Source organism: Coprococcus ammoniilyticus (assembly GCF_025567345.1).
Classification (GTDB): Bacteria; Bacillota; Clostridia; order Lachnospirales; family Lachnospiraceae; genus Coprococcus; species Coprococcus ammoniilyticus.
This window is the reverse complement of the sequence record NZ_JAOQJS010000001.1, coordinates 1-57,671: the sequence shown is the minus strand read 5'-3', so window position 1 is coordinate 57,671 and position 57,671 is coordinate 1. Positions and strand designations below refer to the sequence as shown.

Genomic DNA, 57,671 nt, shown 5'->3' with positions numbered 1-57,671 from the left:
TATGTGATCGGGTTGATGAATTACATTAATGCAGATAAAAGAAATCCATTCTTCGCAATGGCATTTTCGACAGAAGAACGATTGGAAAATTATCTGAAGGAGCACACATTAGATGCGCTGTTGTATGAAGAAAGCATGATGCCTGTGATCGTAGGACTTCCAGAAGGAAAAAATATTTGTACGATCAAGCTGGCGGAGCAGGCACCGGATAAGATGGAGAAAGAAGCAATTTACCGGTATCTGAGTGTGGAAGAAATACTGAAGCGGGTGTTGCGGATCATAAAAGCGGAGGAGGCAGAAGGAAAATGGGAGTTATTTGCGACTTATGCAGTTATTTCCCCAATCGGCAGGTCGGGTAAGACCAGACTGGCAAAAAGCATCTGCCTGATGGACGAGGTACGTGGTGGGCTGTATATCGGGATGGAAGCATATGGAGAAAGGAAGCAGGAAACTTCGGAGACAGTAACGGATAAGACTTGTGGTATGTCTGAGCTTGCATATTTGATCCGAATACAATCAGGGCAGATTTTTGAATATCTGGATAAAAGTGTGGTTGTGGAAGGAGGGATTAGCATGATCGCGTCACCGGAAGTATATCTGGATATCAGAGAACTGAACCGGTCGGATGTGAGTTGGTTCATAAAGAAGCTGATTGCATATGGACGATACACAACGATCGTATTTGATATTGATGGCAGCGTGCTTGGAGATATTACGATACTTGGTGAGTTCGATCATGTATTTGTTCCGGTTCTGGATGGCGGGTATGCAGAAGAAAAGGTTGCGGCATTTCAAAGATTGTTGGAGAAACAGGAATTACAGAAGGTAGTCATGCGGATGCAGCAGGTCGTTGTACCGGATCATGCATATGACAGTGCGGAGATGATGCAATTGGCGGGAAGGCTGGTGGGGATATAAGCCCAGAGGACAGAAAGAAATTAAAAGAGCACGTTCTGGAAGAACTGGATATGTCTCAGGAGATCATAGATGAGAAGGTTCTGGAACTGATCGACCGATCGCTTCTGGAACATCCGGATATCGGATATGTCAGTCTGGAAGGACGGATTCGGTTGAGAAGGGAATTGTTCAATGCGGTCAGACGGATGGATGTGCTATCAGATTTGTTAGAGGATGACAGCATAACGGAGATCATGATCAATGGGTACGATCAGATCTTTGTAGAGAAAGATGGACGTATTCAGTCCTTTTCCCAGAGCTTTGAGAGCGAAGATCGTCTGGCATCGATTATTCAGCAGATCGTAGCCGGATGTAACCGCTTAGTGAACGAAGCAGTCCCGATCGTAGATGCCAGACTGCCGGATGGTTCCAGAGTGAATGTAGTGCTGCCACCGGTCGCCCTTGATGGACCGACCATGACGATCCGTAAGTTCCCAAAAGAGAAAATGACGATGGAAAGGCTGATTGAACTTGGGGCTTTAGATGAGGAAGCTGCCGGATTCCTGAAGCTGCTGGTAAAGGCAAGATACAACATATTTGTATCAGGAGGAACGGGAGCAGGAAAGACGACATTCTTGAATGCGCTGTCGGATTATATACCAAAGACCGAACGGATCATCACGATCGAGGATTCGGCAGAACTGCAGCTGCGTGATGTGGAGAATCTGGTACGGATGGAAACCAGAAATTCCAATGTGGAAGGCGAAAATGCGATCACGATACGGGATTTGATCAAGGCAAGTCTTCGTATGCGGCCGGACCGGGTGATCGTAGGTGAAGTCCGGGATTCGGCAGCGATCGATATGCTGACAGCAATGAATACCGGGCATGATGGAAGTCTTTCGACCGGCCATGCAAACTCAGCATATGACATGATCACAAGGCTGGAATCTATGGTGCTGATGGGAATAGAACTTCCGATGGAAGCTGTTAGGCGGCAGATTGCTTCGGCTGTGGATATTATCATTCATCTGGGAAGACTCCGGGATGGATCCAGAAAGGTAACAGAGATTTGTGAAGTAACAGGAATAGAGAATGGACAGGTTCAGTTGATGTCACTTTATGAATTTGAAGAACAGGCAGAGAAAGGCAGGAAAACCGTTCAGGGACATTTGAAAAAGAAGGCAGCTTTGCAGAACAAGGAGAAATTGAAACGGGCAGGGCTGGAATAGGAAAGGAGGGGCCAGGATGTGAAAACAGATTATACACGATACCGGTTATCTTTGATGGAAAACATTGTTTTTGGAATGGGATATCTGGTTGCGGCAGCAGTGGTATGCATTATATTTTATGATTCATTTCTTCCGCTGATTCTGATGCTGCCCGCGGGTGTATATGTGCGAAGGTTGTTTGAAGAATACAAAAGGAAGAGGAGGCAGCAGGAATTATATTTTCAGTTTAAGGATATGGTGCAGGCACTTGCCGCCAGTCTCAGTGTCGGATATTCATTTGAGAATGCTTTTATAGCAGCACATGAGGAGCTGACACGGACATACGGAAAAGATGCGCTGATCGTCCGGGAGCTTGTAGTGATCATGCATGAGATCCGCTTACATAAGAACATAGAAGATGTTCTTGCGGATTTTGGAGAACGCTCCGGTATCCGCGAGATCCATAATTTTTCCCAATTGGTTGCTGTGGCAAAAAGGACAGGCGGCAATATGGTACAGATCATGAAAACGACTGCGGCTGGAATTGCCCGAAAGGTAGAAGTGGAAATGGAGATTGCGACTATGATCGCAGCAAAACGGTATGAACAGCGGATCATGCTGGTCATTCCTTTTCTGATCATTGGATATCTTCGTATGGTGAACCAGAGTTATATCTGTATTTTATATGAAGGAGTGGCAGGTCGGATCGTGATGACATTATGTCTGCTGGCAGGAATTATTTCATATTTCTGGAGCAGAAAACTGATCAATATTGGAGTGTGATGGATGAAGAGAGAATTAAAAAGACCGGTTGGCAGCTTTCTGTACCGGAAGATACATAGGTTTTTGAATATGAGAACGATCCGGGAACGGATGCGAAAGATCCATGTTGTACCGGAGGATGAACTCACTCGGTTATGTGAGGAATATTGTAGCCGAATCCTGTCGAACAGTCTGCTGGTATTTTTTGGAACATTGGTCTTATCCGTTGGTCTGGCAGTATATACGAATCGGACAAAGGCTTCGATTGTATTGAACAGGGAATCCTACGGTGGAGATGAAACAGTCACGCAGTTGGAAACAGAGATCAATGGTGAAAAGCAGATGATATCTGTGGATGTGCTTCCGTTGACCTATGATGCGGAGAGCATAGAAGAGGCTTTTGATAAAGGATTTGCTTACATTGATTCCGTATATCTGGGAACAAACGAGAATGCAGATCATATTACGGAGGATCTGGAGCTGATCGATTCTGTTGATGAACTGGGACTCCGGGTTTCATGGGAGATTGAAGATGAAAGCGATATTGTTGATTACCGAGGCGAGATCATTGATCATCGGCTGGATGAACCGGTTCTTGTAAATCTGGTGGCAACTCTGTCTTATGAAGATTTTTCGGCATCCAGAAACTATCCTGTAAAGGTTGCAGGCAGGGAAAAGAATGAGACGGAAAAGGCAATAGAGACGATTCAGGAGGCGTTAGATATGCTACAGCGTAAGTCAGATACTTCATCATTGGTTCTTCCGGAGACAGTTGCGGGATATCATCTGCAGCATACCGGTACGATGCGGCTTCCGATACTGGTATTTGTTCTTGGAGGGATATTCAGTATTTTGCTCGTCTATAAAGAATATTCGGATATACGGACGAAGGAGAAAAAGAGAAATGAGGAGCTGCTTATGGCGTACCCATCTTTTGTGGATCTGATGAGCCTTTATATGGGAGCCGGATTAACGGTGAAGGGGTCTCTGAGCAGAGCTGTGGTGCAAAGTGACAGTCCGGTTCTGGCAGAGGAGCTGAATTATACATTGAATGAGATACAGTCGGGAATTCCGGAAACAGAAGGCTATTACCGGCTGAGCAACCGACTGGCCCTTCCGGTTTATCAGAAGATATTTACTCTTTTGTCACAGAATATCAAAAAAGGGACAAGGGATATCCTGAATCTGTTGGCAGAAGAAGAGGCTGCTGCATTGCAGTTAAAAAAGGAGCTGGCAAAACGAAAAGGAGAAGAGGCGGGAACAAAGCTTTTATTTCCGATGATTCTTCAGTTAGGAATTGTAATGATCATAGTGATAGCCCCGGCATTGCTGGGATTTTAAAAGAACAAAAAGAAGGAGGAAACGGCAGTGGAATAGTCATTGCTGACAATAAAGAGTATGAGAAATGTGAAGAATTTTTTATTAGATGAAAGTGGAATGGGAGTTGTAGAGATCCTTTTGATCACAGTTGTATTGATCGCCATGGTACTTATCTTTCAGGAGAAGATTACAAGTCTTGTGAACAAGATCTGGACCTCGATCGGTAAGAGTGCGAAGAAGATTTATTAGTAAGGAGACTCTGCAGATTTGAAAAATAACGGACAGATTACAGTATTTTTAAGTCTGGTGCTGGTCAGCCTGCTGGGATTATTTCTGGCAGCAGTTGAGATTACAGGAATCTACATGAACAGGGCACGGGTGGCAGAAGCTGCCCGTGGTGCATCCCTCCATATACAGGCAGAGTACCAGTCCCGGATATTTGATCGGTATCACCTGTTATTACTGGATAAAAGCTATATGGGTTATGGTGAAGGTATGCTGGAGGAACGGGTATCTGATTATATGGACTATACACTCTCCGGCTATGGATTTGCTGTAGAGGATGCCTGCCTGACAGATGTGAGAACGGTGGTTGCTGATGATTGCTATGACTTAAAAAAACAGATAGAGGAATATATGACGCTGTATTTGGAAACAAAGGCACTGGAAACGATAAGCGAAGATCTGGCATATGACAATGCGGATGCCGAAGAGGTAGCAGAGGAGATACGGAATGGAAAGAGCGAGGAAACAGAACAGGAAGGTAACTGGCAGGGAGAGGATCCCAGAAAACTGTTGGAACAGGAGCTTGGGATCGGATTGCTACAGCTCGTTCTTCCATCCGGAAAATCTGTATCACAAACGAAAGTATCCATGCAGGATGTACCATCGACTGCATGTGGAAAGGAAAATGTTCAGGAGAGCATGGACACTTCTTTTTCGGATATTGACCGGTTGGAAGCAGAGCTTGGAAAGGTTCGTGGGACAGGAAAATCGGAATTAGGCACGGATATCAATGGGATTCTTTACGCGATGGAGTGCTTTAAAAATGTTACGGACGCGGAGCTGGATAATTGCGTATTCCAGTGTGAAGTGGAATATCTGATCGCAGGGAAGGACAATGACTATGATAATCTGACCTGTGTTGTAAACCAGATCATACTTCACAGACTTCCGGTTAATATGGCGGTACTGTTATCGGATGCAGAGAAAATGGCGGAAATAAGCAGTATGGCAGCGACACTTGCACTTGTACCGGGCATTACATATGGAGCAGCAAAATATCTGCTTGCAGCCTGTTTTTCCTATGGAGAAACGATACTTGAGATACGAACATTGTTGGCGGGAGGAAAGATTCCCCTGATCAAGAAGGCAGCAGACTGGAAGCTGGATCTTGCGCATATAGGGAATCTCACCAGTGTAGAGCCGGCATCCGGTCAGACAGAAAAAGGACTGGATTATGAAGCGTTTCTGATGCTGTTATTAGCAGAGAAGAATAACAGAATGTACTATCGGATGTGTGATCTGATCCAATTAAATACTGCACTTGTCCAGGATGGATTTCTTATTACAAACTGTGTGGATGCATTTACGATCGATATTGATATTACAAAAGGAAAACGGTCGTATGCAACTTCGGTCAGTGCGGTTTATTAAATATAAAACATAGAAATATCAGATGGAAAGGATGGTGTTATATGCTCTCTTATTATATATTTTGGCTGCAGTCTATTATCCATGCGGTGGCATATTCCATTTCCAAAAATAATAAAATCAAAAGTATTTCTCCGTCTCTCCAAGACCTGAACAGAAAACATTTGAGCAGACAGTATGGTAAGAGAGTGTATAAGACCATTCCTTTCTTTCAGAGGATATTTTGTATATGGAACAGGCAGGAGGGTAGTGCCACGGTGGAGGCAGCCCTGATCCTGCCGCTTTTTATCATGGCAGCAGTTGTGTTTTTCTGGATGGGAAATCTGTTGCAGACACGGTTGATTGTCTATGATGCCATGCAGGACACTGCGCAGTGCCTGGCAGAATATCAATATGCGTATTCATATGTACAGGATGAAAAAACAGTGGATTTACCGGGAAACGGTGTCAATGTTCTGACAGCAAAAGAAAGACTGCAGCATTATCTGGATATATCCCCGGTGGATGCTTCCTGTATTGTGGGTGGAACCGGAGGGATTCTGGTTACAAGATCAGCTTACAGTGAAGCAGATGGCTGCATTGATCTTAAGCTGCGATATAAACTGCAGATCAATGTCCCATTTTTGGGAGAACTGACCTGGAAGGTTCAGGAACAGATCCGGCAGCGTGCATTTATCGGTATGCAATTGGAAAATAATGAGACAGAAGAAAATAGATACGTTTATATCACGGAGACCGGAGAGGTCTATCATACCAGCAGAACCTGTTATCATATAAAACTTACGATCCGGCAGATTCCGGATGGAGAGCTTTCTGATAGGTATCAGAATCTGTCTCCTTGTGAGCGGTGTGCGGAGGGCAGGACGACGGATGGAACGGTATATATAACGGAGGCGGGAGACCGCTACCATCTCTCTGTTTCCTGTTCTGGATTAAAACGAACGGTTATGCGTGTCAAACAAAAGAATGTTGGAAGCATACCACCATGCAGCAACTGTGGTAACGGATGAAATTCTTGTAAGGGTGCATTTTGTAAGGGTGCAGGAACAGGAAAGGTGAAAGATATGAATTCTGGGAAAAAGGATGATCGTGGAACGATCGTGATCGAAATGTGCATTATTATGCCAATCGTGATCACTGTTATATTTGTTGTTATCAATATGATGATTGTGCAGTTGAATAACGGAATTGCAACCGGCGAGGCATATCATGTGGTCTGTAATCGGGAACGATATATGTCTGGAAGTGGAAACAGCGCAGAGGATACATTGAATCAGGCGTTAGATCAGATGGTCAGGCCATCCATGCAGCTTCTGGATGAACTGGAAACAAGCGTGCGCTTTCGTCCTTCTGGAAATGCGTTACTTTCCGGTATAACAGGAACCATAGATGCAGTTATCAAATATGAAGAGCTGCACCCGGGAATTGGACTGCTGACAGATAAAAAGGCAACACAGAGAAAAGTAAAGATTGAGAAAGAGATCCGGGATATCAGCAATAATCTCAGGAGGTGGCAGTTGTATGGAAAAACATTATGACACTGATGGGATAAATGTATATCTGATGCTTACCGACACCGATTATCAGGTCTCCTATGAAACCAAAATGCTTCAGAACAACTGCATCCCATATGTTCTTCCATTTAACGTGATGTTCATAGATGGAGATGCGATTCCTTGTTATGAGGTTAACGGACTGACAGAATTTGCAGTGATAGAGCAGACGATCACGATAACTCCGGTGCTTATATTACAACTGTTTCAGGAACTGGTTATGGTATTTCACCAGCTTGGCAGATATTTGCTGTCCGTTAATAATCTGATCCTGGTGGAAGATTGTATCTTTTATGATATAGCGCAGAAATGCTTTGGTTTTATCTATCTTCCGGGATATCAGAGTGGAGTCCGGGAGCAGATGCGGAGGCTGTTAGATCAGATGATATGCAGGATGGATCATGCAGACCGGGCGGGCAGTGACCGGGTATATGATCTGTATCAGAAGATTATGGATGCAAATTGTGATCTTGAAAAGCTGGTGGATTTTTTTACAGAATTCCGCACGGAAGAAAGCGGCGATACAGATGGTACGGGAAATACAGATATATATAGAACGGAAGAAACGGGCAAGACTGAGGAAGAGGAAGAGGCAGCAGAACTGGCTGCATTTTTGAGAAAAGAACCGAACTGGAAGAAATGGAAGAAATCGAACCGGAACAGGACGATAGTACAGAGTGACATTGACGATGATAAGACATCGGTTCGGACGATCGTGTATAAGACGGTCGTTATTGCCTGTATGCTTGCAACGGCGTTGTTTGGGATCAGCTATGGATGGATGCAGTACCGGGCAAATGGACGGATCCAACATATGAAACCTTTATTCGGTGTATGCATCTTACTGGCAGTGGAATTATTTGTCTGGATGGAGCTGTTCTTAACAGATCAGACTGAAAAAGAAGAGGAGGTTGTTGAACCTTGTATACAGGAACAGGATATAACTATATTTCCGGCAGCAGCGGATGGAAATGGACAACCCGCAGCCGGTGATACACAACAGGAGACAGCCATACTTCCGGCAACCGATCCGGTATGCATGTTAGTTCCGGTTGGAGGGCAAGCGGAAGCCACATCGAATCCGGTGATCTGTCTGGATACACTTCCAAGATTGATCGGACGTGGGGATATGGCAGATTTTTGTATTTCCGATAAGTCTGTGAGTCGGGTTCATAGCAGGATCCGATATGTCGATCATAAATATGTACTGGAGGATATGGGTTCGACAAATGGGACATATGTAAATGGTTATCCACTGCGAGTGGACTATCCGGCAGTGGTATTGCCCGGAGATATTATTTCATTTGGGAATATAGAATATGAGCTGCGGGCTCAAATATAGGAAGGAGGAAACAGCTTTTTCTGGGAAGCTGACAGAAATATATGAAACAATACAGAAATAAAATTTTACTGATCGTACTGGTGGGAATTCTTCTGCTGATAAATCTGCCATTCCATGCGATCCTTCAGACAGCATCCATGGGAGGAGATGCGGAGCAGGCGGTAACGCAGTTGTTTGAAAAGAATGCGACAGCAACGGATACGGATGCAGACAGGGCAACTCCGGAGGATGCAGACAGAGCAACTGTGGAAGATGCAGATGGGGTGGCTGCGAAAGCTGTAGATGGGGAGGCTGCAGAAGATATCGACAGAGCAACCTCGGAAGATGCAGATGCGATGACCACGCAGGATATAGCATTATCATATGAAGATCAGGCAAAACAGATCGCTACGATCTCAGATGCCATATCGAGAGATGTATATACGCCGGATATGAAAGTAGAAATAAAGAAAGAGAAAAAGTCGTATATATTTAATATAGATGCATTGGCGACGGTAATGTCCTTTCCGATGTTATATTCAGAATTTGTCGTTGGATACAGACTGGGAAGAACAGAAGCGGGAGATACCTGCAGAGATTTCCGGATCTTTCAATATCATGGCATTACGGATTATGAGAAACTGTTTTCCGTATATTGTGGAGACAAGGAGCTGGATGTTCCGTGGTATGGAGAATATGTTTCGGATGGAAAACATTTGCAGGGAACAGCAGCAACTGTATACAGTGATGATACGACAGATGGTTATATACATGCAGGCAGCGGACTGTTAACAGCCGATATCCGGAAAGCATTGTATCAGGGATATAAGAACAGGCAGTCTCAAAGCGCATTACAGGATAATCTGAATGCTATCCGGCATCATGGAAAAAGCATGAGCGGAGAAGTTCCATATACGAGAGCGCAAGCAGAGATCCGGATCGGAACAGAAACTCCAAAGACAGAGCAGGTTGATATATCACCAGGGCAGCCGGAGACGCGATGGAAATACCGGTATACCATACACATGGAAGAAGAGAGTTTGTTAAGCACTGTGTCTCCGGATGGAGTATATGCAAAAAGAACGAAGATGCGTACGGTCACAGGAGGTCAGAATACGTTTCATATCATAGTGCCGGATACAGATATTAAATTGTGGGTATGTACGGACTGGAAAGGTTCGATTGCAGATACGGACTGGAAAGCATACCGGTCAGGAGAAGAAGCTGTATTAAAGACAGGAAGCAGATATTTCTTTACTGCCGGTACGGATAAGAAGGGTGTGAGCAGACTGTCAAAGACCTTTGCCGAACGGGATGGGTTTACAGCTTATGCTGTCTGCCCGGACAACAAAGAGATTCAGACCTGCTTTGCAGGTGTGCTTTATGAATATGCAATGGAGATGGTGATTAACTGGGGAAGTGAATTAAAAACCGGAAAACTGCATCTGACAAAGCTTGGTGATGGTTCCTTGAGTAATCTGAAAGGAATAAAATTTTACCTTTATAAACTGGACGAGCCATTTGCAGATCTGTCAGAGGGGAAAGCGGTAAAGATCGGAACATATACGGTTAATTCCAAAGGAAAAGGTGTGCCAACTTATATTACGGAAAAAGGCAGATTTTATGGAGCAAAAAGTAATTATGCCGGAGAGGATATAGATGGATCCACATGCCGGAATATCTACAATCTGCCACCGGGCTATTATATGCTGCATGAGGATGCTGAACTGGCACTGGCAAGAGGATATCTGCCCGCGATAGACCATTATTATGAAATTACAGATAACCAGCTGGAATATGAGTTTGTCATTCAGAATGTCCGGGGCGGGCTCAGTCTTCAAAAAACCAGTGACTCTCCGGAACTTACAGGAGCAGATGGCAAAACGAATGCATATAGTCTGCAGGGAGCCAGATATAATGTGTATAAGGTTGGGAAAAAGAATGATACATCAACCGATGCTTATGTCTGCACCTTTACAACCGATGCATCCGGAAAAGGAATTGTTACAAAATATAATTCGGATGCAGGATATTATCCGGTATATGGTTCTGATAACCGGATATATGAAGTGCGCGGAGTTCCGGTTGGTTGCTGGTATTACATTGCGGAAACAGGGAAAAAGAAAGGGTGGAATGGAAATGAATATTCCTATGCCGGAGGTTATATTGTAAATAAAGAGGATAAAAAAGCGGCTTCCTACTATCAGAAGTGGATCTATCTGGATAAGGAGGATGGTGGAATCGGAGTTTCAGAAAATTTGGAGAAATATCCCAAGCAGCAGATCGATGTACTGGAATCGCCGATTACGATCGGAATTCAGCTTCATAAAAGCAGTGCGATGAAAGAAATTTCCGATATGGGTGGATATACATTTGCCGATATTCAGTATCAGGTATACATGGCGGACAAGAATGGAAGGCCGGGAACCGGAAATCTCTATGTAGGTACATTTACAGTGCAAAAGGATGGAACGGGAATTGTTACAGATATAAACACGAAATTTATTCCGACCGGAGGAAATAAAACGATCGTTTCGCTTAAGAAAAAAGGGACAGATACGATCTCCGGACTACCGTGTGGAAGCTATTATGCAAAGGAAACAAAAACAAACCGTTATTACAGGCTGAATACAGATCCGGTAAAAAAAGAATGTCTGTCCAGTGGCGGAAGAGAAACAGGAAAAAAAGAGATCGAGCATGTGATCGAAGTTACAGATCAGCCAAATACCGGAGAACTGTATCTGGAAAAGAAGAGCGCCGGTGAAGAATGGACGGATGAAAATACAGCATATTCGTTATTACATGCAGAATATAGCGTTTATATGGTGTCAGGAAAGAATGCTCCATATAAAGAAGAAAATCAGGTTGGCATATTTACGACAGAAAAAATGAATGCGGCAAATATCGTGATCGGAATACCGGAGATCAGGAATTCCTGCGGAACTGGAAATGCATTCCGAATGATATCAGGAGAGGTCGTTTCCATTCAGGCAGATAAGAGTAAGCATTGTTTTACCGGATTGCCATTTGGCTGGTATGCAGTAAAGGAAAAGCGTGCTCCAAAAAATTACAAACTGGATGCGGATGTGCATTATATTTGTATATCCCCGGATACGGTGGGAAACAAGATTAATGCAACCATGCAGCTTGCAGAGAAAGAAATGGTATATCAGGGAAAACTGTCACTGACAAAATATGACAGAGAGAATGGAACCGGAACTGCAAAATATGGAGCATCTCTTGCGGATGCAGTCTTTCAGGTGCGGTATTATAAGGGACTCCTGCAAAAAACAGAATTGGCAGCATCTACTGCATACCGAACCTGGTATATTAAGACAGTATATAACGAGCAGACCGGAAGTTATGAGGCAAAGCTGGATGCAGCTTATCTGACCGGACAGAGTGATCCTCTATTTACGGATAAAAAGACAGGTGCAGTAATTCTTCCGGCTGGAACCGTGGTCATAACAGAATACCAGCCACCAAAGGGGTATATGCTGCCGGGACATGGACAGGGTTATATCGAAGTAACCGGACTGACAGGAGAGAAACAGCAAATTACCGGAAATGAAATTGTACTTCATCTGGATGCAGGAAATCCGAATAAAGAGCTGCAGACTTTTTCTGTGGAGAGTGGGAATGTCATAGAACCGGAACTGATAAAGGTGTACGAGCAGGCAGAACGGGTGGATATTGCATTTGACAAGATCAATGCAGGAACCAGAGAATCCATGCAGGGAATTGTATTTCGGATTTCGTTGCTGGATGAAGCAGGAAATCCTGTTGAGAGCCATATTGCGGTAACAGGAGTAAATGGACGTTTTGATTCGGCCGGACGTAAGGAAAGTGGTAAATTCAATATCAATGATGCTATCTATGAATACAACCAGACGCAGGAAGAAAGTGCATGGAAGGAATATGATATGACAGCCGGGATCTGGTTTTGTGGAGATGAGAGCACACAGCGTGAAGTTTTCGATGAAGATATTATGGCAGACGGAGCTACAAAAAGCGAAGAAAACATATCCATAAGAGAAGCTTCAGAAACAGAAAAAGCGGATCTGGGAGCGTTGCTGCCGGGAACTTACATGATCGAGGAGCTGCCTTGTAAAGGTAACCGGGGATTTGTAATAATGCAGCGTCAGATCGTGGACATTGATAGTGCAGAGACAATCCGGGAGCTTGGTACATATGAGAATCAGTCTTCGGAAGATACAACAGAACAGACGACAACCGAAACCACGACTGGTGACACAACGGAGACAACAACCGAAGCTACGACCGGGGACACAACGGAAACCACAACCGAGTCTACAACCGAACTGACGACTGAGATCACGACCGAATTGACAACAGAAACCACAACTGAGGCGACAACCGAGATTACGACCGAGGACACAACGGAAACTACAACCGAGTCTACAACCGAACTGACGACTGAACAGACGACGGAGATCACAACAGAAACTACAACAGAGCTGACGACCGAACCGGACACCGGAGACAGGAAGACTCCCCCGGTCAGAACCGGTGACTCGTCAGGAGTGATCCTGTTTTCTTATATCGGGCTTGGAGCAATGCTTGGCGCAGCAATTCTTGTGATCGTAAAAAGACGGCAGGGAAAACATGGAAAAGATAGACCGGGCAACAGGAAACATTGACAGAATGAAAACGGTACTTTTAAAATTATATAATATGGTTCGTTCATGAACTTCATGTTCATCTCCAATGCCGAGTGCCTGAAACAGAGGCACCCGGCATTTTTACTATATAGAAAAGGCTGTATTGTAAAGTAAATAAGTGCGCTATTATGGATATATTATTAAAAGGGGACAAAAACTAATAATTGCTATCAATCACCATTTCGGATATAATATCTTTAGTTGTATTTTGGAGGAAACCGTCATGTCTTATATGGCATTATATCGTAAATGGAGACCGGATACTTTTGAAGAAGTAAAAGGCCAGGATCATGTTGTAACAACACTAAAGAATCAGATTATAAATAACAGGATCGGACATGCATTTCTCTTCTGCGGAACAAGAGGAACCGGAAAGACATCGATAGCAAAGTTGTTTGCAAAAGCAGTAAACTGTGAGCATCCGGTAAACGGAAGCCCATGCAATGAATGTGCGGCATGTCGTGCGATCGCAGATGGATCATCTATGAATGTGATCGAGATCGATGCAGCATCAAACAATGGTGTGGATAATATCCGTCAGATCCGGGAGGAAGTACAGTATTCACCATCAGAAGGAAAATATAAGGTATACATTATAGATGAGGTTCATATGCTGACACAGGGAGCGTTTAATGCTCTGTTAAAGACATTGGAGGAACCACCATCTTATGTCATTTTTATACTTGCAACAACAGAATCCCATAAGATTCCGATCACAATATCTTCCAGGTGTCAGAAATACGAGTTCCGGCGGATCTCGGTGGAAACAATCAGTGACCGTCTGATGGAGCTGCTTGGAAGAGAACAGATTGCGGCAGAGAAAAAAGCAATTGATTACGTTGCCAAGGCTGCAGATGGATCAATGCGTGATGCACTCAGTATTCTGGATCAGTGTATCGCATTCAACATTGGCAAGGAGCTTACTTATGAAAATGTACTGGATACGATCGGAGCAGTTGATATCGATGTATTTGCCAGATTGTTAGATTGTGTGATTCGGCTGGATGTTGTCGGTGCGATCGATCTGGTGGATGAGGTAGTATGGCAGGGACGGGAATTGTCCAGATTTGTATCAGAATTTACATGGTTCCTTCGAAATGTATTGTTGGTGAAGGTTTCACCGGAGGCAGATCAGAAGCTTGATATGTCGGCGGAGAATCTGGAACGGTTAAGACAGCTTGCTGCACAGCTCGAAACAGATGCACTTATCCGGTATATCAATATATTTTCGGACACCTCTGCAAATATCAAATATGCAGTACAGAAGCGTATTGTTTTAGAACTTGCAGTGATCAAATTATGCAAGCCTGAGATGGAAACCGATTACAGCGCGCTTCTTGACCGGGTCAGAGTTCTGGAACAGAAGTTAGAGAATGGAGCCGCCGGATCGGTGGTTAGCGGGAATAATAACGGTGAAGGAAGCTCAGCATCGGCAGGCGTTACAGCATTGGCTGGCGAGGCAGTGCAGGGAGCCGGAGCAGTATCACAGGAACTGCTGGATCAGATCTGTGCAAGACTGAAGCAGGCAGGAATGCAGATAGGAAATGCACCTGCGATGGGAGATGCAGAGATAGAAGCGGCATCGAAGAAGCTGTCCGAGCAACTGAAAAAAGAACTTCCGGAAGCAAATTACAATGAATTAAAAGAATTCGTAGAACAATGGGATATCATTATGGAAGGATATCAGAATATTACGAAGAAGTTTCTGGAAAAAGCAAGGATCAATATGAACGAAGCCAGAGATGGTCTGTATCTGGCATATGTTCAGAATGAAGAGAACAAGCAGGCAATCGCTTATTTTGAAGGGAAAGAGCGGATGGCGGCATTGCGAGAGCACATCGAACAGGTGACCGGCAGACAGGTGAAGATCGAACTGAAGGTCGTGTCGAAGAACAGTGAAGCGGCACAGGAGATCGAGGCGAATGACCTGTCGAAGATTAATTTTGCTATTCAGTATGAATAAAAATATAAAAAAGAGCTAAGAATCAAGGAGGATATATAAGATGGCTAAAAGAGGCGGCTATAACATGGGTATGATGCCTGGCAATATGAACAACTTAATGAAGCAGGCACAGAGAATGCAGAAGCAGATGGAGACAACAACCAAGGAGCTGGAGGATAAGATCTATGAATCTTCCGTTGGTGGCGGCGTTGTAACAGCAAAGGTTTCCGGTAAGAAAGAACTGATGGAGATCAAGCTGGATCCGGAGGTTGTTGATCCGGATGATATCGAGACATTAGAGGATCTGATCATTTCTGCAGTAAATGAAGCATTCCGTATGCAGGATGAAGATTATCAGGAGAATATGAATAAGATCTCCGGCGGTATGGGTCTTGGAGGCTTACCGTTCTAATGGATATATATGGTGGAGAAGTAAACCGTCTGATCGAAGAGCTTGGCAGACTTCCCGGTATCGGAGCAAAGACAGCACAAAGGCTGGCATTTTATATCATCAGTATGCCGGAAGAACGAGCACAGGCACTTGCCGATTCAATCGTAAATGCAAAGAAGAAGATTCGATACTGCAATAACTGTTATACGATTACAGACAGTGATCTTTGTCCGATCTGCAGATCGGCAAATCGGAATCATAAGGTGATCATGGTGGTAGAAACACCGAGAGATCTTGCAGCATATGAGCGGACGAATCAGTACGATGGTGTATATCATGTTCTTCATGGAGTGATCAATCCGGCACTCGGAATCGGACCTGCGGATATCAAGATCGCAGAACTGATGAAGCGGTTGCAGGGGGATGTGGATGAGCTGATCATTGCAACAGGCTCCGGTCCGGAGGGAGAAGCAACGGCGATGTATATATCAAAGCTGGTCAAACCGGCAGGGATCAAGGTCAGTAGGATCGCAAGCGGTGTACCGGTTGGCGGAGATCTGGAATGTATTGATGAAGTGACACTGCTCCGGGCATTGGAAGGACGCGTATATTTATAGGGACAATTAAATAGTATTTTACATAAAAAAGAAGAAAGAGGTGTTTAGGGATGTTGCGAGTTGGATTACTTACCAGTGGTGGCGATTGTCAGGCACTGAATGCAACCATGCGTGGTGTAGCAAAAGGATTGTACGAGTTATTTGATGAAGTAGAGATCTATGGTTTCCTGAATGGATATAAGGGCTTGATGAGAGCACAGTATATCAAGATGATGCCGGATGACTTCTCAGGCATTATGACAAAGGGTGGAACGATTCTTGGAAGTTCCAGACAGCCATTTAAGCTTATGGGTGAGCCTACAGAGGATGGTCTTGATAAGGTGAAATCCATGAAGGACACATATAAGAAGCTCAAACTGGACTGTTTATGTGTATTAGGAGGAAATGGTTCCCAGAAGACAGCAAATCTGTTAAGTGAAGAGGGCTTAAATGTAATTGGTCTTCCAAAGACGATCGATAATGACCTCTGGGGAACCGATATGACATTTGGTTTCCAGAGTGCGGTAGATGTGGCAACACAGACGATTGACTGTATCCATACAACAGCAGCATCCCATAACCGTATCTTTATCGTAGAGATTATGGGTCATAAGGTTGGCTGGATCACATTACATGCCGGTATTGCAGGTGGAGCAGATGTTATCCTGATCCCTGAGATTCCGTATGATATCAAGAAGGTATACGAGGCAATCGACAAGAGAACAAAGAATAATAAAGGATTTACGATTGTTGCAGTAGCAGAAGGAGCAATCTCCAAAGAGGTTGCAGAGCTTCCAAAGAAGAAGAGAAAAGAAGCAATCGCTAATTCTCCGTATCCATCTGTTGCATATGAGATGGCGGACAAGCTCAAGGAGTTCACAACGCAGGACATCCGCATTGCGATTCCTGGTCATACACAGCGAGGCGGAAGCCCATGTCCATATGACAGAGTGATCTCATCCAGATTCGGGGCAAAGGCAGCCGAGCTGATCAAAGCAAAGGATTTTGGAAAACTCGTTGTATTTAAGGATAATAAAGTAACTGCGATTCCGTTATCAGAGTCAGCAGGAAAACTCAAATATGTATCTCCGGACGATGATACCGTTCTTGCAGCAAAGACATTAGGTATTTCATTTGGTGATTAATTTCAGTTTGAATAAGAAATGGCAGTAACATAATCTCTCTGTCTGCATATATACTATATAGGAATAAGAATGCAGGCAGGGAGATTTATATGCAGAACGAATTTAAATACATTCCATATGACAGAAAGGATACGAATATCCGTGGATTGATAAAAAATGGAAATGTGTATAATCTGACACGGAGCATGTCGGGGCTTTTGCTGCCGGATGATCCAAATGAGGAACAGTCAAGAGCAGAAAAGGACTGGGCCTATCTGAAGGAAATGTATCCGGAACGGGTACGGCGTATCAGTGCAATGGTGGAAGAAGAATGTGATAAATTAGAATATGCAGGAAGCCCGATGTTTGCGGAATATCCGGATCCGGAGGTGATCCGTAAGATCGCACGGGATGTCTATGCAGAGCTTCCGGATCCATATGTAGATATTCATCTGGATATGGAGGCTGCGCCATCTGAACCACCGTATGTTCCAAAAGGAAAAGGCTGTGGTAACTGCATGATGCGGAATCTGATAGAAACATTGATCTGTAATGAATTTTACTGTAGACGGGAACGCTACAGAAGATGTAGGAGACGATTTTACCTGTGAAGAAAATAGGAACACTTGTTATAAGAATAATAGTAATGGCAGTTTTCTTTGTGATTACTATTTTTTTAGTTGATAAATTTCAGAATAGACAGTATAAGAATCTGGCAATGGAGATGGAAAATGCCACCTTGCCTTTAGTATATGTAGACTATGAGGGCAGATATATCAACTGCCTTCATGGCTATACAACCGTAGTCGATACAACTATGCTTCGTGACTGTATTACTCCGGTGACAGATGACAAAAAAGTAACGTTTGCAGTAGATGACAAAAATGGTTATGCAAAGACCTACAGCTATGAGCTGCGGTCGATCTCAAGCGATTCTCTGATCGAGAACGGAGATCTGACATCCGATACAGAGGAGAATGGATACCGGATATTTGATATTGATATCCGTATGGATATCAAGCCGGATACGGAATACATGCTGATATTCAAATTAGATGGAGCGGATGGACAGACCGTACGCTACTATACCCGTATCGTTGTAAATGACAATTATCATGCGTCCGAGCTTCTGGACTTTGTGGAACAGTTTAATGCTTCGACATTTGACTACGAGGCAAATGAAGAAGGCTCCTTTATCTATCCATACATGCAGGCATACAAAGGACAGGATGATGACAGCCTTTCTATGGGACATCTGAATCTGACAAGCAGCTACAAAGAGCTTGTCTGGAGTGGAGTGAATCCGGTCCGGATAACTTCGATCATTCCACAGATCAAGGAAATTGATGTCAATTATGCAGTAATTGAACTGGATTATGTGACCACGGCAGAAAACACCGATGGTGAGTCGGATTATTATTCGATCAAGGAATATTATCGTGTCAGTTATAAAGAACCGGAGACAGAAGACGATACGGAAACAGCCACCGGAGCAGAGGATGCTGAAGCATCAGAGGATACCGGGGAAGCAGATAACGCAGGCACAATATCCGTTATGAACTTTGATCGTTATATCGACGAGTATTTCAACCGGACAGGTGTCGATAATAAAAATAATGTGTATGAGATCGGGGTTGTTCTTGATAAAAAGCTGGATTACCGTTACAGCTCGGATAATAAGAAGATCGGTTTTGTCAGAAACGGACAGCTCTGGCTGTATAATTACTCAGAAAACCAGATCTCCATGGTATTTGGATTCTGGATGGATGACGTGGAAAATGTCAGAAACACATACAACAATTATGGTATCAATATGATCTCCATGGACGATGATGGCAATATGATATTTGCAGTATATGGCTATATGAACCGTGGTGCTCATGAAGGAAAGCTGGGAATCAGTCTGTGTTCTTACGATGCAGCAGAGCAGGAGGTTACGGAGCTGGTATTTGCAGAATGTAATGAACCATATGCAGCCATGAAAGATGAAGTGTCCAGACTGACCTATTATGATGGAACAAACTTTTATTTTATGCTTGGCAACAAGGTGAACTGCATTAACGTGGAAGCAAAACAGTTATCCTATTATGTAGATCATGTATCGCTCGATCATGTATATGTATCCGATGATATGCAGGTAATGGCATATGATTCATCGGATCAGGCAGCCGATAATGCGACATTAACGCTGGTTAATTTTGCAACCGGACAGACCTATACGCTGGATGCGGGAGCAGGAAAGAGTCTGGTCTGCTATGGATTTAAGAACCGGGATCTGATATATGGGATCTGTAATACGGCTGACAGTGATATTTCTATAGATAAAGATTCCTTTGCAAAAAAGAATCTGAGTGAAAAGGTATACAGCCGGATCCCATCATACAAATTATTTATCGTGGATGAAAATGGAAACCAGATCAAAGAATATCAGAAGGACGACAATTATATCATAGATATCAGCGTAGAGGATGATCTGATCTATATGACCAAAGGATCCAAGAAAACAGACAGATTTCGGTTGGCAGAGGATGACTTTATCACCTATAAAGAAAGCGACGATGTAAAACGAGTTGATATCACGACAAAAACAACATCAGGAATTGCGAGGCTGTATTTTACAGTACCGTCAAATATATATCTGACCTATATTCCGTATCTGAATATCACAAAGAACACGGTGGGAGATCGTTCATCGGATATGCTGATCACGGTAGAAGATGAATATGCAGGCTATATGGTATATGATAATCTGGGACTGACCGGAATCTATGATAAGGCAGGAGATGCAATCAACCGGGCAACGCAGATTGCAGGTATTGTCGTTTCCAAGGATGGAGAAATCGTATACAGGCAGTCGGAGATGCAGGCATATAATACGATCGCATCGTCAATCTATCACCAAAGCTCCGGCAGTGTGGATGCATCCTTGTGGGATTGTGTATATATGACACTGATCTATGAGGGTGTGACAGATCTCACATATGAAGATATGAAAGCATCCGGTACAGATCCGGTACAGGTGCTGACAGAGCTTGGAAAATATCCGGGAGCAGATATTTCAGGAATTTCGCTGGATCTGGTATTTGGATATATCAGTAATGGTATTCCGGTTATCAGTCGTATCAATGATGGAAGATATGTAATGGTCGTAAGCTATAACAGTGAAGCGGTTCGTTATTATGATCCGGTACTGGATACGGAAGTCCGGGTATCAAGAAAAGAATATGAAGCTGCCATGAGTCAGGGAAATAATGAACTGTATTCCTATGTTCAGGAGTAGAAATAAAAAGATATACAGGAAAACAGATCCGTTTGAGGACATCATTGTTTTCCTGTATAAGACAAAAAGAAAAGCTGCCGATTCCGGCAGCTTTTCTATATTATGATAACAACGTTCTGTGTGGATTACTCCTCTGAAATTGTTCCAACAGGACATGAACCTGCACATGCACCACATGAAATACACTGTGAACCATCAATAACGAAAACACCACCGTTATCGCTAATAGCTCCAACAGGGCATGAACCTGCACATGAACCACAACCGATACATGAATCACCAATTACGAATGCCATATGATTGTCCTCCTTTTAGTAATAATAATCACATCTCGTTACCTATTTTAAATCAAAAAGTTTCTTATATCAAGTGAATTGAGATGATTTGTAAAAAATTAGTCCCTGCTAACTTGAGCCTGCCTATCTTTTTCCTATAAAGGGATAGACATTTAAAAATGTGTATACTATAATGGTGAAGATATTTTTAAAATCGAAAAATGTCATATCAGATTAAGAAAGATTATAGGAAACAGGAGGAAATATACACATGGCAAAGATCAGTAAAGATATGCTTATAAATGATATTTTAGCAGTAGATGCAGGAAATGCAGCAATTCTTATGGCAGCAGGTATGCATTGTATCGGATGTCTTGCAGCAGCAGGTGAAACTCTTGAGGAAGCAGCAGCCGTTCATGGTCTGGATCCGGTAGAGCTTGAACTTGAGATCAATGACTACCTTGCAAAGAAAGAAGAGCAGGCACAGGCATAATTCATATAGAATATGTATCTGGACAGACGAAAAATACGGCGGAATCCAATGAAAAAAAGGATCCGCCGTATTTGTTTTGTCAAATCAGTTTTCTTAAAAATTACAGAGCAGACAGAGTCTGAACTGCTTCCTCTTCAATGATCGTTTTAAAATGCTCTTTGAAATGATATGGCATGGCATCTGTTATTTTCTGTGCTGTGCCGTATTCTCCAAGAATGTAACATACCCGGTTGAATTCGGGAATAGTATTCTTATCATTTGTAAATAACAGATAAAAACGTTTATTAACCGGATTCTTATAGAGTGTGTTGCTGCTGAAGTAAAAACTTGCAACCTGTTTGGATGCGTTGATAACGGTATTTAACGAGTCAAATACAAGCAGTCTCGTTAAAGTCTGTGGAGCATCCTCTTCCTGTTGTGTCTGTTTTACAGGTGCTTTTGCACTGGATGGAATATCGGTTGAAATCTCGATATTCTTACCTGCAAGACCTGTCAGATTATTTACAAAACCTTCCAGAGCATTAAAAATTGCCTCCGGAATCTGGGATTCATCGCCATTTATACCGATATCGATATGACCGGATATTACATTATCATCAGATGGGGGATAGTCCTCATCTTCGTATTCATCATCCATATCATCGTCATAATCGGTGTCGTCATCGTCATTATTTCTGGTAAATCTGGAAAAACGTGTATCCAATTCTTCCGGATCTTCTACCTTTGTGACAATTAAAATAAGACAATCTGATGAAATCGGTATAGCTTCGATCATCAGTGGTATATCATCAACCTCAAATCCGAGTTCGTTTGATGCCTGCTGCATCATCTCACGAAACAGTTCTTTTGCTTTTGGAGATCCATAAGCCAGCTCGGAAATCTTTAATTGTTTGTCTGCTAAATCTGCTTTATTCAAAGTACATCTGATCTGATTTTCACTTAAGCGTTCAATCTTCAATAGAATCACCCCATTTCTGATAGAATACCCATGAAGGGTAGAAAATAAGTCATACAATTGTGTATTAAAACGCACCTATAGTTTACCATATTTAACTGACAAGTAAATAGGATATAATGTGAAAAATTCGAAAATAATTTATAAAATCCTGTCGAATATGAATAAAAAATAATTCCACAGTATAAATTATGTATATATGGATCAGAATGTGCAAATGAGCAGAATAGGACAGGAAACATCAGAAAAGATTAATTTTTCATAAAGTGATTGGCAGGCGTACAAATATAATGTAATATAAGAGCAGACATCCTATGAACCCTTCATCGGTTCGCTGCAGACAGATTCCGGTCTGCATAATTCCGTTTCTGGCAGACAGATATTGCTTATTACATATAGATATGAAAAGAAACACGAAAACAATGGTGTATTTGTGCCATTGGTTTGTATATAAGATTAATATTGACACATCACAGCACGAATATGTAAAAAAGCAAATGGGAATAAAATGAAAAAATGTATCGATAAAAAAGAACCGTTACATTCATGCACAAAATAACAGTGGCAGGGGTTACAGCACCCCTGCCTATTCTGTGCCCGCCTGGATATGATTAACAAGCCCATCTGCGATCGCTGCGGCAACCTGTTTTTGATAGTCCGGAGTATTTAAACTGCTGCATTCATCCGGATTACTTAAAAAGCCACATTCAACGATAACAGCTGGACAGGGGCTTTTTTTCAGAATAAGATAGTCCAGATTACCTTTGACCGGACGCTCATTATCAGAATCGAGGATCGCATGGATCGAGGCCTGGATCGATTTGGCAAGCTGTTCACCGTCTGAAGAATTCGCATAGTAAAAAACCTGAGCTCCATGTACGGAAGAATCAGAAAAGCTGTTCTGATGGATACTTATAAAAAAGTCGGAGTTATGGGATGCCACGATCTCAATCCGATGATTCAGGTCGGATGTCTTTAAGCTTTCGGCAGTTTCTGTATTCAGTGAGGAGTCATCCGTTCTGGTCATATAGACTTCAAAACCGAGAGAATCCAGAAGCTCTTGCAGATAAGAAGCAATTTGAAGATTGATGTCCTTCTCCTTTGAATCGTTAATTCCTATTTTTCCAGGATCGTATCCGCCATGTCCGGCATCGAGTGTGATAATATAGCCGGAAAATGCAGTTTCGGTGGTGTCACTTTGTGTTTCGTCATTTGGATCAGAGTCTGGATTTCTGACACCCGGCAGCGTGGCTTTATTATCCAGATCGGACTGAGGTGATTTTGACGATATTGGATACAATAGCAAAAATACAGAAAGAGAGCAGATAAATACAAGAAGCAGAAGAAGATAACGATTTAGTTTTGGAATAAGAGACCGGAGTTCAGGTTTCATAAAAGGATCACCTGTCAGAATTCTTCTTTCTATAATATGCAGAAACATTCCGGTCAATGCCTGTGGATTTTGTTGACATTCCGCATACAAGGCTATAAGATAAACTATGTATGTTCTATATTGGATCTGCTCGGATGTGTCTTTAAATGTCCGGTCAGGGGGAAATTCGGTGAGAATCCGGTGCAACCGCCATTACTGTGTTAAGATCATAAGATGGTCTTTCAGTCAGAATACCCGCAGATTTATTCTACATACAGCTTTTGGGCGAGGGAAAAGCAAGATTTAATTCCCAGCTTATAAAAAATTATACAATAGAAGAAAGGAATCGAAACGAATGAAACGAATCAGAGTACTGGTGCTTTCGTTCTTATTGGCATGCGCAGTTTTATTTGTACCATTTGCAGCAAATGCAGGTTATGGTATGCAGAATGTTGTGGCAGCAGAAGATGAGAGTACCATCGATTACAGCACAAAATATGTTGTGCTGTCTCTTGAGGGCTTTACGATCGGACAGGGATTTTATATCGCACCGACCCGTATGTCTTATGAAGAGATTGGAAATGTCTGGAAACAGGAAGGGATAGATATTGATCTGTCTCAGTTGACCGTTTCTCAGGCAACATATGCATTTTTAAAAAAGGCAGGTATCAGTACAATCCCTGCAGGAGCAAATGCCTATAATGCCAGTGATTTTTATCTGAGATATGTCAAAGGCATTGATAAAGGAACGGTAAAAGTTCCAACAGAGCTCTTAGGTGCATACAAGACACATAATGATGGAGATGCATTGGAACTGGAGGAAAAAACAGGTACCGATCTGGGAGAATTTGATTACACATCAGCGTCCGGTTGGATGAATACAGTAGATAATGTGATGGGTAATACCGGTGCAGGTTCTTATCTGGTTGATCAGGACTCTGACCTGGACACTCATGTTATCCGTTGGCAGTTTACAATTGCAGGATATGGTGCAGACCTTGGTTATGGATTTGGTGAGGGAGCATCTTATTATGTAACGCAGGACAAGACAGAGTTATATACACTTTATGCAGAGCATGAGGAAGAGATCGCAAAGGATGCTTCATTAAATGCAGAGCTTCTGGCAGTTATGGCAGATCTGGATGCATCAGCAGATGATGTGGCAGCTGCTGTAAAGAAGATCAAAGCATTAGAAGAGAAACAGGTATCGATCAAGATGAACAGCAGTGTTCCATATATGACACTTACAGATGCAGATGGAAATACAGTGGCGGCTGGAGATCCGGATAGTAATTATGTATACACAGTGAAGCTTGCAGAAGGTACTTATCGCTTATCAACATATAAAATGAGTGGTACTAATAAAGTTGATATGGGTTCAATTGACCTGATCGTAACCGATGAAGCAGAGCAGTCATATGCAGTATATAGTCTGTCGGGTATTGCATGTACAAATAAGGATGCCGGCAGTGGAAAATTTTGGCAAGAAGGAGAAGATTTTACTTTTAATGTAAAGGTAGTATCTCCTGATAATGTTGATCGTCATGCTACACTTGGTTTGATGCAGGCGGGAACAAGTCAGAAAGCAGCTCAGTATGCAGTGCCTTTTTATTATGCGGATATGGTATCTGTAACTGTAACACCTGAGGGAGACCGTGCACAGAATTATATAGAAAAGACAGTTTCAAAAACACTTACAGCAAACAGTTCATATGGGTATTCGATCAGTGCACCGGAAGCCAGAAAAGTGAGTGTGACTTTCCCGGAAGGAGCAGAACTTAGACTTGGAACATTGTCTACATATTATATTTATAAAGATGAACCGGGAACAAAGATAGAAGCCAAAGAGCCGGGATATGAGACATATGAATTTACTGTCGGAGGTGGTATTACATATTACTATCGTGTGACAGGTGCCGGTGGTGTTACCTACTGGGATTGGTTCTCTACCAATAAAGATGCAGATTATATGGTTAGTAAGGCGGATATGTATATCGGGGATGACTCTTTTAATCCGGATACTATATATCATGATATGTCTCAGAATAAGTATGATGTAGCAGATATTTATCTTACATCAGATGAACGTGGATACCTTTCTATGAAGAAGGGTGAGACATACAGTCTGGAATGTTTCCGTAACTGGCAGGCGATCGAAGGTACTTCGAATGCTAAAAGTGCAGAACCGGATTATCATTACACGGTTATTGATGAGAATGGAAATCCATCAAATGATGTGATCACAGTTACACCGGGAGCACATTCAGAAATAGCGGAGATTCAGGCGAAATCCGAAGGAACAGCAATTCTGCTTGTGACCTACGATGCACAGATTAATATGCAGGGATATATGAAGTATACCAAGTTTAGTGCAATATGGCCTGAAAACACCGGTGTTGTAGTGGTTACTGTTGATAAGGATGGCACAGCTATTCAGACCAACATGACCATAAATGAAGGTAAAAATAAAAAAGAGGAAAAAGTAACTGGCGACAGACTGGATGCCCAGCTGGATGTTCTTTATTATGAGGCAGGAACAGACGGAGCTGAGTATACATTTACACCGGAGAGTGGAGTATCCGTATCTGTCCTTCGTCCGGAGATCATAGACAATAAGCTGACATACGGCGGATTTTCTGCAAAGAACATCACAAGAAATTCAGATGGCAGTTATACAGTCGCAGGGCTTACAGAAGGACCAAATATTGTTAAAGTTACAAAGAATGGTGTCAGCACCTATCAGGTGATACGTGCAAAAGAAGTTGCAGTATCGTACAAATATAAAGATGCAGATGGAAATGAAATAACCGCAGATGAATTGACAGCAGGTGATTCCATTGAGATCAGCTATGGAGAAAGAAGTGAAGACGGTAAGCGTTCTTACAATGGCTTATACAATCCTGCCAGTAAATTAGCAGGTGTGTATAATATGGATGCAGCAATCTGCTTTTTTGACACAACAGGAACAGAATATGTTGGAAAACTAAACCAGTATATGTTTGCATCAACACCGGCTTCACAGACGATTACGGTTACGATCCCGACTTATTTTGCAGGCGATACATTCCGTCTGACAGGATGTCTGAAAAACGGAATAGGTGGGTGGAGTGCTTATGGTTCACCGTACGGTTCTCATCGGTCAGTTCGACATGATACAGGTGTACCGGTACAGATGGCAGCCAGCCGTCATACCGCTTATATGTGTAATCTTCCGGATGTAGAATTCAAGCTTGTAGCTTCTGATTTCGTACCGGTAACATTGAATATAACAGACAGTCAGACGAAAAAACCGGTTACAGATTATACAATTCAGATCTTAGATGAAGATAAGAAAGAAACAAAAGTAACGGATGGAGTTTTCAAGGGATTTGTCGGAAAAACATATTCATATGTCATTTGTGCATCAGGTTATATATATAAGACAGGAACGATTGAGATTCCGGAGGATACAGACAGTATTACAAAGACGATCCGTCTGACACCTGCCGATGCTCAGGCGTGGGATGGACAGACTATGACTGAACCGAAACAGTCAGATGGTGTATACCAGATCGGAACCGGAGCAGAACTTTACTGGTTCGCAAATGAAGTAAAGACAAAATACACGATCAATGCGGTTCTGACAGCAGATATTGACCTTGCAGGATATAAATGGACACCTGTCAAACCGAACAGTTCAAGTTATGGTTATGCAGGAACATTTGATGGACAGGGGCATACAGTCAAGAATCTGTATGTGGACAATGTTCAGGATGCAGGTTTATTCGGATCAGTAACAGGTCAGATCAAGAATCTGACAGTAGAAGGAAATATTTCTGCAAGCACAGCAACACATGCCGGCGGAATTGCAGGTATGCTTAAGGAAAATGCAGGAAAAACTGTATTGATCTCAAATTGTGTTTCAAAGGTTAATATTACCTTTACAGGAACTTCAAATTATGTTTATGCAGGTGGTATCGTTGGATATTGCGGAGCAAATTCAGATACCAGTACAAATGTGATTGAAAACTGTAGCTATTACGGTACGATCACTGCTGAAAATGGCAGTTGCGCAGGTGGTATTCTTGGTGCAATGATAAACAGAAATGTTACAATAAAGAATTCTACTAACTATGGAACTATTACAGCAAAGAATAACGTAGGTGGTATTCTTGGTATTCATAATGAATCCAGTCCAAAAGCACCTGCCGGTAAGATCCTCGGTTGTTATAATGCAGGTACAGTATCAGGTCAGACAAACGTAGGTGGAATTGCCGGATGCTTTAAAGGAAAGACGACAAATGACGCAGTTGTAGAGATGTCAGGCTGTTACAGTGCCGGAGATGTTCTGAGCACCGGTCAGACAAAGGAAGAGACAATATTTGCAGGTCAGTCAGCAAATATGAGGTTATCTAATTGTGTTTATTCATGCGTAGATGAAGCAAGTAGCACATTCACAAAGGATCAGGCAGTATATGTATCTCCTGCTGATATAGCAGCGGTAAAGAAGTTGACAACAGAAACGGTTTCAAAGAAAGCTGATAAGGCGACTCTGGATCGTGTAGCTCTGGTCATCACTGCTCTTGAAAATGCTCCGTTATCAGCAGAAGATCAGGCATTTGTAGATCTTTATAAAGAGTTACAGACAACAGTTGCTGATCAGAAGCATGTTAAAGTCGGAGTATATGATTACACAGCAACAGCAGCAGGAATTAAGGGCGCATCTGAAAATGGTGTGATCCTTGATGATGTCGAGGTTGATGCAGCAACAGCAACTGAAGCTGTAGAAAAGGTATTGAAAGAGAATAATATTCCATATGTTCTGACAGATACAGGATATGGACCGTATATGGAATCCATCAATGGTTTGACTGTTCAGGCTGAATATACGATGTCAGGATGGATGTTCTCATACAACAAAGATGATTTCTCCAATATGGGCTTATCAGCTACAACGATCCAGGATGGCGATGTATTAGAATTCCACTATCAGCTTACAGGTGGTGATGTTGCATCTGCATATTCAGGTCTGCCAACATTGAAAGAGCTTATAATTGGAAGCAGTCAGATGAACTTTGAGGTATCATCTACATATGATGCTCAGTGGAATCAGATCATTACTTATAGGATGAATGGAGAAGAACTTGCCGGAACCGGTACAGAGAATGATCCATTTATTGTAAACGTAGATTTATTCAAGGACACAGACCTTACAGCTCTGCCAGTCAGCTATAAGACAGAGGCAGATTCACATTATGTAACAGTTGATGGACTTTCCGATGTTATGGATCTGACAGATGGAGTGCTGTGTCATGTAACATCCGGAGCAGGAAGAACTGCATGGTACAAGATCACTGCGGCAGCAGAGACAGAAAAGGCATTGACAGATGCAAATACAAAGGTAGTAGTTGCAGATGCAGTTTATACCGGAGAAGAATTAAAACCGGAAGTAAAGGTATATGTAAACGGTAATCTGATAACAGAAGAAAACTATGATGTCGTATTTGAAAATGCGCAGAATGCCGGAACAGCTACCTGTACGGTAACAGGTAAGGGCGAATTCTCCGGACAGGTTCAGACAACCTTCGAGATCAAGAAAGCAGAACAGCAGATCACAAATGTACCGGAAGACCGGAAGGTCGTATACGGACAGAAGGCAGATATCGAAGTTGCAGCAGGAGCAAAGACAACTCCTGTATTATCATCTGATAAAGAAGCTGTTGTATCAGTAACAGAAGATGGCAAGCTTCAGATCAATGGTATCGGAACAGCAGTTATTACAATTACAGCACCGGAGAGTGACAATTATCTGGCAGCTACAGCTTCCTTTAAGGTTACAGTTATGGGAGATCTGAGCAAGGCAACAATTGCTCCGGTTGCTTCTGTAGAATATACCGGAAAGGTGATCGTACCGGAACTTACAATCACAGATGGCACATATCAGCTTGTAAAGGATGTTGATTATACGGTTTCAGGACAGCGTGTATCTGTCGGAAAGGCTACAGCAACGATTCGTGGAATCGATGGAAGATATGCAGGTTCACAGACAGTTACATTTGAAATTGTGAAGGCAAAACAGGAAATCCAGGTTGCATCTAAGAGCATAGAGGTAACAGAAGGTACAGATCCGTTTGTTCTTGCAGCCGATGGTCATGGTACATTGACATTCGTTTCATCGGCACCTGCAGTTGCAGAGATCGATGATACAGGTCTTGTAACAGTAAAGGCAGCAGGATTTACAGATATTACGATCAAGACTGCCGGAACAGCAAATTACGAAGCTGCAGAAACAGTAGTTCGTCTGACTGTTAAGAAAAAGGCGGATACAGAAGATCCTGATAAGACAACAGAAGATTCTTCTGATTCAACTACAGAAGAACCGACAACAGAGAAACCAAGTACAGAAGAGCCAACTACAGAGACTCCGGATCAGAAGGTTACACTGACTGCCAAAAACACTGTTGTAACAGTTCCAAGTGTTACATATACAGGTAAGGCACAGAAACCGGCTGTAAAGGTTACAGTATCCGGCAAGGCATTATCAACCGATGATTATTCTGTAGCATATTCAAATAACAAGAATGCAGGAATCGCAAAGGTAGTTATTACCGGTAAGGGCAACTATACCGGTAAAGTAGAAAGCACATTTGTGATCAAGAAAGCATCACAGACGATTCAGAAGCAGACAGTATATGCATACAGCAAGTATGTAATGGTGAAAGCTTCTGCAAAGGGCAAGATTACTTACACATCTTCTAACAAGAAGGTTGCAACTGTAAACAAGAAGTCCGGATTTGTTACAGCTAAGAAGCCGGGCAAGGTACAGATCAAAGTAACAGCCGCAGCAACAGCAAATTACAAGAAGAGTACAGGAACGATCACCTTGATTGTTGTACCTGCAACACCGACTGTAAAGAAGGCTGCTGCATATAAGACCAAGGCAATCAAGGTTTCTTACAAGAAGGTATCAGGTGCAAGTGGTTACCAGATCACATATGCAACAAATAAAGCATTCAAGAATGCAAAGAGTACATATGTAAGCGGCAAGAAGTCAAGTGCTGTGATCAAGAACCTGAAAAAGGGTAAGAAATATTATGTCAAGGTAAGAGCATATAAGAAGATCAATGGAAAGAAGTTCTACAGTGTTTACAGTGGTAAGACGTCTGTAAAGACAAAATAATAAAAAAGATACATGAAGCCGTAAGGTGATATGTATTACGGACAAACATTGATCTGTCAGTAAAAGGAATACCGGCTGCTATCCGGAAGCGTTTTAAAACGAACGGGTGGCAGCCGGTATTTGCAATATACCGGGAAACATTGTATGGTATAGAAGATAATCTATGAAGACAGATATAGCATATAGCTGTAGGGAAATACAGGAAAGAGGAAAGCTGATTATGGCAGAAAACGATCTGACAAAAGAAAACTGTATGGAAATGCTGCGTGATGCATATAAACAACTGGAACGGTATCCGAAAAAATCAGACTTCACGGTGGAAGAGGTTGCTGCGGTCAAATCCTATTTTGGCCCCTGGCCAAGAGCACTGGAAGCGTGTGGGATACTGCCGGATCGTTCAGTGGAACGGGAGGCAGCAAAGCTGCAGAAACGGATCGCTGCGAAAAAGCGGCAGACACAGTATAAGCTGGAACGTCAGGGCAGATTAAAAGAGCAGGCAGATGATAAGAAACAATGAAAAACTCCAGATGCCGGGAAACGCATCTGGAGCTAGTCTGAAATATGAGGGGGCTCAAGAGATTATAGGATGGTACCTTTGAGCAAAATGGCAACAAACAAAATAAAACAACATATGGCAAAGATACCAAACTTAACTTTGAGATAATTGCAGCGTGTAAAAGACCTCTCTGTCTTAAAAAATGTGCTGCACTCAATCCTGTTCTGTTCTCTGCTTGAATACTTCATAAGCACCATCCCTTGTCTTGATGATGTTACTATAAAGGATGGATGCATCATAACCTGCAAAAAAATGCATCAATTCTGCATATTTCTTCTAAAGAAGTATTAAGCATCTGTTAATTATAAAAATATCGATTCATCTGGTAGAAGAACAATCCGTTTTTCATATAAAAGTTGTATTCTTCTGTTGTATCGACTTCTGATTCCATACTAATCTCAGTAGTGTAAGTATAATAGGTATGAGCAGTCATAGGTGTTCCTGTCAGCTTTTCAAATAGCTGCAGATCAGAATCCGGTATCTCTGTTGGAGTCATACCTGCACCGCTTCCAGATCCTTTCTCCAAGTTGAGCTCATAATAAGAGACTAATATATCGTATAGAGTATCGAAACAAGTGTCACTGAACGTAGTTGAGTTACCGACATGGCTTCCTAAAAAGTTATACAGTGGAAGTATATAATCATTGTAATATTCCAATTCTACCAGACTTTCTTCGTTATAGAAAGTGTTAGAATTAGGGTCCAGATTCATTGTAAATGTAATCAGTTTGTTTGTGTCATAATCCAGAAAGCAATTCATTTCAAATCCAAAATAGTAGATATTAACCACCCATATTGTAAAACTGCGGTAAGAATTTTCATCTGACGTTGCAAGATATTTGGATATATACATTTCATAGATACCATTTACAGTAAAATCACAGGAGAAATAATCGGAGAAATACGACGTCAGTTCATTTACGGTTATATCATGGATCTCACTGTAGGAATGTTTGTCCGTATAATCAAAGTTCAGATCAGTGTAGTAACATTCTTCGTTTATGATATTGATTTTCTCGAGTAGTGTCAGTTTATTTGTTACATCAAGATTGTTCGGACTGATCTCATGGCTGGATATGGAATTCAATGTTTTCCTGTCCTGAATACGAAAATACAGATTCGAGGCAATGATGCAGATCATAAAAATTGCAATGCATATTATAAACCAGAGAAGATTCTTGTACAGGAAATGAAGAATGCCGTGTGCTTTTCCTGTATGTTCAGTAGAGGAAACAGTACCTTCTTCGCTTTCGTTTATCATATCATTTACTTCAGATTCGGAGATATCATCCTCTTCTTTATGGGCTGCAGTCAGTTCATAGGATGCAATGACGGGTTCTTTCTTTTCTTCGTTGCTCATTCAGATGCCTCCTTTACATTTGGTAATGATATTGTGACCACGGTACCACGCCCAACAGCGCTCTTGTATTTGATCTTTGCCTGATGGATCTCTGCTATCTTACTGCAGATTGCAAGACCAAGACCGGCTCCACCCTGTGCACGGGACCTTGATTTATCGATGCGGTAGAAGGCCTCACTGATTCGAGTGATCTCTTCCGGCGGCATTCCACGTCCGTTATCCTTGATAATGATCACATAGTTGTCATCCCGCACGGTTCCCGCTACATGGATGATACCGTTGTCATCGATTGCTTTTCTGGCATTGTCAATAATATTGATGATCAGAGACTGGAACAGGTCGATGTCCATCATACAGCAGCCTTTACGGCAGCTTGATTTCAAAGTGATATGTTCTTTTGCAAGCTCCGGCTTCATGATGTTGATCACATTCCGGATCGCAAGGGAAGGATCGGTTGGTGATAAGATGGTTTCCTGATTTTTTACAACCAGAAGATCCAGTAATTTTAAAGATAAACTTTCCAGACGTTTTCCTTCTGAGAAGATATAGTTAGCAGCTTCGTTTGTTTCATCCTCACTCATGTTCTGGCTTCGCAGAAGATCGGCGTAACCGATGATCGAGGTCATAGGAGTTTTTAATTCGTGAGCAAAGCTTCCCATAAATTGTTCCTGTTTTTCCATAGAGAAATGAAGCTCTGAGATATTATCTTCGATGGTATCTGCCATATTGTTGAAATCATTTGCCAGTTCCTCGATCTCATCACCGGAGTGGATGTGCAGACGGGCAGAGTAATCTCCGTGGGAGATATGTTGTGCAAGTGATGATAATTTTTCCAGCGGTTTTGTCAGCAGGCTGGCTGCAATCATGGATGTGATACTTCCGACAACAAAGATCGCGATCAACAGCAGACGAAATGTATTCTGTTCCTGTGCGCGGGCGGCATATACGGAAGTGATGTCATAGACAATGTCCATCTGTGAGATGTCCAGATTTTCTGTATTGATATCCATGGAGCTGCATAATTGCAGATAGTAGTTATCCTTTTCTCTCCAAATGATCGAATTACAGATATTTTCATCTGACGGTTTCATTTCTTTATATGTAGAGGATGAATTCATGATGCTTACGACTTCCATATCCGAATTTCGAAGAATGATATTCTTACGGTTGGAGTTGCCTTGAGCGGAAAACTGGTTGATGATATTAGACATGTCGATATAAGATGACACAGAATTTGTATCAACAGCGATCAGCAGAGTGCTCTGAATACTCTCATAATTTTGCAGGTCACTGTCGATCGTGGAGGATAACGAAGATTTGAATGATCGGTGGATCAGCATGGTTCCTCCGAGACCGAAGGACAGTCCCAGAAGTGCAACCATACATAATACAAGTTTATGCTTAAATTTCATAGAAACTCCTTTTTAGATCTCCAGACGGTATCCGATCTTGTTGATGGTCTTTAAGCAGTCTTCCAGTCCAAGCTTTTTTCGCATACGCTGGACATGAAGAGCAACCGTTCGGCTGTCACAAGGATAGTCACCACCCCAGATGCGTTCATATATCGTTTCACGATAGAGGGCAACTCCCGGATTTTGTGCAAATAACAATAACAGCTCATATTCCTTATTTGTCAGTGGTATCTCTTTTCCATTTTTCGTGACGCTCATCGCAATTGTATCAATAACAAGATCGCGGACGGTGATCGTTGTATTCAGCTTATTATATCTCCGGAGAACAACTTCAATCCTTGCAAGAAGCTCAACGATCTCAAATGGTTTTACAATATAATCCTCGGCTCCCATCTTCAGCCCCATGACGCGGTCGTTCAGGGAGTTTTTTGCTGTAATAAAGATAACCGGTATTTTTAATGGTTTGATATATTCAAGAACATCATAGCCGGATGCACCCGGAAGCATGATGTCGAGCAGAACCAGATCAAAAGGGGTTTCTTCCAGTATGTCTGCGGCAGCAAGTCCGTCATAAATACAGGTACAGGAATAGCCTGCCTTTGTCAGACTCATTTTGATCAGGTTTGCAATAGGTTTTTCGTCTTCAACTACTAGTATATTAATCATAGATATAACCTCCAAAGGGGTCCGCCTTCCAATGGCCCCATACTCCATAATTCTACTATATTTTACAAAAACTTAAAAGAGAATAATGCCGAAAAAAAGAGATTTAAGGTTTCGCCCGGCTCCTCCCGGTTGTGTATTGCCCCGCTTCATGTCTGCCCTTCCCGGCTGGATCCTTTGCATATAAACATAAAGCAATATTTTCGTTATGAACTTGTACCTTGCCAGCGAATGCGGGTGCATGTTTGAGCCAAAGGCGAGTTTGCACAGGAGCATGAGCAAATAAGGCAGGTACAATTCATAGAAAATATGCGAGTTTATATGCAAAGGATCCAGCCGGGAAGGGCAGACATGAAGCGGGGTAATATACAGCCGGAAGTGGGCAGGTGCGAGGACAAGCCGGGCGTGACAATGCGGAACATTGGGTAGTTCACAAGATGTTGTTTAGATGGTATATTAATAAAGATTGGATGAAAATGGATACACTGTGTGGTTAAAAAGGGCAATATTTCTTAATAAAGGACAATGATGAATTATGACAAAGGATGAACTTCAGAGATTGGAACATAAGATAATGGATGGATATCGTATCAGCAGGGAGGAAGCAGAGCTGCTTATCGATGTAGATCTGTCAGAGCTTTCTGAGGCGGCAGACCGGATCCGACTGCATTTCTGTGGAAATGTCTGCGATGTCTGTTCTGTGGCGGCTGTTAAGGTTGGACAGTGCGGTGAGGACTGTCTGTACTGCGCACAGTCAACCAGAGCAAAGGAGAAGGTCCCGGCGGAATGTGTACTGGGTGAGCAGATCCTGACCGATATAGCGGTTCAGGATAAGAGCCGTGGTTCTTACCGGTACGGGCTTGTATCTGTTGGACGGCGGCTGTCGAAACGGGAGGTAGCACTGGCAGTTCAGAATGTGGAGGATATCAGGAAGACAGCAGATATCCATGTCTGCGCATCTCTTGGTATGCTGGATGAGGAGGATTTCATAAAGCTTCATGAAGCTGGTATGACAATGGTTCATAATAACATGGAAGCATCGGATGCGTTCTTTAAGACCTTGTGCACGACGCATACGTCAGATGATAAGAGAAAGAGTATCCGTGCAGCCAAGGCGGCTGGTATGAAAGTGTGCAGTGGTGGACTGATCGGACTGGGAGAGACGCTTTTGGATCGGATCGATCTGGCATTTTCGTTAAGAGAGCTGGATGTGGACTCGGTTCCGATCAATATGCTGAATCCGATTCCGGGAACGTATTTTGAACATCAGGAGCCGATGAAGCAGGAGGAGTTCCTCCGGACGGTGGCTGTTTTTCGTTTTATCCTTCCGGATACCTTTATCCGTCTGGCGGCAGGCAGAGCCTATTTGCCAGATAATGGCAAGGCAGCTCTTCGTGCCGGGGCAAATGCCGTGATCAGCGGTGACTTTCTGACAACGACCGGAATCACATTTGAAACTGACCTGCAGATGATCCGTGAACAGGGATACGAGATTGGAGCACCAGAGCCCGGCACCCGCATGGACTTTTAAAATGAAACTACCGGTTGTTGAATTTTCTGAGAGAAACATATATTATGAATATGATTGGAACATAGAATCAGGTTTAAATGTGATCAGGAAAATTATTTAGATATATTTAATTGAAAATCAGGCGATTTTAATAATATAGAAAGAGGTACAATATGAATATTTATGACAGAATGATGGCGATAGGAACAAAGATGACAGAGATGGATGCATCGACATATCAGGGAGCATTTATCGGCAAGATCTCATATATGGCAGAGAAGGAACAGGCTGGACAGGCAGACAGTATCCGCTATGAATTCGGGGCTGTAAAGGAGAATGCATTTATGTACATCCTTCCGATCCTCGGTTATGTGGATGGTGTAGAGATGCCGGTAGAGAAATTTACCGTGACACTTGTAAAGCCATCCGATAAAGAGAAGGAATTGAAGCGCGTAGAGGCTGCATCATATGATAATGCAGAGGAGTTCCACACATTTTCAAAAGAAGAGGTTTACAGCTTCAGCAAGGAGACAGGTGATCAGAATAAGATTCATCTGACCGATCATCCGGTTGTTCAGGGTATGTTGCTTCTTCGTACAGCGGCTGTAAAATCAGAGGACGTATCCAGAATTGATGTTAAATTTGTAGAGCCATCTTATGCAGAAGAAGAGTTAAAGTGGGCATTTGACGGAAGAGATCATGTGCTGTTCGCAGATGGTTATGTAAAAGCGACGTTCCGTATCAAATAATTGCTGGCATGGAGGGTGTATGAAGGTAAATAAATTCAGCCTGACGTATCTGGCTGGGATGGTTATGATCCTGATATCCGGATGTTTCCCATTCCTAGGATACCGGTTTACCATGAAGAATTATCAGGATGTAAAGGAATGGTTTCCGCTTTTAAATCTGAAAAAGCTTGCAGACCGTTATCAGGCGATGGGAGATATCAATCTGTTTGTCCGGATATTGCCTTATCTGGCAATCCTTACCGGGATAGCCGGAATTGTACTGGTTGTGATCTATCTGCGTGGAGACTGGGATACCTGGGACATCTTCAATCTGATGTTTTTTATACCGGCTATTCTTTCCGGTATTGAATTATTCCTGCTGACACACAGTAAGACGATTCAGGCGATTCATGGGATTATGGAAGAAACAACACGCAGTATGCAGGAAAATGGCTATAAAGGCTTTGCAGGATACCGGCTGGGCTTCTATCTGTTTCTGGCAGGTATCATTATCAGTCTGGTCAGTGCGGTGTGTTTCTTTGCACTGGATCGTGAATAAAATAGAACAGGGGTGTGAGAAATGGCAAATGAGAAGATCCTGTTAGTTGAGGATGATTTTGCTTTGGCAATGGGGACGGAATATACATTAAAGACAGAGCATTATGAAGTGGTGCATGCTTCGGATCTTAAGACTGCGAGAAAGTGTCTGCAGCCGGATATCGATCTGGTGCTGCTTGATGTTATGCTACCGGATGGAAATGGTTATGATTTCTGCAGAGAGATCCGTGAGGCAGATAATTATGTTCCGGTCATATTTCTTACAGCAGTATCAGATGAAGTGAATCTGGTGCAGGGACTGGAGCTTGGTGCAGATGATTATATAGCAAAACCATATCGGGTAAAGGAACTGCTGACACGGATCTCTGTGATCCTGAGAAGACAGCGGTATAACAATATCAAAAAAACAGATTTGGAAAATGAAGCAGGAGAAGATTTCATTTTCGGACACACCAGACTAGATAATAAACAGTATAAGATCTATCGGAATGAACGGAATATCGACAGTACACCAAGTGAATTTCGTTTGCTTCGGGAACTGACGCTTCATGAGAATCAGGTTATGACACGGAGACAGTTGATCGAACGGTTGTGGGATGTCGATGAGTCATTTGTGGATGATAATACCTTGTCGGTATATATCAAACGATTGAGAGATAAGCTGGAAGAGGATTCGGCATATATCCGTACTGTTCGGGGGATTGGTTATATGTTTGTTCCGGACTCAGCAAATAAGTAAAAACAGTAATAGAAATAAACGGCAGGAGTGCTTGGAATGCATTCCTGCCGTTTTATATATGGTTATTGCTTATTTCAATTTTACATAAGCGGCTGAAACATAGCCGTTGTAGGTTCTACCGTCCTTTGTGAAGGAAATCTGATACCAGTCCTGATATAAGCCTTTGAGTGTAAGCGCTGTTCCATAAGAAACTGTCTGAATAATATCATATCCGGTTCCGGGACCTTTTCTTACATTTAAGACACTGCATATAACCTGCATCTTCTGGCTGCCTTTCTTGCTAGCGGTAAGTGCAGATCTGGTTCCCTTGTAAGCCTTTCCATTTGACTTGTTGTAGGCAACGATGCAATAGCTGTATTTGGATGATCCGGCTTCATTGATAATATAGGAAGAAGCGGCGGAGTTGGTGATCGTTTTCAGCTTTGTATACTTCTTTGTTTTATTTGTATAACGATAGATATAATACCCATCTGCATCTGTCTGAGCCTTCCATGTCATTAACTGCTTGGAACCGTAGCTGTTTACAGCTACTCCTGTTACCTTTTTCGGTGGGATCTTAACGGTTATCGTAGCTGCATCACTGATCGAAGTAGCACCGTTTCCGCGGTAATAGGTTTTAACCTTGAACTTATAGGTTCCGTTTGCGGACAGCCCCTTCTGTGTCCAGGAAGTCTTATCGGAAGATAATTTTGCAATCCGTTTCCAGGAAGAACCTGTGGTTCCGTTTTTCATATAAACAAGATAACCTGAAATATTCTTAGAAGATTTCCAGGAAATACTTACAGAGTTATTCTTGGATGGGATAACGGACACGCTTCTGGCATTTGCCGGTTTTGTCATAATAGATACTGTTTTGGAACGATCTGTACGGACATTGTTGCCGGATTTCTTGTAGTAAGCAACAACACAGTATTTGTAAATGGTATTGCCACTTAATTTTTTATCTGTATATGAGGTTGTGTTTTTATTTGTGATCGTTTTAACGCGTACCCATTTACCATTGTCATTTAAACGGTAAACGATATAGCCGGCAACATTTATCTGACCATTCCATTTAACGGTTACGGTATTCTTTGTAGAGGAAGCAGTTACACCTGTGACCTGGCCGGGACGGGTGTTTCCGTTTATGGAAGAGGAGTATTTGAAAAATGCGCGGCGGCTGCCTTCTTCAAAGTAAGCACGCACTTTATAAGTGTAAGTTGTTCCGCTTGCCAGCTTGGTATCTGTGTAAGTATTGTTTTTGGCTCCTTTTACATAAGCAACGGTTTTGTATTTACCGGTTGCCGGATTAAAACGTACGATGTGGTAGCCGGAAACTTCGGTCTGCGGAGTCCATTCTAAAGTAAGAGAATCCTTTGCCCGTTTGGCGATTGATACCTTATCAATATTCTTTTCCTGTGTAGCGGCATGAACGATATTGGACTCTCCGCCGTTGTAAGCACCGGAATTTGTTCCGTAGAACGCAAGTACCTTGTAACTGTATAAGGTTTCTACCTCCAGACCCTTGTCTGTAAATGAAGTATTGCTTGCACCGACTGTCGTTCCGACATGCTTATATGTATTTGTGCTCTTGTCAAGACGATAGATCTTATAACCATATACATACGGTACTTTATTCCATTTCAAGGATGCCTTCTGCATGGAAGTTGAAGTGATATGCAGATTCTTAACGGCTTCCGGTTTTTTGATGTACCGGAAATTCATATCAACATTACCGCTGATGCCGGCTACAGAGCCGGAAGATGTGTACTGCCAGTAGGAATATTTACCTTCGTAAGATGCATGCACACTGTTGGTTGCAGAATCCCATCCCGGATATTGGGCGAGCCAGATCGGGAACCGTTTTGCCAGTACATCTGCATATACATCATCTGTGAGTAAAGATTTATTTGCATAGACCATAGCGGTGTAATTATTTTTCTCTACCTCTTCACAGAAAGCAGTACAGATCGTAGTTGTGGCAGCAGGACTTAAGTTTGCCCGTGCAAGTCTGCCGGAATGATTGATGTAGTATTCGTAGTCCATAACAACCGGAAGCTTTATGTTATAGCCTTTGATCAGCTTCATGGTGTAGTTGGCCTCTGCTCTTGCTTCGGCCGTTGTGATCGCCTGGGAATAGACATATACGCCGACATCCAGTCCTGCGGCGAGAGCACCTTCGATGTTTTCCTTATATAATGCGTCTGCTTCCAGCACACCGGATTCTGTGGTACGGAGTGCGACACGGATCAGAGCAAAATTAATTCCGTCTGCCTTGACCTTCTTCCAGTCGATATTGCCCTGCCAACGGGAGATATCAATACCATTTATAATGTCATAGCCCTTGAACTGTGCATCATGGGCATAGATGCTGGTATCAATGGAAGCCAGAGAAGGATTCTTGATGCTGTCAGATTTTTTCTGAAGCTCCTGAATTGCCTGTGGATCTTCTCCGTATTTTTTATTGATAAGGGCAATCTGTTCCTTTGTTAATGAAGAACTGTCAAATGTTCCCGTTTCTACCATTTCATCAATCTCGTCAGCATATGAAATGTTGGATGACTGGGTAGAAACTGTTGTGTACGCATATTGTGACTGTGCATAGGTCTGACCGGCGATCTTAGGTGCGCTGAAGATCGTGAGACCGGCGACAGCACTGCACAATACCGTGGTAATAAGTTTTTTCACGATAAGCAACCTCCAATTTTTATTTATCCTTAACTAATTTATAATATTTTTTTTACATATAAATGTCAATAATCTGGGGAAATTTAAGAACTATGAAAAAAACAGGTAAAAGATCAGATAAAATCTTTACCAGAAATTTGCACAAAAAAAGCATTTTTGTAGTGCCAAGTCAGTCGATGACGTGTTATAATCAACACGGTAATAAAAATGAAAGGAACATCATATGGAGAAAAAAACAAGATTTTTTGGGGCATTAGGCGGTATGTTTAAAGGACTGGTCCACCCGGCAGAATATATTAAGACAGGAAAAAGTGCAACATGGTTTTCCATCCATTTGTTGGTGATCCTTGTATGCGTGATTCTTCCGACGTTAGTATTTTATATGCCGGTCAGCAAGAGGATCGGATATAACCGCCTGGCAGATGCGATCGATGACAGAATTGCATATTTCAGTGTAAGTGAAGACGGATTTTATTGTAAGAAGCAGTATGAATTAAAACGTCCGGGAGAAGCATATATCAGAATCGATTCTACGGATTACGATACGGAATCAGATGAGATCGATGAACTTCTTGAGGTTGGACATTATAAGACGATGGTAGTGGTCAGCAATCAGGAGATTCTGCTGTACAGCGATGATTCACCGACCAGGATCAGTTGGAGCAGTGTTTATTCGCACCTGCGTTCGATCGAGAAGCGGGATGTATATGATAAGGATACATTATTAAATCTGACAAGAAAATATGATACTCCGTTATTGATCGGGATTACACTTGTGCTGGCGGTATTGCTGATATTTGTCTATTATGTTGGAACCCTGATATGGGGATTTATCATAAATGCACTCAAGCATGTATTTGGTATCAGTGATGAGATCGGCTTTTCGGATATCGTAAAGGCGTCCACACTTATCAGAACCCCGTGGTTTATAGCGGCGATCCTGATCGCAGGATTTGTATTAAAGGGACAATTTGTATTTTTGTATATTCTGTGTGTGATCATAACATTTGTCTATCTGATCACAGCAGTCAAATTATATGCAGATGAGATCCTACGGATACCGGAGAAGCCGGAAACAAAAGCGGGAGAACAGGAAGATCATGTGCCGGATGAAGAGTATTATGGAGACTGATAATAGTTTCTTAGTATAAAAACAACAAATTAGGAGGCGTTATGCGTAAAACTAAAATTATATGTACATTAGGACCATCAACAGATGATGATGATATTTTGAGAAAGCTTATGATCGAGGGAATGAATGTTGCCCGATTCAACTTTTCACATGGAGATCATGCACAGCATAAACGGAACATGGAACGTATCATGAAGTTCAGAACAGAGCTGAACCTTCCGGTTGCAACACTGCTGGATACAAAGGGACCGGAGATCCGTGTAAAAGATTTCAAAAATGGAAAGATTGAACTGAAGCCGGGGCAGACATTTACACTTACAACCGATGAGGTTGAAGGTGATGAGAAGATGGTTTCAATCACATATAAGAATCTTGTAAATGATGTAAAACCGGGAAATACGATACTGATCGATGACGGTCTGATCGAGATGACGGTAGAGCAGGTATCCGAGAATAAGATCGTCTGTCGTGTAGTAAATGGCGGTCCGGTATCCAATCACAAGGGCGTAAATGTACCACGCGTAAATCTGTCCATGCCATACATCAGTGAGCAGGATCGTGCAGATATCATATTTGGTATTGAGAATGACTTTGATTTTATTGCAGCGTCCTTTGTAAGAACGGCAGATGATGTATTGGAGATCCGTAAGATTTTAGATGAGCATGGCTGTGATAATATAAATATTATTTCCAAGATCGAGAATATGCAGGGCGTGGAAAATATCGACGAGATCATCCGTGTATCAGATGGTATCATGGTAGCACGTGGCGATATGGGTGTAGAGATTCCGTTAGAGGATGTTCCTGTAATCCAGAAAATGATCATCAAGAAGGTTTACAATGCAGACAAGCAGGTTGTAACAGCAACCCAGATGCTTGATTCCATGATCAAGAACCCAAGACCGACAAGAGCAGAGGCAACAGACGTTGCAAATGCAATCTATGATGGAACCAGCGCGATCATGCTTTCTGGTGAGACAGCCGCAGGCAAGTATCCGGTAGAAGCACTCCATACCATGATTAAGATTGCAGAACGTGCAGAAGAAGATATTGATTATACAAAACGTTTTTATGAGAGAGGAAATATCCAGAATCCGGATATCACCAGCGCAATCTCCCATGCAACCTGTACAACAGCAATCGATCTTGGCGCAGCAGCGATCGTAACCGTAACAAAATCAGGAAAAACAGCCCGCATGATTTCTAAATACAGACCGAAATGTCCGATCATCGGATGTTCACCGGTTGAAAAGGTATGTCGTCAGTTAAATCTGTCATGGGGTGTTCAGCCGCTTCTGATTGCAGAGGAGAATAATACGGATGATCTGTTTGAGCATTCTGTAGAAGCTGCGAAGAGAAATCATTACATCAAGGATGGAGAGATCGTTGTTATCACTGCCGGCGTTCCACTTGGTGTTGCCGGAACAACCAACCTGATCAAGGTACATGTTGTTGGACATATCCTTGTAAAAGGTACTTCTGTAAACGAGAAGTCGGTATGTGCTCCTTTATGTGTAGCAGAAACAGAAGAAGATCTTCAGAAAAATTACAATCCGGGAGATATTATTGTAATGAAAGAGACCAGCAATAATATCATGGAACAGTTAAAGACTGCATCTGCGATCGTGTGTGAAAAGGATGGGAAAAATTCACATGCTGCGATCGTAGGCCTCAGCCGTGATGTTCCGGTTATCATCGGAGCAAAGAATGCGACCCAGATATTAAAAACAGGTGCCATCGTTACAGTAAAAGCCAAAGATGGAGTAGTTGTTTCTTAAGTTTGTAACAAATGTAATAAATCTTAATTTTTAAAAAACACTGAAAAACAAGCAAAAACACGGGAATGCCATGTTGACAAGCATTTGAATTGTTGTTATAATGAACCAGAAATGTAACAATTTCGTAACAAATGTTTGATGACATGGCATTTCCATGTCAGGGAGGTAATAAGATGTCCAAAGGAACCAGAAAGATATCCGTTGCGGTAGTAACAGTCAGTCTGGCAGCTACAACGGCATTTGGCGTGATCAAAGCAAATAACATATATGATGATTCAACGATCGGACTCTCATCAGCGCTTGACAGATATGTAGAATCTGTTCAGCTTGAAACGGCTTCAGCCGGAGATGGAAGTACACCGACGGATGCTTCTTCTGAAACAGTTAAGACAGAAACAGCAAAGACTGAGACAAAGAAGACATCAAAAAAGAGTACCAAGAAAGAAGAAAAAACAACAGAAGCTGCGACAGAGGAAACAGAAACGGGAGCGGCAGAGAAAACCTGTAAGTATCCACAGTTTGAAGGAAAGTGTCTTACAACTGTAACGGATGAGGTTAATATCCGTGCTACAGCAAGTGCAGACGGTGAACTGGTCGGAACACTTGGAGCAAATGGTATTGCCCTTGTAAAGGAAAAAGGTGATACATGGACAAAGGTTGCATCCGGTAGCTGTGAAGGATACATAAAGAACGATTTCCTTGTATATGGTGACGATGCAGGTGCTTATGCAGAAGAACATTGCAGCAAGTTGGCAACTGTTACAACAGAAACCTTGAATGTACGTGCCGAGGCAGATGCAGACAGTGAATGTCTTACAATGATCCCTGGTGGAGAATCATATTCAGTAATCGGTCAGGCAGATGGCTGGACAGAAGTAAAGGTTGATGATGAGACTGCCGGTTATGTAAGTTCGGATTATGTTGAAATTTCATATAATACAGTAAAGGCTATCTCGGTAGAAGAGGCTGAAGCTGCAAGAGCAGCAGAAGAGGAAGAATTGAGAAGACAGCAGGAAGAACAGCAGAAGAAGCAGGAGGAAGAGCAGCAGGCAACAGAAACCCCTACGGAAGCTTCGACTGAGACTCCTACAGAAGCACCAACTGAGACACCAACAGAAGCCCCTACGGAAGCACCAACTGAGGCTCCTACGGAAGCTCCTACAGAAGCACCTTCTGAGGATCCGGTGCCATCCAGCGGTTCAACTGGTGTAGACCTTGCAAATTATGCATTACAGTTTGTTGGTAATCCTTATGTATATGGCGGTACAAGCCTTACAAATGGTGCTGACTGTTCAGGATTTACATTATCCGTATATGCACACTTTGGAATTTCACTTCCACATTCCGCAACTGCTCAGTCTTATTACGGAACAGAAGTAAGTCTTTCAGAGCTGGAACCGGGTGATCTGTTATTCTACGGAACAGACGGAGATATCGGACATGTTGGAATCTATACAGGTGGCGGCATGATCGTACATGCAAGTACAGAAGCAACAGGAATCAAGACATCTGTATATAATTACAGAACTCCGATCAAGGCAGTCAGACTGCTTGGACAATAAAGGATAAACAGAATAGAAGAAAAGTCGGTACATGGTGAGTGAACAGGTTCTTGTTTCTCCCGGTATGTATCGGCTTTCTTTTTTTGCATTCGATGAATACAAGACTGTAAATTAAGAAAATATGGGAGATAGAAAAAAGATACATATGCATTTGTGTAGTTTTCATAAATTATATAAATTAATTGTTAATTTGACTAAAAAATGAAAAACAAACGGTTTCCTTTTGTTTAAAATGACTTGAAAAAATGGTGGTTTATGTTATAATAAGACTATCAATTCGGGGACACCCGAAAAAGAAGGAGTTGGGCAACATGAATTACATAATTAGTGGAAAAAACATCGATGTTACTGAAGGTTTAAAGAATGCAGTATATGACAAGCTGTCCAAGCTTGAGAAATATTTCGCAGAAGATGCTGTTGCACAGGTTACATTTAGTGTAGAGAAAGACAGACAGAAGATAGAAGTTACGATCCCTATGAAAGGACATATCATTCGTGCAGAACAGGTAAGTGATGATATGTATGTATCGATCGATCTTGTGCTAGAAGTAATCGAGAGACAGGTGAACAAGCATAAGAAGAAATTGATCGACAAGGAGCAGAATGCAGCATATCTCCAGAATTCATTTGTAGAAGAAGAAACAGATGAAGATGACGAGATTAAGATCGTTAGAAGCAAGAGATTTGCAGTAAAGCCTATGTATCCGGACGATGCATGCATCCAGATGGATCTGCTTGGACATAACTTCTATGTATTTAGAAATGCAGAGACAGAAGAAGTAAATGTTGTCTACAAGAGAAAGGGTAATACATACGGATTGATCGAACCAGAATTTTAATCTCGTACCTGTTGCACAGGGACAGATATTTTCAGAAGCTATAGTCTGAAGAATGTCTGCCTGAGATTTTCGGATAAAAAGAAGGGTCGCCAGACAATTAACGCTGGCGGCTCTTTTTTTGTGGTCAGATTTAAAGAATGAATGTTGATTATTCATCATCATTTCATAAATGCTTTACCAAAGCTTTTCAGATTCATTCTTGATATAAATTTCATATGATGGTATTATGTACCCTGAGTAATAAGATTTGGATATGAAACCAAGAAAACAGTTAGGAGAATAATAGAATGGGATTATTTGAAAAAGTATTTGGCACACATAGTGAGAAAGAACTGAAGAAGATCGCTCCTATTGTGGACAAGATAGAAGCACTTGATTCTGACATGCAGGCATTGTCCGATGAGGAATTAAGAGCAAAGACAGCAGAATTCAAAGAGAGACTTGCAAATGGGGAAACGCTTGATGATCTGCTGGTAGAAGCATTTGCAGTTGTAAGAGAGGCTGCATACAGAGTGCTTGGCATCAAGCATTATAGAGTACAGTTGATCGGTGGTGTTGTATTACATCAGGGACGTATCGCCGAGATGAGAACCGGTGAAGGTAAGACCCTTGTATCTACACTTCCTGTATACTTAAACGCACTGGAAGGCAAAGGTGTTCAGGTCGTAACAGTCAACGATTATCTGGCAAAGCGTGATGCTGAATGGATGGGTAAGGTTCATGAGTTCCTTGGACTTACAGTTGGTATTATTTTGAATTCATCTACAAATGATGAAAGACGTGACGCATATGCATGTGACATTACTTATGTAACAAATAACGAACTCGGTTTCGATTACTTAAGAGATAACATGGTTATCTATAAAGAAAAGCTTGTGTTAAGAGGACTTCATTATTGTGTAATCGACGAGGTCGACTCTGTATTGATCGATGAGGCGAGAACACCTCTGATCATTTCAGGACAGAGCGGCAAATCGACAGAGCTTTATAAGATGTGCGATTACCTTGCAAGACGTATGAAGCGTGGTGAAGGTGATGGCGAGATCTCCAAGATGGATATGCTGATGAATACAGCAATTGAGGAAGACGGAGATTTCCTTGTAAATGAAAAAGACAAATACGTTATGCTGACAGCAAACGGTGTGAAGGAAGTAGAGCAGTTCTTCCATATCGAGAACCTGTCCGATCCTGAGAATATCGAGATCCAGCATAACATAATTCTTGCACTTCGTGCACATAACCTGATGTTCCGTGACCGTGATTATGTTGTAAAGGATGACGAGGTTCTGATCGTTGATGAATTTACAGGACGTATCATGCCGGGCCGTCGTTTCTCAGACGGATTGCATCAGGCGATCGAAGCAAAGGAAAATGTAAAGGTTAAGAGAGAGTCCAAGACACTTGCTACGATCACATTCCAGAACTTCTTTAATATGTTTGAGAAGAAAGCAGGTATGACAGGTACAGCAAGTACAGAGGAAGAAGAATTCAGAGAGATCTATGGTATGGATGTTGTAGAGATCCCAACCAACCTTCCGGTACAGAGAATTGACCACCCGGATTCTATCTTTAAGACAAAGAAAGAGAAATTAAACGCTATTGTTGAGCAGATCAATGAGAGTTACAGAAAAGGACAGCCTGTTCTGGTTGGTACGATCAATATTGATGCATCTGAGGAACTCAGCCACATGCTCAGCAAGAAAAAAATTCCACATAAGGTATTAAATGCAAAGTTCCATGAGCTTGAGGCAGAGATCGTTGCAGAAGCAGGTCAGAAGAATGCAGTTACGATCGCAACGAACATGGCTGGTCGTGGTACGGATATTAAGCTTGGCGAGGGCGTTGCTGAACTTGGCGGACTTCGTATCATTGGTACAGAACGTCATGAGTCCAGACGAATCGATAATCAGCTCCGTGGACGTTCCGGTCGTCAGGGAGATCCGGGTGAATCCAAGTTCTACCTGTCTCTGGAAGATGATCTGATGAGATTGTTTGGTTCTGAGAGAGTTATGAGCCTTTATGATACATTGAAGATCCCGGAGGGCGAAGAGATCCAGCATAAGACAATCTCGAACTTCGTAGAGAAGGCCCAGAAGAAGATCGAAAGCAACAACTTCGCGATCAGAAAGAATCTGTTAGAGTATGACCGTGTAAATAATGAACAGAGAGAGATCATGTATAAGGAGCGTCGGAGAGTCTTAGACGGTGAAGATATGCATGAAGTTATCCTGAAGATGCTCAAGGATGATATCAATGCATGTGTAGATACTGTATGCTCATCAGAAGCTGCACCAGAAGAGTGGAATATTGTAGAGCTTGACAATATGATCCGTGAGATCATTCCATTTACAGAACCAATCACACTTACTGAGCATGAGATCAAAAAGGGTGACACAGAAGAACTCAAAGAGAGATTGTATAATGAGGCTGTGGAACTCTACCATGAGAAAGAAAAAGAATTCCCAAGTCCGGAAGATATGCGTGAGATCGAGCGTATTATCCTTCTGAAGGTAATTGATAGAAAATGGACTGACCATATCGACGATATGGAACAGTTAAAGCAGGGCATCGGACTTCAGTCACTGGGTCAGAGAGATCCTGTTGTAGAATATAAGTTTGCCGGTTATGACATGTTCAATGAAATGACAAGAGCAATTCAGGAGGATACAGTAAAACTGCTTCTTCGTGTTAAGGTTGAACAGAAGGTTGAACGTGAGGAAGTAAATAAAGTTACAGGAACAAACAAGGATGATACTGTATCCAGAGGGCCTGTAAAGAAAGCAAAAAAAATCGGAAGAAATGATCTGTGCCCATGTGGCAGCGGTAAGAAATATAAGAACTGCTGCGGACGGAACGAATAGAAATAATGTGTTGCGGATGCAACCGATAAAGTAGGTGAGAAATTAATGATAGAGACAGACCAGTTTAAGTTCACACTGAATCAGTACAGACAACCATTAATGGAAGTAAGGGATTCACTTTGACATCGCTGGCAGAAAAGACAGCATAGGAAAATTACAATATGAGATGGAACAGCCGGGCTTCTGGGATGATGTAGCAAAGTCAACCAGTGTTTCCAGACAGTTAAAGAAGCTGCAGGATTCGCTGGAGGAATATCAGAAGCTGGAACAGGATTTTTCAGATATTGAAACCCTGATTCAGATGGCGGAAGAAGAGGACGATTCCTCTATGATAGAGGAAATCGGTGAGATGCTGACAGCATTTCAGAAGGAATTCGAAAATTACAGGATCAGTCTTCTGCTGTCGGATGAGTTTGATGGTTACGATGCCGTTATGACGCTTCATGCAGGAGCCGGCGGGACAGAGTCCTGTGACTGGACATCGATGTTATACAGAATGTATACCAGATGGGCGGAAAAGCACGGTTTCAAGGTGGAAGTGCTTGACTATCTGGAAGGCGATGAGGCTGGCATTAAGTCGGTTACGATGCAGATCAGTGGACAGAATGCTTATGGATATCTGAAATCAGAAAAAGGAGTACATCGTCTGGTTCGTATTTCACCGTTCAATGCAGCAGGCAAGCGGCAGACTTCATTTGCTTCCTGCGATGTGATACCGGAGATAGAGGAAGACCTGGAAGTGGATATCAATGAAGATGATCTCCGGATCGATACTTACAGATCGAGCGGAGCCGGTGGACAGCACATCAATAAGACATCATCGGCGGTTCGTATCACGCACATTCCGACCGGTATCGTAGTACAATGCCAGAATGAGCGTTCACAGCATATGAATAAGGATAAGGCTATGCAGATGCTGAAGTCTAAGCTGTATCTGATCAAGAAACAGGAGAATTTGGATAAGATTTCGGATATTCGGGGTGAGATACTGGAGAATGGATTTGGAAGCCAGATCCGGTCTTATGTTATGCAGCCGTATACGATGGTGAAGGATCACCGGACAGGTGAAGAAAGCGGAAATGTTGCCGCAGTTTTAGATGGAGAACTCGACGGATTTATGAATGCATATTTAAAATGGTGCAGCCGGAGTGAGTCGTAATATACAAAAAAGAATGCAAAAAGGAGAGACACCCACATGGTAAATATAGCAGTATTAGGTTATGGTACAGTTGGTTCAGGCGTGGTTGAAGTAATCAATACAAATCACGAGATCATTAATAAGAGAGCGGGAGAAGAGATTAACATCAAGTATGTTCTTGATCTGAGAGATTTCCCGGGAGATCCTGTACAGCAGATACTGACACATGACTTCAATGACATCTTAAACGATGATGAAGTAAAGGTTGTTGTTGAAGTAATGGGAGGAATCAATCCTGCCTATACATTTGTAAAACAGTGCCTTGCAGCAGGCAAGAGTGTAGCAACATCCAATAAGGAACTGGTAGCTTCTCACGGACCGGAATTACTTGCGATCGCAAAAGAGAACAATGTGAATTTCTTATTTGAGGCATCTGTTGGCGGTGGTATTCCGATCATCCGTCCATTAAATACCTCTATCACAGCAGATGAAGTAACAGAGATCACAGGTATCTTAAACGGAACAACAAATTATATCCTGACCAAGATGGATCAGGAAGGTGCATCTTATGATGAAGTGCTGAAGCAGGCACAGGATCTGGGATATGCAGAAAGAAATCCGGAAGCAGACGTAGAAGGTGGAGATGCGTGTAGAAAGATCGCTATCCTGACTTCTATCGTATATGGAAAGCATCTGGATTACACTAAGATCCATACAGAAGGAATCACAAAGATTTCAACAGAAGATTTCAAATATGCAGATGCGCTTGGCGTATCGATCAAATTAGTAGGTACGACTAAAAAGGAAGGAGATACCTTATACTCCTTCGTTGCACCTATGATGCTGGATGAGAACCATCCATTATCCGGTATCCATGATGTATTCAATGGCATATTTGTACATGGAAATGTTGTAGATGATATCATGTTCTATGGAAGAGGAGCTGGAAAGCTTCCAACAGCATCCGCCGTTGTATCCGATGTTGTAGACGAAGTAAAACATATGGGTAAGAATATTATGGCAAGTTGGGATGCGGAAGCACTTCCAATCGGTGATTTCAGAGATGCGGTTAATCGTTTCTTCATACGAGTAAGTGCAGATGCGATCACAAAAGATGAGATCCAGAAGCTGTTTGGTGATGTGACATATGTAACAGCAGAAGGTGTGGACGGAGAGCTTGCATTTATCACTTCGTCCATGACTGAGGGCAGTTTTGCTGATATTACAGCTAAAATTGATAAAATTTTCAGCATAATCAGAGTAGCATTTTAGAGAAAAAAGTTGTATAACCATAAGATGGCCGATGTAAAAACGGGTTATCACTATATGGAAATAGCCGGATGATCAGATGAAAAGAAAAGGAGGACACCGATGAAAAGAGCCGACTACATTAGCTGGGATCAGTATTTTATGGGTATTGCACTGTTGTCAGCAGAGAGAAGCAAAGATCCTTCCACTCAGGTTGGTGCATGTATTGTAGACGATAATAATCGTATTCTGTCGGAAGGGTATAATGGTATGCCTGCCGGATGTGAAGACGATATCATGCCATGGGGAAAAATCGGTGATCCTTTGAACAATAAATATTTCTTTGTGTGTCATGCAGAATTAAATGCCATCCTGAATTACAGAGGCGGTAGCTTAAAGGACGCAAGACTTTATTCGACCTTATTCCCTTGCAATGAATGTGCGAAAGCAATCATTCAGTGTGGGATAAAAGAGGTGATCTATCTGTCGGATAAATATGCCAGTACCGACAGCACGATGGCATCCAAGAGAATGTTTGATATGGCAGGAGTTACTTATCGGCCATATGAAGTAAAAGGAAAGAAGATAACGATAGATTTATGATGATTGTAAAAGAAAGCAACAGCAGAGAAGACACATACAGGATCGGACGGGAGCTTGGCGAACAGGCGGTTCCGGGACAGGTTTTCTGTTTCTTTGGAGATCTGGGCGTAGGAAAGACGATATTTTCACAGGGATTTGCCAAAGGTCTTGGAGTCGATGATATTGTGAACAGCCCTACATTTACGATCGTGAAAGAATATGATAACGGACGGCTTCCGTTATATCATTTTGATGTCTATCGGATCGGAGATGTAGATGAGATGGAAGAGATCGGCTACAATGAGATGGTATACGGTGATGGAGTATGCCTGATCGAATGGGCAAATCTGATCGAAGAGATCCTTCCGGATCATTATCAGAAGATAACGATTGAAAAAGACCTTGAAAAAGGGACAGATTATAGAAAGATAACGATAGAAGAGGTTTAAAGATATGAAGATCCTCGCTCTGGACAGCTCAGGGCTGGTTGCATCCGTTGCCTTATTAGAGAATGACAATCTGGTTGCAGAATTTACAGTAAATAACAAAAAGACACATTCACAGACCTTGCTTCCAATGCTGGACGAGGTTGTAAACGCAGCAGGTATTGAGCTTGATGCAGTAGATGCGATCGCAATCGCAGCAGGTCCGGGGTCATTTACCGGACTGCGTATCGGAGCAGCAACGGTAAAAGGGCTGTCGCTTGCACTTGATAAGCCGGTCGTGCCTGTTCCGACACTGGAAGGACTTGCATACAATTTCTGGGGAAGTGACAGGCTGATCTGTCCGATCATGGATGCCAGAAGAAATCAGGTCTATACTGGATTGTACAGATTTGACGAAGCAGGTAATCTGGTTACAGAGATGGATCAGATACCGATGGATGTAAATGAGTTGATCGATCTGCTTCTTGAAAAAGATGAAGAAGTGCAGTTTACAGGTGATGGCATACAGGTGTATGGATCTCAGATCCTGTCAAAGATGAAGCATGCACGTCTGGCACCGGCACATCTGAACAAACAGAAGGCTGGATCAGTCGCATATGCCGGCGCTTACCGGTATGCGCATGAACAATATATAAATGGAGATGATTTTGCTCCGGAATATCTGAGAATGTCTCAGGCAGAAAGAGAAAGAAAAGAGAAAGGTGAAAGAAATGAGTAATAGCGTCAGTGATGGCGGGGCGGCGGGGCCCTATTTAGACAACATTGAGATAAGAGAAGGCGATGAGGAACAGTTGCTTGATATTGTTTCTCTGGGAGAAAAAGTATTTATGAGTTCCTGGAATGAGCAGATGGTTGCGACATCCATGTATGGAACGTATGATACCGTGCTTACAGCAGTTGACACAACGAAGGATGACAAGGTGGTTGGTTATTGTATCTTTACTGCACCGTGTGAGGATTGTGAACTGCTTCGGATTGCTGTTGATAAAGATTACAGGAAATGTGGAATCGGACACAGACTGATGAAAGAAATGATCCGCATGTGTGTAGAAGACAATGGAGAAAAGATCTTCTTGGAGGTTCGTGAGTCTAATGACACAGCAATATCAATGTATGAATCACTAGGCTTCGATGAGATTTCCAGAAGGAAAGATTATTATAAAAAACCAACAGAAGATGCTGTTATTATGGAACTGAAGTGTTCACACTCATAATACATAGATGACAGGAATTCCCACTACCAAAGATGCGTTTTTTCTATTATAATCGACAATAGAAAAGATACAGAGATCACCGGGGAACCGGAAGATCAGGAGGAAATTATGATGGATGTAATACGCTGCAATATGTGTGGGAAAGAATTGTCAGTCAGAAATGACATTTTGATGGAAGATGCAATTATAATTTCAAAAAAGTGGGGATACTTCTCAAAGAAAGATGGAGAAACCCACAGGATCTGTATATGCGAAGATTGTTATGACCAGCTGGCAGACAGCTTTGCAGTACCGGTACAGAGAGACGAAACGGCAGAATATATGTAGAACCAGAGAGTCATTTGAATATAAAATGACTCTTTTTTCCTTACAGGAGAAATGGTTTACAGACAGAGTGGAAACAGAAGTTGGAGGATAGAATATGTTAGATGTATGTTTGCTTGGTACAGGCGGAATGATGCCACTTCCGTACAGAGCGTTGACATCCATGATGATACGATACAATGGCAGCTCTATATTAGTTGATTGTGGTGAAGGAACGCAGGTAGCAGTCAAACAGCAGGGATGGAGCTTCAAACCGATCGATGTGATCCTGTTCACACATTTTCATGCAGATCATATCAGCGGATTGCCTGGGCTACTCCTGACAATCGGAAATGCAGAACGAAAGGATCCGGTTCTGATGGTTGGACCAAAACGGTTGGAACGGGTAGTGAACTCTCTGCGCGTGATCGCACCGGAGCTTCCATTTGAGATACAGTTTAAAGAACTGACAGAGGAAGAAGAAGAATTTGAAGTGTGTGGTTTACGTGCAAATGCGTACCGGGTAAATCATAATGTTACCTGTTATGGATATTCATTTGAGCTTGACCGTGCTGGTAAATTCGATGTGGAACGTGCATGTGCACAGGAGGTTCCGATGCAGATCTGGAATACATTGCAGAAGGGCATGACGATAGAACTGGGCGGCAGGCTCTATACACCGGATATGGTTATGGGACCGGATCGGAAAGGACTTAAGGTCACATATTGTACAGATACCCGTCCGACACCACTTATTACAAAACATGCGGCAGGCTCAGACTTGTTTATCTGCGAAGGAATGTATGGTGAACCGGACAAATACGAAAAGGCAGTTTCCCATAAGCATATGACAATGTATGAGGCGGCGGAGATTGCGAAAGAGGCAGAAGTAAAACAGATGTGGCTGACACATTATAGTCCGTCCCTGATCAAGCCGATGCAGTACATGGATGAAGTAAGAAAAATATTCCCGGCTGCGGTTGCAGGAAAAGACCGGATGGAGACAACGTTAAAATTTGAAGACTGATACAGACGATAAAACGGGAAAAAGAGGAAGATGAAAATGGAGAAAAAAGATATAAAGATTCTGGCAATTGAATCATCTTGTGATGAGACTTCAGCGGCTGTCGTCGTAAACGGTAGGGAAGTATTATCAAATATCATATATTCACAGATTGACATTCACACACTGTATGGCGGCGTTGTTCCTGAGATAGCGTCAAGAAAACACATCGAGAAAGTGAATCAGGTAATAAGGACTGCACTGAAAGAAGCAGACTGTACTCTGGATGATATAGATGCGATCGCAGTTACATATGGGCCGGGCTTAGTAGGAGCTTTGCTGGTTGGAGTAGGAGCAGCAAAGGCGATCAGCTATGCAAAGAATATCCCATTGGTAGGCGTTCATCATATAGAGGGACATATTGCTGCTAATTTTATAGAAGATAAGACATTGGAACCGCCATTTATGTGTCTGGTTGTATCCGGCGGACATACCCATCTGGTAAAGGTGACAGACTACGGGCAGTTTGAGATCCTTGGTGTGACCAGAGATGATGCGGCAGGTGAAGCATTTGACAAAGTAGCAAGAGCTATCGGACTTGGATACCCGGGTGGACCGAAGGTAGATAAGCTTGCAAAAGAGGGAAATCCGGATGCAATTGAATTCCCTAGAGCAAAGATTTCCGATTCTGCATATGATTTCAGCTTCAGTGGTCTGAAGTCTGCAGTTTTAAATTATATCAATCAGAAGGAAATGAAGAATGAGGAGATCAACCGCGCAGATGTAGCGGCATCCTTCCAGAAAGCGGTAACGGATGTACTGACAGAACATACCATCTATGCAGCCAGGAAATATGGCATGGATAAAGTTGCGCTGGCAGGCGGTGTTGCATCCAACTCAGCACTTCGTGCATCGATGAAAGCGGCCTGCGAAAAAGCAGGAATTCAGTTATATTATCCGGCACCGATCCTTTGCACCGATAATGCAGCCATGATCGGAGCGGCTGGTTATTATGAATTCATAAAAGGTACCAGACACGGGCTGGATCTGAATGCAGTTCCAAATCTGAAATTAGGCGAGCGGTAGAAGGATACAGTAAGAAGTGAATGCAGATTGCTCTGCTGCTTTGTGAGTGTTTGTAAATATATGGTGAAAGAATACAATATGAAACAAATAATAAAGGCAAAAAAGATAAAAGGATAGAAGAGAAAACATGAAGACAACGGCAATCATACTTGCGGCAGGAAAAGGCAGCCGAATGCACAGTAAAATTGAAAAACAGTTCATGGAGCTTGGAGGCTATCCTGTAATTTATTATGCATTAAAAGCTTTTGAAGAAAGCCCTGTGGATTCCCTCATTCTTGTAACAGGAAAAAACAGTGTGGAATATTGCAGGCATGAGATCATAGAGAAATATCATTTTACAAAGGTTGTATCTGTAGTAGAGGGCGGTGAAAATCGGTATGATTCGGTATATAATGGTTTGTGTGCATGTCCGGAGACCGATTATGTCATGATCCATGACGGCGCAAGACCATTTGTGACACAGGATATGGTCGTTAGATCGATCCAGACACTGGCAGATTACAAAGCGTGTACGGTGGGGATGCCTGTAAAGGATACGATAAAGATCGTAAATGAAAATCGGATTGGAATGGCGACTCCTGCAAGAGAGTACCTGTGGCAGATTCAGACCCCACAGAGCTTTGATTATAAATGTCTGATGAAGTGTTATCAGAAGATGATGAAGAAACGGGCAGATGGGGCAGCAATAGCAGTGACGGATGATACGATGGTGGTCGAAGAATACGGTAAGATACAGGTGAAAGTGATTGAGGGCAGCTATACAAATATAAAGATTACGACACCGGAAGATATGCGTATTGGACAGGAATTCCTGCAAAAACAGGGGTAAAAAATTACTTGAAAATACCAGTCACAAAAAAATGAAATAATTTGAAAAAATGTGTTGACATAGAAAAACAGAAGTGCTAATATATACAAGTCGCCGGTCAAAAGGAGACTTAAACAACTGGATGGAGAGATATCGAAGTGGTCATAACGAGGCGGTCTTGAAAACCGTTTGTCCGAAAGGGCGCGAGGGTTCGAATCCCTCTCTCTCCGCTGACTTTTCAATAAACAAAGATGGAAAGTTCAAGCGCTTGATACTAGGAGAAGTACCCAAGCGGTTGAAGGGGCTCCCCTGGAAAGGGAGTAGGCCGTTAATAGCGGCGCGAGGGTTCAAATCCCTCCTTCTCCGTTAAGTTTTACTGGTACAGGCGAAAACAAAGAACCTTGAAAAATTAACAACATGACAACCCTGAAATTCCAAATAAAGAATTTCAAAAAGAACGTAACAGACGCAAGTCTGATACAAACCAAGAAC

General features: G+C 42.4%; 45 protein-coding genes, 2 tRNA genes and 1 riboswitch (1 of these 48 running past the window's edge). Of the genes, 40 read left to right on the top strand and 7 right to left on the bottom strand.

From position 1 onward, the window contains the following. From OCV60_RS00235 to OCV60_RS00160, 16 genes are all read left to right on the top strand, one after another. Positions 1-918: the 3' portion of a P-loop NTPase family protein gene (locus OCV60_RS00235; protein ID WP_021943392.1), read on the top strand. It extends 42 nt beyond the left edge of the window; only the last 918 of its 960 coding nucleotides appear in the window; its start codon lies beyond the left edge, outside the window; it ends in the stop codon at positions 916-918. Between the two features lie 50 nt (positions 919-968). Next, entirely contained in the window at positions 969-2,129 is a 1,161-nt protein-coding gene (locus OCV60_RS00230; RefSeq protein ID WP_117784695.1) for a CpaF family protein, read from the top strand. 18 nt (positions 2,130-2,147) lie between these two features. Continuing rightward, positions 2,148-2,891, top strand: coding sequence for a type II secretion system F family protein (locus tag OCV60_RS00225; protein WP_117784696.1), 744 nt, complete (start codon positions 2,148-2,150; stop codon positions 2,889-2,891). Between the two features lie 3 nt (positions 2,892-2,894). Continuing rightward, entirely contained in the window at positions 2,895-4,211 is a 1,317-nt protein-coding gene (locus OCV60_RS00220; protein WP_262528899.1) for a type II secretion system F family protein, read from the top strand. A gap of 57 nt (positions 4,212-4,268) precedes the next feature. Further along, positions 4,269-4,439, top strand: coding sequence for a Flp1 family type IVb pilin (locus tag OCV60_RS00215; protein ID WP_117784748.1), 171 nt, complete (start codon positions 4,269-4,271; stop codon positions 4,437-4,439). A gap of 18 nt (positions 4,440-4,457) precedes the next feature. After that, entirely contained in the window at positions 4,458-5,846 is a 1,389-nt protein-coding gene (locus OCV60_RS00210) for a DUF5702 domain-containing protein (protein ID WP_021943397.1), read from the top strand. A 254-nt stretch (positions 5,847-6,100) separates the two neighbouring features. Continuing rightward, a complete protein-coding gene (locus OCV60_RS00205) occupies positions 6,101-6,853 on the top strand; it encodes a TadE family protein (RefSeq protein ID WP_262528894.1) in 753 nt (250 codons plus the stop codon). 54 nt (positions 6,854-6,907) lie between these two features. Further along, on the top strand, positions 6,908-7,381 hold the full coding sequence (locus tag OCV60_RS00200) for a hypothetical protein (protein ID WP_262528891.1): 474 nt from the start codon (positions 6,908-6,910) through the stop codon (positions 7,379-7,381). After that, positions 7,365-8,738, top strand: coding sequence for a DUF6382 domain-containing protein (locus tag OCV60_RS00195; RefSeq protein ID WP_173789214.1), 1,374 nt, complete (start codon positions 7,365-7,367; stop codon positions 8,736-8,738). The genes OCV60_RS00200 and OCV60_RS00195 overlap by 17 nt, the downstream gene beginning before the upstream one ends. A 41-nt stretch (positions 8,739-8,779) precedes the next feature. Further along, complete coding sequence (locus OCV60_RS00190) at positions 8,780-13,378, top strand: MSCRAMM family protein (RefSeq protein ID WP_262528887.1); 4,599 nt, start codon at positions 8,780-8,782, stop codon at positions 13,376-13,378. Between the two features lie 244 nt (positions 13,379-13,622). Next, entirely contained in the window at positions 13,623-15,362 is a 1,740-nt protein-coding gene (dnaX, locus tag OCV60_RS00185; RefSeq protein ID WP_262528884.1) for a DNA polymerase III subunit gamma/tau, read from the top strand. 40 nt (positions 15,363-15,402) lie between these two features. Further along, positions 15,403-15,753: a YbaB/EbfC family nucleoid-associated protein gene (locus OCV60_RS00180; RefSeq protein ID WP_008400312.1), complete on the top strand. Its 351-nt coding sequence runs from the start codon at positions 15,403-15,405 to the stop codon at positions 15,751-15,753. Next, positions 15,753-16,349 (top strand): recombination mediator RecR, encoded by a 597-nt coding sequence (gene recR, locus OCV60_RS00175; RefSeq protein ID WP_021944222.1) that lies wholly within the window; start codon positions 15,753-15,755, stop codon positions 16,347-16,349. Before OCV60_RS00180 ends, recR begins: the two co-directional genes overlap by 1 nt. Positions 16,350-16,399: 50 nt before the next feature. After that, positions 16,400-17,473: a 6-phosphofructokinase gene (locus OCV60_RS00170; RefSeq protein WP_021944221.1), complete on the top strand. Its 1,074-nt coding sequence runs from the start codon at positions 16,400-16,402 to the stop codon at positions 17,471-17,473. An 89-nt stretch (positions 17,474-17,562) separates the two neighbouring features. Continuing rightward, positions 17,563-18,063 (top strand): hypothetical protein, encoded by a 501-nt coding sequence (locus OCV60_RS00165; RefSeq protein WP_021944220.1) that lies wholly within the window; start codon positions 17,563-17,565, stop codon positions 18,061-18,063. Continuing rightward, the gene (locus OCV60_RS00160; RefSeq protein WP_262528878.1) at positions 18,060-20,732 is read left to right on the top strand and encodes a hypothetical protein; all 2,673 of its coding nucleotides are present in this window, start codon (positions 18,060-18,062) and stop codon (positions 20,730-20,732) included. The genes OCV60_RS00165 and OCV60_RS00160 overlap by 4 nt, the downstream gene beginning before the upstream one ends. 125 nt (positions 20,733-20,857) lie before the next feature. On the opposite strand, the gene OCV60_RS00155 is transcribed toward OCV60_RS00160, so the two are convergent. Beyond that, on the bottom strand, positions 20,858-21,028 hold the full coding sequence (locus OCV60_RS00155; protein WP_004852414.1) for a DUF362 domain-containing protein: 171 nt from the start codon (positions 21,026-21,028) through the stop codon (positions 20,858-20,860). Positions 21,029-21,278: 250 nt separating this feature from the next. Between OCV60_RS00155 and OCV60_RS00150 the strand changes: the two genes are divergently transcribed. Next, a complete protein-coding gene (locus OCV60_RS00150; protein ID WP_021944218.1) occupies positions 21,279-21,500 on the top strand; it encodes a DUF1858 domain-containing protein in 222 nt (73 codons plus the stop codon). 100 nt (positions 21,501-21,600) lie between these two features. Here OCV60_RS00150 and OCV60_RS00145 read toward each other — a convergent pair whose 3' ends face one another. Continuing rightward, the gene (locus OCV60_RS00145) at positions 21,601-22,458 is read right to left on the bottom strand and encodes an adaptor protein MecA (RefSeq protein ID WP_117784703.1); all 858 of its coding nucleotides are present in this window, start codon (positions 22,456-22,458) and stop codon (positions 21,601-21,603) included. 583 nt (positions 22,459-23,041) lie between these two features. Further along, the gene (locus OCV60_RS00140) at positions 23,042-23,848 is read right to left on the bottom strand and encodes an N-acetylmuramoyl-L-alanine amidase (protein WP_262528828.1); all 807 of its coding nucleotides are present in this window, start codon (positions 23,846-23,848) and stop codon (positions 23,042-23,044) included. A 109-nt stretch (positions 23,849-23,957) separates the two neighbouring features. Then, positions 23,958-24,104, top strand: a riboswitch (cobalamin riboswitch). Between the two features lie 78 nt (positions 24,105-24,182). Here OCV60_RS00140 and OCV60_RS00135 point away from each other — a divergent pair. Beyond that, entirely contained in the window at positions 24,183-30,986 is a 6,804-nt protein-coding gene (locus OCV60_RS00135) for a DUF4430 domain-containing protein (RefSeq protein ID WP_262528826.1), read from the top strand. A 220-nt stretch (positions 30,987-31,206) separates the two neighbouring features. Then, positions 31,207-31,503, top strand: a complete 297-nt coding sequence (locus tag OCV60_RS00130) for a homing endonuclease associated repeat-containing protein (RefSeq protein ID WP_262528824.1) — start codon at positions 31,207-31,209, stop codon at positions 31,501-31,503. A gap of 337 nt (positions 31,504-31,840) precedes the next feature. On the opposite strand, the gene OCV60_RS00125 is transcribed toward OCV60_RS00130, so the two are convergent. The 3 genes from OCV60_RS00125 to OCV60_RS00115 are packed head-to-tail and all read right to left on the bottom strand — an operon-like array spanning position 31,841 to position 34,980. Beyond that, entirely contained in the window at positions 31,841-32,902 is a 1,062-nt protein-coding gene (locus OCV60_RS00125) for a hypothetical protein (RefSeq protein ID WP_173789221.1), read from the bottom strand. Then, complete coding sequence (locus tag OCV60_RS00120; RefSeq protein ID WP_117784707.1) at positions 32,899-34,314, bottom strand: sensor histidine kinase; 1,416 nt, start codon at positions 34,312-34,314, stop codon at positions 32,899-32,901. Before OCV60_RS00120 ends, OCV60_RS00125 begins: the two co-directional genes overlap by 4 nt. Before the next feature lie 12 nt (positions 34,315-34,326). Then, positions 34,327-34,980 (bottom strand): response regulator transcription factor, encoded by a 654-nt coding sequence (locus OCV60_RS00115; RefSeq protein WP_262528817.1) that lies wholly within the window; start codon positions 34,978-34,980, stop codon positions 34,327-34,329. A gap of 532 nt (positions 34,981-35,512) precedes the next feature. On the opposite strand from OCV60_RS00115, the gene bioB reads away from it, so the two are divergent. From bioB to OCV60_RS00095, 4 genes are all read left to right on the top strand, one after another. Further along, entirely contained in the window at positions 35,513-36,508 is a 996-nt protein-coding gene (gene bioB / locus OCV60_RS00110) for a biotin synthase BioB (RefSeq protein WP_117784709.1), read from the top strand. Between the two features lie 152 nt (positions 36,509-36,660). Then, complete coding sequence (locus tag OCV60_RS00105; RefSeq protein ID WP_118675533.1) at positions 36,661-37,236, top strand: hotdog family protein; 576 nt, start codon at positions 36,661-36,663, stop codon at positions 37,234-37,236. Between the two features lie 19 nt (positions 37,237-37,255). After that, on the top strand, positions 37,256-37,774 hold the full coding sequence (locus OCV60_RS00100) for a hypothetical protein (protein WP_262528812.1): 519 nt from the start codon (positions 37,256-37,258) through the stop codon (positions 37,772-37,774). 21 nt (positions 37,775-37,795) lie between these two features. Further along, positions 37,796-38,512 carry a response regulator transcription factor gene (locus OCV60_RS00095; protein WP_117808584.1) on the top strand — a complete coding sequence of 239 codons (717 nt, stop codon included), beginning with the start codon at positions 37,796-37,798 and terminating at the stop codon, positions 38,510-38,512. Positions 38,513-38,581: 69 nt separating this feature from the next. Here the strand turns inward: OCV60_RS00095 and OCV60_RS00090 are convergent, their stop codons facing one another. Further along, positions 38,582-41,179 (bottom strand): GH25 family lysozyme, encoded by a 2,598-nt coding sequence (locus tag OCV60_RS00090; protein ID WP_262528809.1) that lies wholly within the window; start codon positions 41,177-41,179, stop codon positions 38,582-38,584. A gap of 223 nt (positions 41,180-41,402) precedes the next feature. Between OCV60_RS00090 and OCV60_RS00085 the strand changes: the two genes are divergently transcribed. The 17 genes from OCV60_RS00085 (at position 41,403) to OCV60_RS00005 (ending at position 57,545) form a co-directional block, all read left to right on the top strand. Then, positions 41,403-42,311 carry a hypothetical protein gene (locus OCV60_RS00085; protein ID WP_262528806.1) on the top strand — a complete coding sequence of 303 codons (909 nt, stop codon included), beginning with the start codon at positions 41,403-41,405 and terminating at the stop codon, positions 42,309-42,311. Positions 42,312-42,352: 41 nt separating this feature from the next. Then, positions 42,353-44,089, top strand: a complete 1,737-nt coding sequence (gene pyk / locus OCV60_RS00080) for a pyruvate kinase (RefSeq protein WP_117784713.1) — start codon at positions 42,353-42,355, stop codon at positions 44,087-44,089. Between the two features lie 173 nt (positions 44,090-44,262). Next, entirely contained in the window at positions 44,263-45,651 is a 1,389-nt protein-coding gene (locus OCV60_RS00075) for a C40 family peptidase (protein ID WP_262528802.1), read from the top strand. A 311-nt stretch (positions 45,652-45,962) separates the two neighbouring features. Continuing rightward, positions 45,963-46,490, top strand: coding sequence for a ribosome hibernation-promoting factor, HPF/YfiA family (hpf, locus tag OCV60_RS00070; protein ID WP_021943120.1), 528 nt, complete (start codon positions 45,963-45,965; stop codon positions 46,488-46,490). A 287-nt stretch (positions 46,491-46,777) separates the two neighbouring features. Further along, a complete protein-coding gene (gene secA, locus OCV60_RS00065) occupies positions 46,778-49,351 on the top strand; it encodes a preprotein translocase subunit SecA (protein ID WP_262528800.1) in 2,574 nt (857 codons plus the stop codon). Positions 49,352-49,396: 45 nt separating this feature from the next. Then, a protein-coding gene (gene prfB, locus OCV60_RS00060; RefSeq protein ID WP_262528798.1) for a peptide chain release factor 2 occupies positions 49,397-50,510 on the top strand; the annotation gives its coding sequence in 2 pieces (ribosomal slippage) (positions 49,397-49,471 and positions 49,473-50,510; 1,113 coding nt in all). Positions 50,511-50,546: 36 nt separating this feature from the next. Further along, positions 50,547-51,761, top strand: a complete 1,215-nt coding sequence (locus OCV60_RS00055; protein ID WP_021943123.1) for a homoserine dehydrogenase — start codon at positions 50,547-50,549, stop codon at positions 51,759-51,761. Between the two features lie 99 nt (positions 51,762-51,860). Then, positions 51,861-52,340 carry a deoxycytidylate deaminase gene (locus OCV60_RS00050; protein ID WP_021943124.1) on the top strand — a complete coding sequence of 160 codons (480 nt, stop codon included), beginning with the start codon at positions 51,861-51,863 and terminating at the stop codon, positions 52,338-52,340. Next, positions 52,337-52,768, top strand: coding sequence for a tRNA (adenosine(37)-N6)-threonylcarbamoyltransferase complex ATPase subunit type 1 TsaE (tsaE, locus tag OCV60_RS00045; RefSeq protein ID WP_021943125.1), 432 nt, complete (start codon positions 52,337-52,339; stop codon positions 52,766-52,768). Before OCV60_RS00050 ends, tsaE begins: the two co-directional genes overlap by 4 nt. A gap of 4 nt (positions 52,769-52,772) precedes the next feature. After that, entirely contained in the window at positions 52,773-53,483 is a 711-nt protein-coding gene (gene tsaB, locus OCV60_RS00040; protein WP_021943126.1) for a tRNA (adenosine(37)-N6)-threonylcarbamoyltransferase complex dimerization subunit type 1 TsaB, read from the top strand. Next, positions 53,476-53,979 carry a ribosomal protein S18-alanine N-acetyltransferase gene (gene rimI / locus OCV60_RS00035; protein WP_118675541.1) on the top strand — a complete coding sequence of 168 codons (504 nt, stop codon included), beginning with the start codon at positions 53,476-53,478 and terminating at the stop codon, positions 53,977-53,979. Before tsaB ends, rimI begins: the two co-directional genes overlap by 8 nt. 108 nt (positions 53,980-54,087) lie before the next feature. Next, on the top strand, positions 54,088-54,306 hold the full coding sequence (locus tag OCV60_RS00030) for a hypothetical protein (RefSeq protein ID WP_117784718.1): 219 nt from the start codon (positions 54,088-54,090) through the stop codon (positions 54,304-54,306). Positions 54,307-54,400: 94 nt separating this feature from the next. Next, positions 54,401-55,309 (top strand): ribonuclease Z, encoded by a 909-nt coding sequence (locus tag OCV60_RS00025; protein WP_262528784.1) that lies wholly within the window; start codon positions 54,401-54,403, stop codon positions 55,307-55,309. 36 nt (positions 55,310-55,345) lie between these two features. After that, positions 55,346-56,371, top strand: coding sequence for a tRNA (adenosine(37)-N6)-threonylcarbamoyltransferase complex transferase subunit TsaD (tsaD, locus tag OCV60_RS00020; protein WP_330659652.1), 1,026 nt, complete (start codon positions 55,346-55,348; stop codon positions 56,369-56,371). A gap of 127 nt (positions 56,372-56,498) precedes the next feature. Next, complete coding sequence (gene ispD, locus OCV60_RS00015) at positions 56,499-57,200, top strand: 2-C-methyl-D-erythritol 4-phosphate cytidylyltransferase (protein ID WP_117784721.1); 702 nt, start codon at positions 56,499-56,501, stop codon at positions 57,198-57,200. Between the two features lie 123 nt (positions 57,201-57,323). After that, positions 57,324-57,409, top strand: a tRNA-Ser gene (locus OCV60_RS00010). Positions 57,410-57,456: 47 nt separating this feature from the next. Continuing rightward, positions 57,457-57,545 (top strand) — tRNA-Ser (locus tag OCV60_RS00005). The last annotated feature ends 126 nt before the right edge of the window (positions 57,546-57,671 follow it).

Coding starts and splice junctions, on each gene's coding strand:
- OCV60_RS00215 (WP_117784748.1), top strand. CDS start 4,269: ATGAGAAATGTGAAGAATTTTTTATTAGATGAAAGTGGAATGGGAGTT.
- OCV60_RS00165 (WP_021944220.1), top strand. CDS start 17,563: ATGCAGAACGAATTTAAATACATTCCATATGACAGAAAGGATACGAAT.
- recR (WP_021944222.1), top strand. CDS start 15,753: ATGGATATATATGGTGGAGAAGTAAACCGTCTGATCGAAGAGCTTGGC.
- OCV60_RS00220 (WP_262528899.1), top strand. CDS start 2,895: ATGAAGAGAGAATTAAAAAGACCGGTTGGCAGCTTTCTGTACCGGAAG.
- OCV60_RS00050 (WP_021943124.1), top strand. CDS start 51,861: ATGAAAAGAGCCGACTACATTAGCTGGGATCAGTATTTTATGGGTATT.
- OCV60_RS00085 (WP_262528806.1), top strand. CDS start 41,403: ATGGAGAAAAAAACAAGATTTTTTGGGGCATTAGGCGGTATGTTTAAA.
- OCV60_RS00140 (WP_262528828.1), bottom strand. CDS start 23,848: ATGAAACCTGAACTCCGGTCTCTTATTCCAAAACTAAATCGTTATCTT.
- OCV60_RS00030 (WP_117784718.1), top strand. CDS start 54,088: ATGATGGATGTAATACGCTGCAATATGTGTGGGAAAGAATTGTCAGTC.
- OCV60_RS00195 (WP_173789214.1), top strand. CDS start 7,365: ATGGAAAAACATTATGACACTGATGGGATAAATGTATATCTGATGCTT.
- bioB (WP_117784709.1), top strand. CDS start 35,513: ATGACAAAGGATGAACTTCAGAGATTGGAACATAAGATAATGGATGGA.
- OCV60_RS00230 (WP_117784695.1), top strand. CDS start 969: ATGTCTCAGGAGATCATAGATGAGAAGGTTCTGGAACTGATCGACCGA.
- tsaD (WP_330659652.1), top strand. CDS start 55,346: ATGGAGAAAAAAGATATAAAGATTCTGGCAATTGAATCATCTTGTGAT.
- tsaB (WP_021943126.1), top strand. CDS start 52,773: ATGAAGATCCTCGCTCTGGACAGCTCAGGGCTGGTTGCATCCGTTGCC.
- ispD (WP_117784721.1), top strand. CDS start 56,499: ATGAAGACAACGGCAATCATACTTGCGGCAGGAAAAGGCAGCCGAATG.
- OCV60_RS00105 (WP_118675533.1), top strand. CDS start 36,661: ATGAATATTTATGACAGAATGATGGCGATAGGAACAAAGATGACAGAG.
- pyk (WP_117784713.1), top strand. CDS start 42,353: ATGCGTAAAACTAAAATTATATGTACATTAGGACCATCAACAGATGAT.
- rimI (WP_118675541.1), top strand. CDS start 53,476: ATGAGTAATAGCGTCAGTGATGGCGGGGCGGCGGGGCCCTATTTAGAC.
- OCV60_RS00055 (WP_021943123.1), top strand. CDS start 50,547: ATGGTAAATATAGCAGTATTAGGTTATGGTACAGTTGGTTCAGGCGTG.
- OCV60_RS00155 (WP_004852414.1), bottom strand. CDS start 21,028: ATGGCATTCGTAATTGGTGATTCATGTATCGGTTGTGGTTCATGTGCA.
- OCV60_RS00180 (WP_008400312.1), top strand. CDS start 15,403: ATGGCTAAAAGAGGCGGCTATAACATGGGTATGATGCCTGGCAATATG.
- dnaX (WP_262528884.1), top strand. CDS start 13,623: ATGTCTTATATGGCATTATATCGTAAATGGAGACCGGATACTTTTGAA.
- OCV60_RS00170 (WP_021944221.1), top strand. CDS start 16,400: ATGTTGCGAGTTGGATTACTTACCAGTGGTGGCGATTGTCAGGCACTG.
- OCV60_RS00190 (WP_262528887.1), top strand. CDS start 8,780: ATGAAACAATACAGAAATAAAATTTTACTGATCGTACTGGTGGGAATT.
- OCV60_RS00130 (WP_262528824.1), top strand. CDS start 31,207: ATGGCAGAAAACGATCTGACAAAAGAAAACTGTATGGAAATGCTGCGT.
- OCV60_RS00115 (WP_262528817.1), bottom strand. CDS start 34,980: ATGATTAATATACTAGTAGTTGAAGACGAAAAACCTATTGCAAACCTG.
- OCV60_RS00095 (WP_117808584.1), top strand. CDS start 37,796: ATGGCAAATGAGAAGATCCTGTTAGTTGAGGATGATTTTGCTTTGGCA.
- OCV60_RS00075 (WP_262528802.1), top strand. CDS start 44,263: ATGTCCAAAGGAACCAGAAAGATATCCGTTGCGGTAGTAACAGTCAGT.
- OCV60_RS00100 (WP_262528812.1), top strand. CDS start 37,256: ATGAAGGTAAATAAATTCAGCCTGACGTATCTGGCTGGGATGGTTATG.
- hpf (WP_021943120.1), top strand. CDS start 45,963: ATGAATTACATAATTAGTGGAAAAAACATCGATGTTACTGAAGGTTTA.
- OCV60_RS00125 (WP_173789221.1), bottom strand. CDS start 32,902: ATGAGCAACGAAGAAAAGAAAGAACCCGTCATTGCATCCTATGAACTG.
- tsaE (WP_021943125.1), top strand. CDS start 52,337: ATGATGATTGTAAAAGAAAGCAACAGCAGAGAAGACACATACAGGATC.
- OCV60_RS00135 (WP_262528826.1), top strand. CDS start 24,183: ATGAAACGAATCAGAGTACTGGTGCTTTCGTTCTTATTGGCATGCGCA.
- OCV60_RS00025 (WP_262528784.1), top strand. CDS start 54,401: ATGTTAGATGTATGTTTGCTTGGTACAGGCGGAATGATGCCACTTCCG.
- OCV60_RS00150 (WP_021944218.1), top strand. CDS start 21,279: ATGGCAAAGATCAGTAAAGATATGCTTATAAATGATATTTTAGCAGTA.
- OCV60_RS00120 (WP_117784707.1), bottom strand. CDS start 34,314: ATGAAATTTAAGCATAAACTTGTATTATGTATGGTTGCACTTCTGGGA.
- OCV60_RS00200 (WP_262528891.1), top strand. CDS start 6,908: ATGAATTCTGGGAAAAAGGATGATCGTGGAACGATCGTGATCGAAATG.
- secA (WP_262528800.1), top strand. CDS start 46,778: ATGGGATTATTTGAAAAAGTATTTGGCACACATAGTGAGAAAGAACTG.